Below are 55246 nucleotides of genomic sequence, written 5' to 3'. Positions count from 1 at the left end.
CTCCTGGGACAGCATCTCCTACGCCGACGGCCGGCTGCCGGGCTTCCCGAGGGCCACCTGCGAAACCCAGGGGTACGCCTACGACGCGAAGATGCGGGGGGCACGACTGGCCCGTATGTTCTGGGGTGATCCGGCCTTCGCGGAGCGGCTGGAGAGCGAGGCGGCGGCCCTGTACGACAGGTTCAACCGCGACTTCTGGCTTGAGGACCGCGGCTTCTACGCCCTCGCGCTCGACCACGACGGCACTCCGGTGGACAGCCTGTCGTCAAACATCGGGCACCTGTTGTGGAGCGGCATCGTGCCACCGGAGCGGGCTGCGCGGGTGGTCGAACACCTGATGGGGCCGGCGCTCTTCTCCGGTTGGGGGGTGCGCACGTTCGCCGAGGGGCAGCGCCGCTACAACCCGCTCGGCTACCACAACGGCACGGTCTGGCCGTTCGACAACTCGTTCATCGCCTGGGGTCTGCGCCGCTACGGGTTCGGCAACGAGGCGGCCCGCATCGCCGAGGGCATCCTCTCCGCCGCCACCTACTTCGAGGGTCGGCTACCCGAGGCGTTCGGCGGGTTCCACCGCGACACCACCCGGTTTCCGATCCGGTACCCGACCGCCGGCAGCCCGCAGGCCTGGTCCAGCGGCGCCACGATGCTGCTGATCCGCACCATGCTCGGCATCAACCCGCACGATGACCACCTGGCCGTGGACCCGGCGCTGCCCACCGCCTTCGGGCGGATCGCCCTTCTGGACATCCCCGGCCGTTGGGGCAAGCGCGACGCGTTCGCCCGCCAACGCCCCGACCAGCGCTGACGGCACGGGTCAGCCGACGGCGGGCCCGGTGGCCCGGAAGGTGCGCCGGTAGGCGTCCGGGGGCACGCCGACGGTGCGGTGGAAGTGTCGACGCAGCGTCGCGGCGGTGCCCATGCCGGCCGCCTGGGCGATGGCGTCGATGCTGTCGTCGGTCTGCTCCAGCAACTCCTGGGCGCGGCGGATCCGCTGCGTCGACAGCCACAGCAGTGGAGTGGTGCCGGTGGCCGACCGGAAGTGGCGGGCCAGGTTGCGGGAGCTCATGTTCGCCTGCCGGGCCAGGTCCTCGACGGTCAACGGCCGGTCCAGGCGGGCCAGCACCCAGGGGAACAGGGTGGCCAGCGGGTGGTCGTCACGGGCGGGCACCGGGGTGGTGAGGTACTGGGCCTGACCGCCGGCGCGGTGCGGTGGCACGACCAGGCGGCGGGCGACGGCGTTGGCGACGGTCGAGCCGTGGTCGCGGCGGATCAGGTGCAGGCACAGGTCGATCGCGGCGGCCTTGCCGGCGGAGGCGAGCACGGTGCCGTTGTCGACGTAGAGCACGTCCGGATCGACCCGCACCCGGGGGTGGCGGGCGGCCAGCGCCTCGGTGTGGGCCCAGTGCGTGGTGGCCCGCAGCCCGTCGAGCACCCCGGCGGCGGCCAGCACGAACGCGCCGGTGCACAGCGAGACCATCCGGGCACCCGCCCGGTGGGCCGCGCGGACGGCGTCGAGCAGGTCGGGGGGTACGTCCGCGTCGACGTCCTCGACCGACGGGACGATCACGGTGTCGGCTCGGGCGAGGCGGTCCAACCCGTCGTCGGGCGCCACCAGGAAGCGGCCGACCCGGACCGGGCCGGGGCCGCAGATCGCCACGTCGTACCAGGGGTCGGCCAGGCCGGAGGGGTCGTGGGCGAAGACCTCGCAGGCCAGGGCCAGCTCGAAGTGCAGCATCCCGTCGGTGGCGGCGATCGCGACAAGGGCCATGTCCGAAACTGTACGGGAGTTGGCGTTCCCGACACTGGTCGGCCGCCGACCGCTGCGCGAGGCTGGTCCCAGTCGATCTTTCGAGGGGGCCTCCATGGGTTACCAGGTAGCGGTGTTCGGGGCGTACGGGCACACCGGACGGTTCGTGATGGCGGAGCTGCGCGAGCGCGGGTTCGGTGCGCTGCCGGTGGGCCGCGACGCACGCAGGCTGGAGGCGTTCGGGCTCGGCTATCGGGTGGCGTCGGCCGACGATCCGGCCGCGCTCGACGTGGCGCTGACCGGCGTGGACGCGGTCATCAACTGCGCCGGCCCGTTCGCGTCGACGGCCGCTGGTGTGATCGAGGCCGCGCTGCGCGCCGGGATCCCGTACGTGGACGTGGCGGCCGAGATCGAGGCCAACCTCGACACGTTCACGCACTTCACCGAGCCCGCCCGGGCGGCGGGTGTCGCGGTGGTCCCGGCGATGGCCTTCTTCGGCGGGCTCGGTGACCTGCTCGCGACGACGGCGATGGGCGACTGGACGTCGGCCGACGAGGCGCACGTCGCGTACGGACTGAGCAGTTGGCACCCGACGGCCGGGACGGTCGCCGCGGGCGTCGTCTCCCGCGAGCGCCGCGCCGGCCGCCGGGTCCGCTACACCGGGGGCCGGTTGGAGTACCACTCCGGCGGGGAGCTGCCGAGGGTGGAGTGGGCCTTCCCCGCGCCGCTGGGCCGGCGCACCGTCCTCGGGGAGTTCACCATGGCCGACGTCGTCACCATCCCCCGTCACCTGGACATCCCCGAGGTCCGCACCTACATGACCGTCGACGCCACCACCGACCTCGCCACCGCGGCGGCGCCGGTCGCGGTCGACGAGCTGGGCCGGTCGGCGCAGACGTTCACTGTCGACGTCGTCGTGCGTCGCGGCGACGTGCGCCGACGCGTCGTGGCCAGTGGCCGGGACATCTACGCCGTCAGCGCGCCCCTGGCCGTGGAGGCGGTTCGGCGCGTCCTCGATGGTCTGACGAGGACCAGCGGCGTCGCCTCCGCCGGCGAGATGTTCGACGCGCCTGATTTCCTGCGCGCGCTGTCGCCGGCCATCCGCGTCGAACCGGTCAGCGACTGAGGCCGACAATTCGGCCGCGATTCATTACTACAACGGACGGCCCCCATGCTCAGGCGTGGGGGCCGTCCCGTCATCACACCCGACCTGGTCGGGCCGCGACGGTCAGAGAACCATGCTGACGCCGTGGGTCTTGCACGCGGCGCTGATCTCCTTGCCGGCCTTCTCGAAGGCCGGGTTGTCGGCGGCGGCCGCCGGGTCCGCCGCGGCCGCTGCCTTGGCCGCCTCGGCGGCGAAGGTCCGCAGGGCGTCGGCCAACTTGCCGTCGCCGGTCGAGGCGACGGTGGTCACCTCCTGCTCCAGCCCAGCCAGGATCTTCTTGAATTCCGCCGCCGACGCGTCGCCGGTCGTGGCGACCTTCACCATCTCGGTCCTCATCTTGTCGCTGGCCTTCTTCACCGCCTCGCAGAGCTGCTTGTCGGTCGCCGCGCCGGCGGCGGGTGGCGAGGCCGGTGTGGCGGCGGCGGAGGTGGCCACGGCGGATGGGGCGGCGGACGTCGGTGCGGACGTGGTGGGTGCGGCGGTCGTCGACTTGTCACCGTCGCCGCAGGCGGCGAGGGACGTCGAAACGGCAAGGATCAACATGGCAGAGGCAAGACGGGAGGTTTTCACGGACGCGGACGATAGCCGATGTTCAAACGATGATCAATTGCGCGCCACCGATCGCTGGAACAGCGGCCACCTATGTGGACCGTGGCCTGGTAGGAAGAGGCATGTTGCCTCACTTCAGGGAGATGATCGTGGCATGTTCCTACCTGTCCCGCCGTTCGCTGCTGACCGCCGGTGGTGCCGCCGCCGTGGCGCTCGGCGGGGCCGTAGCCAGCCCGTCCGCAGGCTCCGCTGCCCCAGCCGACAACCCCGTCGACACGCCGACCGAGGCGCTGCGTCGGCTACAGGCCGGCAATCGGCGGTTCACCTCCGGCCACGGCCGGCACCCGCACCAGGGCCTGACCGACCTGCACCGGCTCGCCTCCGGCCAGCACCCGTTCGCCATCACGGTCGGCTGCGCGGATTCCCGGGTGGCTCCCGAGGTGCTCTTCGACCAGGGGTTGGGTGACCTGTTCGACAACCGGGTGGCCGGCAACATCGTCGATGACCTGCTGCTCGGCAGCGTCGAGTTCGCGGTGGAGGAGTTCGGCAGCCTGCTGATCGTCGTCCTCGGCCACGAGCGCTGCGGCGCGATCACCGCCACCATCGATGCCATCCACACCGGCGGTACGGCGCCCGGGCACATCGGCACCATCGTGAATGCCCTGCGCCCGGTCGTCGAGCCGGTGCTGGCGCAGCCCGGCGACCCCGTGGAGAACGGGGTCCGGGCCAACATCGCCGCCCAGGTGCGGGCGCTCAGCGCACGCAGCACGATCATCGCCGAGAAGGTGCACGAGGGTGCACTGCGGGTGGTGGGTGCCCGCTACGACCTGGACAACGGGCGGGTTTCCCTGGTGGCCTGAGGCCGTCACCCGATGCTGGGCCACCCGGACGGCGACGCTGGTCGGTCATCCACTGCCGCCGATCAGCGCCGCCGCTCGCGTCGCGGCCGACGGGTACGGCGGTAGTAGGACCAACCGGCCAGCGGCAACGCGACCGCCCAGGCCAGCAGGAGCGGGAGACCGATCAGGACGCCGGTCGGGGTGAAGATGTCGTCGGCGCTGGAGTCCCCCAGGTCTGCCGCGAACTGCCAGGGCAGAGTCGCCGAGTACCCGATCATCAGGGCGGATCCCAGCACCGTCGGCGTCAGCGGCATCCACTGTGGCACCCGCCGTCCGCGCAGCCACGGCACCCACCGGGGGAAGACCAGGCCCCAGCCCTGAATGAGCCCCAGCGCCAGAACGCCGCCGAGCCCGGCGAGGACGCACAGGAGGCCCAGGTAGAACGCGCCGGCCGGCAGGCCCAGGAATCCGTCGACCGGGTGATCCCCGACCCCGGGTCCGCGACCGTGGTACCACTCACGGAACGGGTCGGGATTGGCGAACAGCGGAATGCCGAGAATCCACGGCACGTGCAGCGGGATGAACCCCAGTACGGGGGCGATCCAGGCCACGTGCCCGGCTCGGCGGGCCCAGGGCGGCGGCGGGGCGGGCATGGCGTTCGGGTGTGGTATTCGAGTCACGGCGTCGTCTCCATCGGCGGCGGGCGTTGACACATCCGAGATCACCGTCGCCGAACGGCGAGGCGAGCGGATCGCCGCGCGGAGGGAAATCGCCTCCCCCGCCGCGGGGATGGCGTCTTTTCGTCACGACGGTCCGTGTGACGAAAACACTTCACGCCAGCGGACCGCGCTCCGGAGGCTGGACACCATGAATGTGACAGGGCTCGACCGACCCGGCGACGGTCTCCCACCGCCCTCGCCCGGGAACACCCTCGCCCGCATCGCAGTCGTGGACGCACTGCGCGGAAGCGCGCTGCTGCTCATCCTGCTGGTGAACATCGCGTTCTTCAGCTCCGGCTACGACTTCCACCTGGTGGACGATCCGACGCACGGCCCCGTCGACCTGCTGATCGTCGGCGCGGTGGAGCTGTTGTTCGCGATGAAGGCGTACCTGCTGTTCGCCTTTCTGTTCGGCTACAGCTTCACCCTGCAACTCGACTCCGCTGCTCGGCGCGCAGTGGCGTTCCGCCCGGCGTTCCTGCGCCGGCTCTCCGGGCTGTTCGTGCTCGGCGTGCTGCACGCGGTGCTGCTGTTCCACGGCGACATCCTCACCACGTACGCGCTGCTGGGTCTCGTGCTGCTCGCGGTCCGGCGGATCGAGCCCCGCACCGCGCTGGTCGTGGCGGCGTCCATCATCGGCGGCATCGCCGTCGTGGTCGGGATCGCCGCGGTCCTCGGCGCCACGCTGGTTCCGGACGAGGCCGCCGCGCTCAGCGCCGGTGCGCGTTCGACGCTGGCGCTGGGCGGCGGCCTCGGTGATGTCGTCCTGGAGCACCTGCGGTCGATGCCGGCGATGATCGGTGGTCTCGCCGTGCAGGGGCCGCTGGCGTTCGCGGCGTTCCTCGTCGGCCTCGCCGCCGGCAAGCACAAGCTGCTCGCCACCGTGCCCGCCCAACAGGACCTGCTGCGCCGGTGCGAACGGGTGGGGTACCCGGTCGGTCTGGCCGGCGCCGTCGTGTTCGCGGTCGGTGGTTCCACGGCGAACCTGACCGGACTGATGGTCAGCATCGTCACCGCGCCGTTTCTGGCCGCCGCCTACGCCGCGACCCTGCTGCGCCTGTTCACCCGGCGGCCGCGCCTCGCGGGCGCGTTCGCGCCGGCGGGGCGGATGGCCCTGACGAACTACCTGGCCCAGTCGCTCGTGTGTGTGCTCGTCTTCACCGGGCTCGGGTGGGGCCTGGTCGGCCGCACCTCACCGGCACAGACACTGCTGATCGCACTGGTGATCTTCGCGGTGCAGTTGGTGGTCAGCTCGTGGTGGCTGCGACGGTTCCGGTACGGCCCCGTTGAATGGGCGCTGCGCGCCTGGACCCACCGGGCGCGCCGCCTCAACTAGGGTGCTGAGATGGTCGATCGGCGCCAGGTGATGAACTTCCGGGTCCGGGCCCAGCAGCTGGACCGGGACGAGGGCACGCTCGCCGACACCGCCGTCCTGGACCTCGGGGTGCAGAACACCGGTCCGGACGGCGCGCGCTGGGCGCTGGCAGTACGCGGGGTCGACGTGACCACGTTGTCCGACGCCGATCTGGTCCTGCTGTGGACGGTGCGGGGCGCTCCCCACCTCTACCGCCGGGCCGACGTTGCGAAGGTGGCGGCCGCTGTCGAACCCTTCTCCGAAGCCGACGCGGGCAAGCGCATCTATGATGCCGCGAAACCGTTGAAGGCCGCCGGCATCGACATTCTCGCGGCCCTGGACGAGATCGCCGACCGGATGCGGGCCATCGTCAGGACGCCGACGGTCAAGGGGGACGTGTCCGGCCGCCTGGCCACCATGCTGCCCGAACCGTATCTGCGGTTCTGCCGGCCGTGCGACGCCACGCACCTCTTCGAGATGCCGTTCCGGCTCGCCGCCGTGCGGGCCGAGTTGGAGTTGCAGCTCGACACCTCACCCCCGGTCCTGCGGCGCATCACCGGGTTCCGGAAGGCAGCCGTCGCGGGTGACCGCTTCGACCTGATCCGCGGGTATCTTCGCCTGCTCGGTCCGGCCACCCCGAAACAGGTCGCCGACTTCCTCGACGCCCCGGTGAAGGATGTGAAGGCGCGCTGGCCCGAGGACGTGATCGAGGTGACGGTCGACCGCGAGGTGCGCTCGCTGCTGGCCGCCGACGAGGAGGCGCTGGAGTCCGCCGACGCCAGGGTCACCCGACTGCTCGGCCCGTTCGATCTGTTCCTTCAGGCCAAGGACCGGGCAACGTTGGTGCCGGGCGCCGCCCACGTCAAGGAGCTGTGGCCGGTGTTGGGTCGCCCCGGCGCCGTCCTGGTCGACGGCGAGCTGGTCGGCACCTGGCGGCCGCGCAAGTCCGGCAGGACGTTCACTGTCGCCGTCGAGCCGTGGCGCCGACTGTCGGACGCCACCCGTAAGGCCATCACCGCGCAGGCGGAACGCCTCGCCGCGTACCGCTCCGTCTCCCTCAGCGGCGTCGACTTCGGCAGCTAGTTTCGAGGACGCTCACTGCACCGCCCACGCGACGGCGGGCGGGTGCACCCGAGCGCAGATGGGCCCACCGGCGGCATCGGTCAACCCGAGCCGGCCGACGAGCGTCCCGTCGCCCTGGTGGGCGGCGCGCAGCAGCTCGGTCGGCACGTCGGTGAACATCAACTTCGCTCGTCGGAACATGGCGAAGCCGTCCTGGGTCACCGCGCCCCAGCTCAGATAGAGAAACCGCGCCCCGGGGCGGCCGTGCACCCAGGGGCCACCGACGTCGAGCGCCCCGTCGATCTCACGGCTGGACACCTCGAAGGACCAGGTGGCGCTTGCCGCGTCGGCCGGCACCTGATCGACGACCTCGGTCTTGCGTTGAACCCCGACGTGCACGTTGCCCCGCCGCAGCGCATCGGCCTCCGCACCGGGGCGCTGACCTGGGAGATCGCTGCCGTCGATCCTGATCCGCATGGCACCGACTCTAGTTAGTCGGCCGGTTGCTCGGCGGTGTCGTCGTGCTCGCCGTACTCGCCGCGGATGGGCAGGTAGTAGGCGGGCAGGAAGGCGGCGATGATGACCACGCCGGCGATCGGCACGAATGCGCCGACGAGGATGCCGGAGCCGATCCAGACCAGCGCGAGGGCGAACCGGCGACCGATGGCGCGCGCGCCGAACGGCCCGAGGCCCGGGTCCAGCAGTTTGGCGCGGCGCAGGTGCGCCCACACGATGTTGAAGAGGGCCGCCGCCGTCCACAGTGTGCCTCCGTAGACGACGACCGACGCGCGCAGCCCCTGCTCCGCGCGCAACGCGTCGGCGAGCAGTGACGTGGAGAACGGCAGGAACGCGATGACCATCAGGAGCAACGTGTTGAGGAACAGGACCCCTCGGTCGACGTGCCGGACGCGGTCGAACATGACGTGGTGATTCACCCACACCTGTCCGATGAGCAGGAAGCTCAGCGTGTACGCCAGGTACGACGGCCACAGCGCGCCGAGCCCCCGGGCGAGGCGCTCGAAGTCGTGGGGCGGTTGGATCTCCAGCACCAGAAGCGTCACGGCGATCGCGAAGACACCGTCGCTGAAGGCCAGCAAGCGACCCGGGTTACGGGTCAGCCGCGAACTTTCCCTTTTGGGAGGCACATCACTAATTATGCTATATGTCGGCTTTTATCATGGGCAGCGCTGGCGACCGTTCTGCGCAGGTAGGCCTCGGCCAACTGGCGAAGGCGTGTCCTGTCGAAGCTGTCCCCGTGGCCGGGATGGACGACGGACACGTCGAGGTCGACGAGGAACTCCATGCTCCGCCGGTAGGCGGCCACGTCGGAGTTCGGCAGATCGTCGATCAGGGCCCCCTCGTAGATGACGTCGCCGGAGTACAGGGCCCCGGTGCGCTCCTCCAGCAGGGCGATGCTCCCGGGCGTATGACCGGGAAGATGCAGCACCGTCAGCACCCGCCCGCCCAGGTCGATGCGGTCGCCGTCGTCGAGCAGGCGGTGCAGGGTCATCGGTGCGACGCGGTAGGCAGCCGGGTCGTACCCGGGATCGGGCAGAACATCGATCATGAGCTCCGGGACGGCTTCCCCGGCGGCGTCGATCCCCAGCTTCTCGAAGAGTTCCGCGCCGTACAGGCTCGCCGGTACGCCCGCCGCGAGGATCCCCGCCTCGGCGGGATGGGCGGCCCGGTCACCGAACTCCGCCGCCGCACCGACGTGATCCAGGTGCGCGTGGGTGAGCACGACCATCGGATCGCGCTCGAACAGGCCCGGAATCGCCTCCCGCAGGGCGACGACACCCAGCCCGGCGTCGATCACGATGTCCCGATCGGTGCCCCGCAACCACCAGAAGTTCGCCGACAGCAGCTCGTTGACGTGCGGTTCCGAGATCCGGACGACGTTGCCGTCCACTTCGGCCCGGGCATACCAGTCGACCATGCCCGAGAGTCTGCCAGCGCGCCGGTGCCGCTGCGACCCCGCGAATCACGGTTCGCGCCGGTCGCGATCGAGATGGAATCCGGCGGGTGCAAGGAGAAGCTAAATGATCAGAAAGAGACGATTGGCGGGGTCCACGGCACGCGGGAACGCCCGATCCGCCGGTCCGAACGGGTACGCCGTGAAAGACTCGCCCGGCTGGCGGAAGGGGTGGGGATGCAACCAACCTGGCTCGTAGCGCTCTCGTGGGCTTCGCTCGCGGTCGGCGTCGTCAGCTTCGCGGTGGTGCTGGCCGACACCTATCTCCGGGGAAACCGGCAACCGGTCCGGGTCATGGAGATCGTCTGGCTGGTGACCGTCCTCTACATCGGCCCGGCCGCCGTCCGCCTCTACTGGAACTGGGGCAGACCCGAGGCGTTCTCTCGACGGCGGCAGGAGGGGCAACCGCGCCGGCCCCGCCGGGGCGTCGTCGTCACCCACGTGTCCCGCTGCGGCGCCCACTGCGCGCTCGGCTTCGTCATCGCCGAGGTCGCCCTGTACGCGGTGAGATTCGACGCGGGCAAGGACCCGCTGTGGGTCGCCTACGCCGGCGACTATCTGATGGCGGTGACGATCGCCGTGCTCTTCCGGTACTTCGCCGGGCCGGGGCGCCGCCTCGCAAAGATCTGGCACGCGCTGTCGAGCGTCGGCAGGATCGAGTTGCTGACCATCACCGCGTTCGAGGTGACGTTGTTCGTGTGGCTGACCCTCGCGCATCGCGTGGTCCTGCCGGAGCAATCCATGCGAGCCGACAGCCCCACGTTCTGGTTCGCCGGCCAGATCGGGCTGATAGCCGGCTTCCTCGCGGCCTGGCCCACCGCGTCCTGGCAGCTCGGCCGGGGGCTGAGATTCGAGCCGCGCCGACTCCCCTACGACTGAGCGGGGCCTGGACGCCCTGACAAAAAACAAGCGGCAAGGAGATCACTCTCCCTGCCACTTCTAACGTATACCGCACCTGGGGGCTTGCCGCAAGACCCCGGTCGTGGCGCAGAATCGGCGGCCGGACCAGCACGAACGAGGTAACGGGGGCGAGACGTGGGTGTGTTGTCGAGGGACGAGGACCGCGCCGACCGGGCACCGCTGTTGGATCTTCGAGAGGTCGACGAGACGCAGGTGCCGGTCGTCGGCGGCAAGGCCGCGCACCTGGGCGCGCTGTCCCGGATCGACGGCATCCGGGTGCCGGTGGGGTTCTGCGTGACGACTGCCGCCTTCCGGCGGATCATGGCGCAGACGCCGTCGATGGACGATCGGCTCGTTCAGTTGTCGCGCCTGAGCCCGGACGAGCGGGAGGCGATTCGCGCGCTCAGCGCGCAGATCCGCCGCAGCGTCGAGGAGACCCCGATTCCGGACGACCTGGCCGCCGCGATCACCGGCGCGCTCGGCCGGTTCGGCGAGCAGGCCGCCTACGCCGTGCGGTCCAGCGCGACGGCGGAGGACACGCCCACGGCGTCCTTCGCCGGCCAGCAGGACACCTACCTGAACGTGGTGGGGCCGGAGGCGATCCTGCGGCACGTCAGCCGGTGCTGGGCGTCACTGTTCACCGAGCGGGCAGTCATCTACCGCCTGCGCAACGGCATCGACCACCGCACGGTTCAGATGGCTGTCGTCGTACAGCAGATGGTTTTTTCGGATGCCTCGGGCATCCTGTTCACGGCGGACCCGGTGACTGGCAACCGGACTGTCGCGACGGTGGACGCCAGCTTCGGCCTCGGCGAGGCCCTGGTGTCCGGCCTGGTGAACCCGGACGTCTTCACGGTGCGCGACGGCGAGGTCGTCGCCGGCACTGTCGCCGCCAAGCAGCGCGCCGTCACCGCGCTGCCCGGCGGCGGAACGCGGGAGGTGGCGATCGAGGCGCAGCGGCAGGAGCAGCCGGCGCTGACGCAGCCGCAGGTCCTACGGCTGGTGCAGCTCGGGCGACGGATCGAGGCGCACTTCGGCCGCCCGCAGGACATCGAGTGGTGCCTGGTCGACGACGACTTCCAGATCGTGCAGAGCCGGCCGATCACCACGCTGTTTCCCGTCCCGGCGACCGGCGACCAGGAGAACCACGTCTACCTCTCGGTCGGTCACCAGCAGATGATGACCGACGCCATGCGGCCGCTGGGTCTCTCGATGTGGCAGTTGACGGCCATCGCCGTGATGCTGGAGGCCGGCGGGAGGTTGTTCGTCGACGCCACCCGGCTGCTGGCCTCGCCCACGAGCCGCGCCGGCTTCCTGGAGATGGTCGGGAAGTCCGATCCCCTGATGCGCGACGCGTTGCAGACGCTCATCGACCGCCCCGACTTCATTCCGACGCTCCCGGACGGGGGCGGTCCCGCCAGGCTGACGACCGGCGGCGCGTCCACCTCGATCGAAACCGACCCGGCGATCGTCACCGAGCTGATCGAGCGCAGCAGGGCATCCATCGCCGCCCTGCGGCGCGACATCGCGACGGTGACCGGCACAGCGCTGTTCGACTTCCTGCTGGAGGCGTTCAAGGAGCACAAGCGGGTCCTCGGTGATCCGCTGAACATGCAGGCGATCATGGCTGGCATGGAGGCCACCTGGTGGCTCAACGACCGGCTGCACGAGTGGCTGGGTGAGAAGAACGCCGCCGACACCCTCACCCTCTCCGCGCCCGGCAACGTCACGTCGGAGATGGGGCTGGCGCTGCTCGACGTCGCCGACGTGATCCGCCCCTACCCGGAGGTGGTGGCCTTCCTCCAGGACGTCGCGCACGACGACTTCCTCGACGAGCTGCCGAAGGTCGCGGGCGGGGCCGAGGCGCGCGCCGCCATCAAGGCGTACCTCGACCGGTACGGCATGCGTTGCGTCGGCGAGATCGACATCACCAGGCCGCGGTGGAGCGAACGCCCCAGCACGCTGGTGCCGGTGCTGCTGGACAACGTCAAGCTCTTCGAGCCGGGCGCGGCCCGGCGGCGCTTCGAGCAGGGCCAGCAGCGGGCACGGCAGCAGGCACAGGAGGTGTTGACGCGCCTGCGGGCGCTGCCGGACGGGCAACAGAAGGCCGACGAGACCGCGCTGATGATCGACCGGGTGCGGGCCTTCATCGGCTACCGGGAGTACCCGAAGTACGACATCATCAGCCGCTACTTCATCTACAAGCAGGCACTGCTGGCAGAGGCCGAGCGCCTGGTACGCGTCGGCGTGCTCGCCGAGACCGAAGACGTCTTCTACCTCACGTTCCAGGAGTTCCACGAGGTGGTGCGCACGCACCGGGTGGATGACGAGCTGGTTCGGCGGCGGCGGGAGGAGTTCCTGTCGTACCAGCCGCTCACCCCGCCCCGGGTGCTGACCTCCGACGGCGAGGCGATCACCGGGGCGTACCGACGCGACGACCTGCCGGCCGGCGCCCTGGCCGGGATGCCGGTGTCCGCCGGGACTGTCGAAGGACGCGCCCGCGTCATCCTGGACATGGCGCAGGCCGACCTCGAAGCGGGTGACATCCTCGTCACCGCCCACACTGACCCGAGCTGGACGCCGCTGTTCGTCGGCATTGCCGGCCTGGTGACAGAGGTCGGCGGGTTGATGACGCACGGCGCGGTGATCGCGAGGGAGTATGGCCTGCCGGCCGTCGTCAGCGTGCTCGACGCGACCCGGCTGATCCGCGACGGGCAGCGGATCCGCGTGCACGGCAGCGACGGGTACGTGGAGATCCTTTCCTGACCGACGGCACCTCAGGAGGAACGACAGTGGCGGTTTCGGTCCGACGGCTGGCGATCATGGTGGCCACGGCGTCGACACTGGTGTCGGTGGCGGGGTGCAGCAGCGGCGGCGGCGACGCCACCGAGGCGTTGACGACGCCGAGCCCGCAGGTGACGCTCGCCCCGTCGCCGGCCGCCGATCAGGAGTTCCGCCGGCTGGAGGAGCAGTTCGGGGCGCGGCTGGGGATCCACGCCGTCGACACGGGCGCCGGCCGCACTGTGGAGTACCGCGCCGACGAGCGGTTCGCGTACGCCTCGACGTGGAAGGCCCTCGCTGCCGCCGAGGTGCTCGACGGCACCACAGACGCCCAACTGGATCGGGTGGTGCGGTACTCGGCGCGGGACCTGGTGGCGCACTCCCCCATCACGGAGAAGCACGTCGGCGAGGGAATGAGCCTGCGGGCCCTCGCCGACGCCGCCGTGCGCTACAGCGACAACACGGCCGGCAACCTGCTGCTGCGCCACCTCGGCGGGCCGGCGGGGTTCGAGTCGAAGCTGCGCGCGCTGGGCGACACTGTCACCGACGCGGCCCGCTACGAGACAGCGCTGAACGAGGGAACACCTGGCGACAGGCGGGACACCAGCACCGCGCGGGCCCTGGCCGGCGACCTCCGGGCGTACACGGTGGGGGTTGCCCTGGAACCGGCGGACCGCGACGTGCTGATCGGCTGGCTGCGGGGCAACACCACCGGCGCGGCGCTGGTCCGCGCCGGGGTGCCGGCCGGCTGGGTGGTCGGGGACAAGACCGGGACCGGTGGGTACGGCACCCGCAACGACATCGCGGTGATCTGGCCGCCCGACCGGGCCCCGATCGTGCTCGCCGTGCTGTCCAGCCGCGACAGGAGGGACGCCAGCCCGGACGACAGCCTCATCGCCCAGGCCACCCGGGTGGTCGTCGCCCACCTGCGAGCATGAGTCCGTCAGGTCGCGGCACGGCTGTCGTAGGCCGATTGGTGGCAACGGATCTCGGCGTGGTGGTCGGCGGACCAGGCCGCCAGGGCCAGAACGGTGGAGAGCAGTGACCTGCCCAGCCCGGTGAGGGCGTACTCGACGCGGGGTGGCACCTCCGGGTACGACGTCCTGGTGATGAGGCCGGTGCGCTGGAGGTGTTTCAGGGTCAGCGTGAGCATGCGCTGGGAGATGCCGGGGATCGCGTCGCCCAGGTCCGAGTAGCGGACGGGGCCGTCGGCGAGCGTGCCGATGATCAGCACGCTCCATTTGTCGCCGACGAGGTCCAGGACCTCCCGGATGAAGTCGGCGTCCTCGTCGTTCCAATGGGCGCAGGGCCCCGGAGCGGCCCGGACGTTCCCCCGGACGTTGGTGCGCCTGCGCCGGAGTTCTCCTGCGCTCATCCCCGCCGCCCCTCCGCGCAGTCCGCGCTACGCACATGAATGTACCTTTTGTGGCCCTCCAATTCTGACGCATCATGGCGCTACGAACAAGAAGTGAGAATCAGTGAGGAGCGCCATGAAGATCGAGTTCTGGTCGGACATCGTCTGCCCGTACTGCGGGCTGATGGACCACCGGCTCCACCGGGCAGTGGACCGGCTCCCGTACGGCGACCAGGTCCAGGTGATCCACAGGTCGTTCCAGCTGCATCCCGACCTGCCCCGTGGGGGTGTCAGTCAACGGGAGCTGATCACGATGGCGGGGGCTCCCGCGACGACAGTCGACAGGGTTCTGCGGCCCATCGAGCGGGCGGCCGAGGCGGAGGGTTTGACGCCCTACCACGCGGTGGACCGCACGCTCGGGCCGACGGATCTCGCCCACGAACTGCTCGCGTACGCGACCGACCAGGGTCGCGGCCCCGAGATCTGGACGGCGATGTTCCGCGCGCACTTCGGGCAGGCCCGCAAGCTGTGGACCGCCGAGGAGGTCCTCGACTTCGCCGCCGAGGTGGGTCTGGACAGCGCCGGGGCCGCCGACGCCCTGCGAAGCCGCCGCTACCGGGCCCGGGTGGCGGCCGACCAGCGCGAGGCAGAGCGCCTCGGGGCCCGCGGCGCGCCGTTCCTCGTCTTCGACGGCCGCTTCGCCGTGCCCGGGGCGATCGGCCTCGACGACCTGCTCGCGGTCATCGACAAGGCGTGGGCCGAGAGCCACCCGACGCCGCAGCCACTGCCGGTGGTCGGTGTCGCCGAGGGCATGTGCGCCCCGGATGGCTGCACGCTACCCGGCCGCACCGCCTGAACTCGTCAGGCGGGGCGGTACTTCAGGAGGACGACCCCGGAGGCGAAGGGTTCGACGGAGACCAACTCCAGTCGTGCCGGGGGTTGATCACCGTCGAACAGCGCCTTGCCCCGGCGCAGGTACAGGGGATGCACCAGGAGGTGAAACTCGTCGATGAGCCGCAGGTTGGCAAGGGACCGGATTAGTGTGAGGCTGCCGTAGACCACGATGTCGCCGCCGGGATCACGCTTCAGCTGGGTGATCTCGTCGGGTTCGATGTGAGTGAGCCGGCGGCTGTCACCCCAGGTCGCGGTGTCGCCCGAGGCGGAGACGACGATCTTTTCCAGCGCGTCGAGCCGCTGGGCATAACCCCGTACGTCGTCGGGCTGGTCGGGATCCTGGGCGACCAGCGGCCAGTGTCCGGCGAAGTCGGCGTGCGTGACCCGGCCCAGCATGAGGCTTCCGGCCTTGTCCACCAGGTCCCGCTCGTACTTTTGCAGATGGTCGTCGAGCAGCAGCCAGTCCATCTCGTCGTCGGGGCCGGCGACGAACCCGTCGAGGGTGGTCCACATCGACACGACAATCTTGCGCAACGTCGTCCTCCGTCATGGTGCGGTGGGCCCCGGGGATCCGGGACCTCGGCGGTGCCGACTACTGGCCGCCGCTGAGCGCGGCGCGCACGGGTTGCGGTGTGCGAGCCGGGAACCGCTCCTGAAAGTCGACGACTCCGACCCAGGTGGGGCGCAGGCCGATCCGGACCATCCGCAGGCCCGGCTGATCTATCGCCGCCAGGTAGGCGTCGCCCATCTCGTCGCCCATCCCCGCGCGCTGGATGGTGGCGTACTCCGGCAGGACGCCCTCGACCTCGGCCAGTGTGACCTTCCCGCGCAGCATGAGCACCTCCGGAAGACCGTCCGCGGTGTCGATGCAGACCGCCACGTCGGGGCGGGCGCTCAGGTCGCGGATCTTGTAGGTGCCGGCGAACGCGCCGACGACCAACTCCTCGCCCGTCCACAGGAAGTTCACCGGGATCAACCGCGGCGTTCCGTCCGGGCTGGTGTAGGCGAGGCGCGCCACCGGGGACGTGGCGAGCAACCGCTGCGCCAACGGGATGTCCAGCAACGTCACGTCACCTTGCGGCGGCAGGTCCATGCCACTCACGCTAGGGGGTCAACTCCTACAGAACAAGTGGCACTCCTAAAAAAGGATCCGGGTACGCTGATGGCCATGGTCGGCATGCGTAGCTATGGGGATCCGTGCGGTGTCGCACGTGGACTGGACATCATCGGCGAGCGGTGGGCGCTGCTGGTGGTACGCGACCTACTGCTCGGCCCGAGGCGGTTCAACGATCTGCTCGGCGGCCTACCCGGGGTGAGCCCGAACGTGCTGAGCCAGCGACTGCGCCAGTTGACCGAGCACGGCGTCGTCCGGCGGCGGGACCTGGGCCCGCCGACGCGCGTGCACCTGTACGAACTCACCGAATGGGGCCGCGCCCTGGAGCCGATCCTGCTCCAGTTCGGGCGCTGGGGAAGCCAGTCCCCCCAACTCCCCGACGGCCCCCTCGGCGTCGACTCCCTGCTGCTCAGCATCAAGGCGGCCTTCGATCCGGCGCGCGCCCCGGACCTCGCCGGCAGCTACGCGTTCCACATCGACGCCGACACGTACCTCGCCGACGTCGCCAGCGAGACGGTGCGGCTGCGGCGCGGCACGGCGACCGACCCCGACGCGTCGCTCACCACCGACATCGGCACCCTTAGAGCCGTCTGTGGGCATGAGATCACCATGGCGGCGGCGGTTGATTCCGGCGTGGTGCGGATGAGCGGTGACGAGGACGCCAGGCGGCGCCTCACCGATCTGCTCCTTGCGCCGTTCACCCCCGCACCGCAGCCCGCCACGCCCTGACGACCGGCGATCCGCCCCCGACTCGGGTTTCGTGAAATCGGGGTGTCCTCGGTGGCGGGACACCCCGATTTCCGTGAACCCGAGCGGATCGTGCTGACAGCGGGACGCGGCACTGTCACGCCGTCGCGGCTGACCGACCCAGCGGGAACCGCACGCCGGTGAGGTCTTCCGAGACGGCCCAGAGGCGTTGCTGCACGCCCACGTCGTAGGACTCGGGGCTGGAGGTGACCAGCCTCGGGTAGCCGCGCACCTCACCCAGGCCGTCGGGGCCGTAGTACTGCCCGCCGAGGACTGACGGGTCGGTGGCGGCCCGCAGGGTGGGCAGCGCGCCCGCCGTCGCGGGCTGGGTGATCAGCGGGGCGAGCCACGTGATCGGCGCGCGGACGACCGCCGGGGCGTTGCGGACCAGTTCGGTGTTGGAGACGCCCGGGTGCGCGGCCACCGCGACGGTGGTGCCGTGCGGAGCGAGCCGGCGCTGCAACTCGTAGGTGAACATCAGATTGGCGAGCTTCGACTGGCCGTAGGCGGCGACCCGGCCGTAGGAACGCTCGAACTGAAGGTCGTCGAAGTGGATGGCCGCGCGGATGCGGTGGCCGGCGCTGCTGACCGTGACCACCCGGGAGCCGGGCACGGGCAGCAGCAGGTCCAGCAGCAGACCGGTGAGCGCGAAGTGACCCAGGTGGTTGGTGCCGAACTGCATCTCGAAGCCGTCGCGGGTGGTCCGCTTCGGTGTGTACATCACGCCGGCGTTGTTGATCAGCAGGTCGATCCGCTGGTGGGTGGCGTGCAGGTCGGCGGCGGCGGCGCGCACCGATGCCAGCGAGGTCAGATCCAGCTCCTGTACGGAGACGTCGCCGTTGATCCGGGCGGCGGCCATTCTGCCCTTCGCCGTGTCGCGCACGGCCAGCACGACCGACGCTCCCCGCTCGGCGAGCCGCCGGGCGGTCTCGAAGCCCAGGCCGGTGTTGGCGCCGGTGACCACTGCCACCCGGCCGTCCTGGCGCGGAATCTGCTGCTCGGTCCACTTCATCTCAGGCTCCCCAATGTACCGCCGGTAACTTATGCTCGAAACGATAATGTACCGCCGGTACGCTGTCAAGGGACCGCCGGTACCTAAGCTAGGGTTGGCGTCATGACGTTCCAGCGGGCGCGCAGCGAGGAGCAGCGCGAGGTCCGGCGCCGGGCGATCCTGGAGACGACCTCGGCAATGCTCGACGAGATGCCGGTGGCCGAGGTGACCCTCAACGAGCTGAGTCGTCGGGTCGGCCTGGCCAAGACGGCGGTGCTGCGCTATTTCGAGTCCCGCGAGGCGGTGCTGCTCGACCTGCTGGACGACCGGACGACGACCTGGCTGGCCGAGCTGGACCAGGAGCTGGCCCACGGGGTCGACCTGAGCCGGCCCGCAGCGGAACGGGCGGAACAGACCGCCGACGTGCTCAGCCGCTCGCTCGCCGCCCACACGGTGCTCTGTGACCTCTTCGGCGCGCAGGGCGGGGTGCTCGAACACAACGTCTCCGTCGAGGCGGTCCGCCGGCACAAACGGGCCGCGCTGGGCAACCTCGCGGTGATGGCCGACCTCGTCCGGCGGCATCTGCCGGAGCTCGGCGACAACGCCGAGCTGTTCTGCCTGAACGCCCTCATGATGGCTGGCGCACTGTCCGCCTACACCTCGCCGCCGCCGAGCCTGCTCGCCGTCTACGAGTCCGAACCGGCGCTCGCCGTCCACCACGTCGACCTGCGGACAGCCCTGCGGGTCGCGATCATCACGTCGCTCGTGGGCATGCTGCCGCGCCCCTGATTCGTTGCGGGAAACTCGGTGGCCATAAGGCTGGTTGCGGTCTACCGTGGCCCGCCATGCTCTCAAACGAACAGATCATCGGACAGGCCCTGGACCGGATCGAGGCCGGGTACGTCTTCCCCGAGAAGGTCGCGGACATCGACGCCGCGATCCGCCGTCGTCTCGCGGCAGGTGAGTACCACGACCTGGACGGGCCGACGCTCTGCGAGACGGTGACGGCCCACCTTCAGCAGGCGTGTCCGGACAAGCATCTGCGGCTGCTGTGGTCGGAGCAGCCGCAGTCGCTGGATCCCGCCGACGAGGACGGTGGGCGGGCCGCGTTCCTCGCGCTCCTCAGGACGGAGAACCAGGGAATCCGCCGGGTCGAGCACCTGGACGGCAACGTCGGTCTCATCGACGTGCGGCGCATCGCGTACGCCGACGAAGGCGCCGCCGCGATCGGCGCGGCCATGCAACTGGTCGCCCTCAGCTGCGCGCTCATCCTGGACCTGCGCGCCTGCTCCGGCGGAACACCGGAGGGCGCCGCGATGTGGTGCAGCTACTTCTTCCGCGACGACCAGGTGCACCTCAACGACTTCTACGAGCGGTCCACCGGCGCCACCCGCCAGTTCTGGACGACCGCGCACCTGCCCGCACCGCGCTACGCGGACCGCCCGGTCTCCGTGCTCACCAGCGCGATGACGTTCTCCGGGGGCGAGGACGTGGCGTACACCCTGCAGGCGCACGGCCGGGCCGTGGTCGTCGGTGAGACGACGCGTGGCGGCGCGCACCCGACGGCCCGCCACCCGGTCACCGCACACATCCTCGTGACAGTGCCGACCGCCCGGACCATCAACAGCGTCACCGGCACCAACTGGGAGGGCGTCGGAGTGGTCCCCGACGTACCCGTCCCGGCAGACCAGGCACTCGACACGGCGCTCAAGGCCATCTCGGGCACCTAGGCACACGCGTCGGCGGCCGTCCACCCGAGAACGGCACGACGACACAGCGCCGGGATGTCGCCGCGGCTCGTCGCCGGGACGTCGCCGCGGCCCGGCGTGATCAACTCGGGTTCCGTGAAACCGGGGTGTCCGCCGAGCCGGGACACCCCGGTTTCCGTGACAGCGAGTGAATCACCCGCCGCGCCTGGAGTCGGAATTAAGAAAGTTAAGTCCCACACCTTGGACGTTCAGGATTCTTAAGCTACAACTTTAGGTATGACAGAACAGGCGATGGACTGGCAGGAGCTGACCAGCCTGACTCGGGGGCAGCCGTTGGTCGTCGAGCGGGTGCGCCTGGCGAGCAACGGCGTCGCGATCGAGGGCGAGTTCGAGCTGCCGCAGCTGGCTCAGCTCAACGTCGAGGACCAGGTCTTCGTCACGGCGTTCGTGCGCAGCCACGGTTCGATCAAGGAGATGGAACGCATCTTCGGGGTGAGCTACCCGACGATCAAGTCACGTCTCAACCGGATCACCCAGATGCTCGACTTCGTCGAGACCGACCCGGCACCGTCGCGGGCCGACATCATCGACCGGTTACGCCGCGGTGAGATCACCGCACAGCAGGCGTTGACCGAGCTGGGCGGCCGGACGTGATGCCGCAGCTGGTGACCGTCAAGGTCAACCGCCCAGACCGTCGGCCCCTCCGCTTCTGGGTTCCGGTGCTCCCCGTGGCGCTCCTGCTCTTTCCGGTCGTGGTCCTGGTCGTGCTCGCCGCGATTGTGGCCTGCCTGGTGTTCCGCATCGGTGTGGTGCGGGCACTCGGCGCTGGTTGGCGCGTCATCTCCGCGCTGCCCGGCGCCCGCTTCGACATCGAGCACTGCCGCACGGCAGTGCTCGTGGCTATCCGATAGGAGAGGTTCGCATGACCGAACAACGCAAGGACATCCTCGACATGCTGGCCGCCGGCACGATCACCGCGGAGGAGGCGGAGCAGCTCATCGCGGCCCTCGAACGGGACGAGGCACCGGTGCTGGCAGGCCACGACGCCAGGCCTAAGGGCAAGGTGAAATACCTGCGGGTGGTGGTGGACGCCACCGACAACGGCGAGCCGTCGCGGGTCAACGTGCGAGTGCCACTGCAACTGCTGCGAGCCGGCGTACGGCTGGCGGCGCTGGTCCCGCCGCAGGCCCTGGTCAAGGCCAACGCCTCACTCAGCGACTCGGGTGTGCCGATCGACCTGACGCAGCTCAAGCCCGAGCAGTTGGAGGCGCTCGTGGAGCACCTCGACGACGTGACGGTGGAGGTGGACTCCCCCGATGCCACAGTGCGGGTCTTCTGCGAATAGGCGTCGTCCGATGGGACGGCCCCTCGAGAGGGTGCTGGAACACCCTCCCGAGGCTGCGCCCGCCGCAGCGGAGCACAGGTGAACTGCCAACCTGAAGTCTAGCCACTCACCGGCAACCAGCGGAGGGACCACTCGGACGGGTGGTCCCTCCGCTGTCCCACCAGCCGGGCCGCATGTCGGCAATCCGTCGTTGTCCGGGCGTCGGGCGATTCCGTAGCGTCGCGGCTACGCATCGATGCCCAGCGGAAGGACCCCTCGTGACCGAACTCGTCGCTCCGCAGCTCGTCGTGAACAGCAGAATGATCTACTTCGGTTGGCTGCCGGCCGACCCCGAGGCGGTGGCCGCCCTGGTGCCGAACGGGCTCACGCCGGCACCGAACCACCAGGTCTTCATGAACCAGTATGTCGTCGACGACGCGGGGCAGACCTCCGGCTTCGGCGCGTACTCGCTGACGTACATCGGGCCGGACCTCTCCGGGGTCGACGCTCCCGACGGCGTCACGCCCGGGCGCTGGTGGAGCCATTACTTCAACTCCAGCCCGGCCGTCCGGGCCTACGCCGCCGCCCGGGGCGTGCCGGCGACCCCGGGCAAGACCACCATCGAGGTACGCGGGCATCGCCTGATCGCCACCACCGAGGCGGACGGCGTACCCCTGATCAGGACGACGGCCCGCGTCGGGCGCACCGGCGACGCGGTCAACCAGGGCCAACTGCGCTACCTCACCCGGCTGGACGGCCGGCTGCACAGCGGCAACTACCCGTTCGTGGCCGAGCCGGTCGACCCGTTCGATGTGGAGTCGGTGGAGTTCCTCGCACCCGACCACCCGGTGTACGCGCTGCGTCCGGCCGATCCGCTGGAAATCGTCTGGGGCTTCTACTCACCGCGCGCGTCGTTCGCCTACCCGGGCGGCGAGTCCCTGCTCGACTGAGCCCTTCTCTTTCCCGGCCGGCTCGGGCACTGACACCCCTGATATTGCCCGGATCTTCAGGCCGACGCGGATCAGCTGGGCGGGGGCGGGCACTCCAGGACCGCGATCGAGTTGCCGGCGAACAGTCCCAGGTGCGGGTGCCCGGAGAAGATCTGAACCGCCTCGTCGTGCGAGCCCGCTTCGACAATGGTGTAGCCGGTCAGCGCGTCGGTGAAGTTCTCGACACCCTGCGCGGTGACCAGCTTCTTCGCGTTCAGCGGAGCGCCGGGGTCGACGATCGCCTTTTCGTGGGCCTGCGCCCACGACGCCCAGGCGTTCATGAACTCGGTCTGCTGCTGTTCGGTGATTTCGGCCTTGCCGGCCTCATCAGCCGCGCCGCTGAAGAGTGCGAGGAACCTGCCCATCCCCGCATCCTAACGGCGGCCCGGCCAGGTCGCCCGAGCCACGATCTCAGGTTGCCCGCCGATGGCATCATCGATCCGATGAACGTTCGTCGCCTGGCGGCCATCGACATGTACGGCAGCCGAGGAACCACGCGCCGACGGCGGATCATTCTGGCCGAGTTCCTCGTCGGCGTGGTGCTGATGGTGACGTGGGGCTGCTGGCTGCTGGCGTCAGCGAACGGCTCCGGCACCCGAGCATTCGGCCTGTGGTTGGTCGGCGCGGGCCTCAACTACGCGCCACTGTCCCTGTACGCGCTCGCACTGATGCGGCCCGGCGCCCTCGACGCCGAGTTGACCGGCGTCGACACCGACGGGGAACTGCGCCGGTACACAGTGCTTCAGCTCTGGGTGTTCGTGCCGCTCGCCCTCGTCGTGTCCGCCATCCGCGACGCGCTCGCCCGGCGCAGGACGCGGACGACAGCTCCCTGACCACCGCGCAAACCGGTGGACTACCTGACATGGTTCGGCTGGTCAGCTCTTGGCCTGGCTGCGACGGACCCGCCGACGGGGCTTGTCGTCGCCGCCGGCTAGCCGGGTGAAGGTGAGCATGTTCGCCAGCGCCACGGCGATGATCGCGAGGCCGACCTGGATCCCGAGCACCACCCAGTCCCAGCGCAGCACCCACACCCGGACGCCCGCTCCGTCGTCTATGCCGAGCGCCCTGGCGACCACTGTGCCCAGCACCGCCGAGCCGACGCCGATGACGAACGTGGCGACGACGCCGATCCGTTGCCTCCCCGGCAGGATGAGTCGACCGAGCAGGCCGACGAGGGCACCGATGAGCACCGCGCCGAGATAACCGGTTACCAGCATTGCCGTCTCCCCTCCAGCAGTGCCCAGATACATGCCCGAATCTCACGTTCCCGGAAACCCCGCCCCGGTCGCGGTCCGGTTCGAGGCTCGCCGGTGGTTGGTCGCTCGCGCACAGCACACCGATGATCAGGGCGGTGGGACTGTCGCTCTGATCCACTACGCTGCCGGAGCTTTGACACCTGAGCGGAGGACGCACATGGCCCGCCCCTACAAACCCGGCCCGAGGCAGTTCGTCTTCGCCGTCGGTGATGGCAACGATCACCACGCCTCGGTGGGCGACCCTCAGGAGGCCTACGTCGCGTTCTCCGCGTTCTTCCGGGGCCGAGAGTCCGACACCTACACCGTCACCGACCAAGCGGCGCGGCAGAGTTTGGTCCTCATGCCCAGCCTGGGAGTGATCTCCCGGATCACTGACGCGGACCACCCTCGGTCCGAACACCTCCGGGTCGACAGACCCAACCGCTACCTGCCGAGCGCGATGCTGTTCTTCGAGAACGGGTACGCCGGCCTCGACCACTTCGGCCAGTGGTTCTCCGACCTCGCCGACCTCGACGCGGCACCGCAGATCCAGGGTGCCGCCCGCGCCGCCACGTTCACCACCGAGGCAGCCGCGATCGACGAGGTGGGCCGGATCTGGGCGGATTCCGGCTACGTCGACCCGACCGACCAGTACTACATCTTCTTCGACTCGCATGACATCGACGACGACCGGGCCGAACGAGCCGAACTGCTCACGTTGATCGAGTTCCTCGGTCTCGAACGGGTCGACGCCCCGGCCGATGCCGCCGGGGGCGAGGTCTGGGTGCGCTCCGACCCACGCCTCGACGCCGAGTGCGAACAGTGGTCGTGACCTGAGCTCAACGGGTGAGGCCGACCAGCGTGGCCAGTCGCGCCACGCCGGCCGGCGCCGGCTGCGCACGGGCGACATCGGCGATGAGGGTACGCGCCAACGGCCGGCACCGGACCTCAGCCGGCGCGATGCTGTCCGCGTCGACGAGCGCGCGTGCCGCCACGCGCAGGTCACCCACCTGGAGGTACGCCCGCGCGGCGTCGACCAGGTACGCGCCCCGATGTTCGGCCGGCAACCGCCGCCACCCCTCCCGCCGCACCACAGTCGAGTGCCGTCGCAACGCCTCGACGGCGTCACCCCGCTGCGCCGCCACGAGCACCCGCGCCAGCTCGACGGCGACCGGCCCGAAGCTGCTGCGGTGCATGTCGTCGTACCCCCTCAGGCTGGCGGCGATCCCTGCCGCCCGGTCGGTCAGCTCGCCGGCGCGGCGGTGCTCGCCACAGCCGGCGGCGCGCCTCGACAAGCGCTGTCATTTGAATGAGAAATCGCTCGAGCGCTGCTCCGCTTGATGGTTCAGCGCGCTCGACCCTGGTGCCGGCCTTCTCAGCAGTCGGTCCAACTCGCTGGGCGCAGTCGAGAATCGGTGGTGGAGCCCACGACGAGGCCGTTGTCGGCGATTGCCCACGACACTCATAGCGACGCAGAACCTCGATGACGGTGCTCCCGGGAAGGACCACCTTCATACGGGGTTCTGCGGGCAACGAATCCGGGCGCGTCCGGACCGCTGATCGAGCCAGCTACTCCAAGCCACTACTCGGAAAGGCCCAGTGGAGGATCAGCAGGGGGTCAGCTGCCAAGTCACCTTCGTCACGTTGACCGGTATATACAGGTCGCCCCCGGTCCCGCCGGCAGGAGCGCAGTTCTTGAAGGGAGTCGACGAGCCAAAAGTGAACCCGGATATTACGGCGTCGCGGCCTGTGCCGTTGTAGAAGCTGAATCCCTGGATGCTGCCGGTCCACTCGCTGTTGGTCGTCAGGGACGGCGTCTCCACGGGACCCTGCGGCGGGTGATTCCAGTTGGGCCAGATGCAGAGCATGCCCTGCGGGCAGTTCCCGGACCCCGAGCCTTGTATCGACACTCCGGGTGCTGCCGCCGAGGCGGCGGGGGCGGTGGCCAGCGCGCCTGCGACGGACGCGGTGATGGCGATGACGATGGATTTCAACAGCACGGTTCACCTGCTCTCATATAGATGCCTGTCGTTGCAGATTTAAACTACCGGTGGAAAATTGACAGGTCAAGAACCTGAACCGACGTAGTCCGGGCGGGCCACTCGGAAGCTGGCGTCCACCTGAGTCTGATGACGATTGAGGCAGTTTCAGAGTGGTATCTGTCGGATGGCACCACGGCCTGCCCGCATCCGATCACCGCCCACGGTGGAGCCGACCGTGCTCTCACCCGACGGCGCCCCGCTCGATCTTGTCCACCCAGCTCTTCGACCTGCGCAACCGGTCGGCAAGCATCTACTGCGTCATCGACCACCGCACCCGCCAGCTCGCCACGCGACGGCCGATCGGGAGGTCATCGTTGGTCACGCCGCCACCGCCGGTCCGGGACCGCGCGGGTCGTGTCATCAACGGGTACGCGCTCCGCCTCGGCCTGAGCCAGAAGGCGCTGCTTGGCGGCCTCCCGCTCGGCCGCCTCGCTGTTGCTCTCCGGAGCGTTGTCGTCCAGACCGCTCATCGCCGCCTCCTCCGGTGGAGGCCCAGCAGCTCTGGATCGACCGTTGCCGCGCTGGACCATCAGGACGTGCTCACGTCCCAAACCGGACAGTAGGGCTGATCGGTGATGTCGTGATTACTGGCAGTTATGCGGCCAGGTTTCTGCCGATGCGGCCGGCGAGCAGGCGCAACTCGTCGGGGATGGCTCGGCGCTGGGCGCGCTGGGCCAGGGTCACCGCAACCGACATCTCCCAGAGCCCAACATTGGTTGGTCCGAACCCACAGCCGTTGAGCCCGCACCGTCAGGCGGATCGCCAAGGGTCGCTGCCTCGCGGGCCGCCTCGGCGAGGTGGTCGCGGGTGACATCCAGGCGCCCACTCACTGCCGAGGTCAACGCGGCAGAGAGGTGGAGTTGACCAAGCATCTGTCGCACTCGCTCGTCGTCGGCATCGGCTTGAAGCTCGCTCACAGACCGGTCAGCAGCGCGGGCCGCGACGGCGGCGGACTCGATCGGCAGGCTCTGCGCGTAGGCGAAGCGGGATGCTGCGATCCACGCTGGATCCTCAGTTTGCTCAGCGACCGACCCAGAGAGCCGGGCAGCATTGAGGGCCAGGTGCCGGTATCCGAGGTGCCGCAGGCAGGTAGCAGCTTGGTAGGCCACCCGGACGAACAAGGTGCCGCCTACGGCGGCAGCTTCGAGCAGGAGGCTTGGGAGCGAGCGCGCCATTCCGGGGTAGTTGCAGGAGGTGCGGAACTGCTCGGCGCGACCAATCTCGGCGGTCAACTGCTCCGCTGTGTAGGTCGACGGGCGGCACTCGCCGTCCTCGATTTCGATCAGGGCGGACCAGATGGCTGGCACACACTCGGCTGCGCTCTCACGGGCCGGGTCGCCTGACTCGGTGCCCTGGCCGAGCAGGTCGGCCACCGTGACCTGGAGCGCGGCAGCGAGAGCCACCAGAGTGGAGCGACGATCGATGCGCCCTCGCCCCCGCTCAGTCGCACCTGGAGTACGGCGTAGCAACTCGCGACGCTCGCCTGGTGACCTGGATGAGCCGGGACGGAGGCTCAAAAGTGACGCCCGCACGACGTCCAGATTTGCCGGATGAAGTTCACGCACCCACAGGCCGAGCGATATTCCAAACTCAAGATTGGAGAGCCCAATAGACGTAAGCCGGCTCTCGCTTGATCCGCTCACCTTTTTCGCGCAAGTCCTTAAGCGTTGAGCCGAAGCCAGCAACTGACGACAGAGTACCGAAGATAGCGGAAGAGGTCGGGTCTGATGAGGCCACGGCGGCCGCATAGGCAAAGCCGGCCGACGCCATCAACCACGGCAGGTTCCGCAGAATGACATTCTCTCGCATAGCGCTTTCGAGCCTTGTCACACTGGGACGAAACAGTTCTTCGAAAACCTCGTGCGCTTCCGCCTCAAATGAGGGCTCATCAGGCATGGAGCGGATCAGATGCTCAGTCAAGCGAACGTCTTTCTTGAACGTAGCGAAAGCCTCCTCGTTGTTTCTAATCGAGATAATGTCACTAGAGGAGGCCGCGCCGATGACTGGAGCGAGCACCTCCTGCAAGCAGGAGTAAACTTTCGTCTGCGATGACAAACTCTGGACCACTGCCCCACTGAGCGACCAGTGCCACTTCGACCCTGTCCAGAAGGTGCCGCCGCAAGCATCGGCGGTACTCATCCCTTGCAGCACCGAGGTAAGGTGCAATTGCAATAGGGGTGCGATCCCTTGAGCGACTGCCATACGGCCGTTCATGAACTCTAGCCGGAATCTGTCAACGGTTACCAGTCTCCGCTCATCGAGAATTGGTATATAGCAGTCGGCCATCAGGTCGGAGCCCCCATAGCCCACCTCCCCGATCTCAACGTTGTCATAGAGGTAATTAACTATCGCTTCATTAATTTCTTCATGGGCTCGACTCGTGGTGCGCGTCAGTGGTTCGAATACAACGACGCCGGACTGTATCAAGGGCATAATCGTCCAGATCTCATCGGCCCGACGTTTCAACTGCTGCCTAAACCCACGCTTTGCACCCTCCCACCCGAAAAAGCTACGGTTGTTCTCGTAAAGGAACTCCTGGTGCTCGGTCAATGCGTACAGAAGCGGATCATCGCATATCACGAGATCGGCAAAGAGTGCGCTTGTCTTCACCTCCGAAGTCCAGTCGGTAAGCGAATTCAACGGAACGACAGCAACTTTACCTTCGCGCCTTTCGTCGACGCCGAAATCGGGCCTCGTTCGATAAAAGTCCTCAAGGTTCTGGAGACTTTTCTCCGCGCGTTCAAAATTTCCCAACGAAAACTCAAACCTTGACAGAAAGTCGTCCATGTACGACGAAAACGCCCCAGTGTTTGGATATTGCATGCATGGGCCTCCATCCTTGAGTGCCCTCTATTGAAGCACCCCACCACCACGCGGACCCGGTTCAGTAAACTGACGGCCGTTCACTTCCCCCGCCGCTTGGGCGACGATGGCAGCACGACACCTACGGCCGACGCCAGTGGGGCCGGACGCACTGGGCTGGCGCGAACCGCTCACTGCAGAGCATGACGGAGCAGATCACGGTGTATTCCATGCATCGACACACCTGAGTAACTTTTAGGCGTTTCCGGCAGTGGCAGTCAGCCTCGATTTGCCCACGCCGGCGATGCCGAAGGCAGCGACCGGAGGGGCGATCAAGCTGTTGAGCAGCCTGACGGTTCAGCTCTGAATATTAATACGCGCGCTGGCTCGCCAAGACCGAACTCCAACCTCGATCGACGCCCTCTGACGCGTCAGCTCTCCCGCAGTGTCAAGGCGTTGTTCTCATCTGCCGCGAATCGCACGAGACTCGAGCTAACGGGGTGCTTGGACCAAGCCGTACGCACACAGGCCGAATCGGGAACCCAGGGACAGGTCATCACCCGCGATCTCTACAGCGGCGATTCTAGCTCTAACCGGCCAAGGAACGCCGACACCGATTCAGGCCAGTGCAATTTCTGTCGCGATCCGCGTGCATCGTCCTTCAAGCGATTTGTCGTCTCCCGTCACAGCGCCACGATCGCCGCAGTCTCAGCCGGCAGCTCGATCCGGTCCCGCATCACAGTGACCCCCTCCCCCGTGGCCAGCAGCACGCGCCGCGCCACCCCAGGCAGCGACACCCCCTGCCCCCGCCCGGCGAAGTTGGCCACGACAAGCGTGTCCCCCCGCCGCATCACCAGGAACTGGTCCCCGTGCTGCACCGACACTTCGTGCATCCGTGGATCGGAGAGGTCCGAAGAAGACCGACGCAAGGCGATCAACCGCTGGTAGAACGACAACATCGAGGCATGCTCGGGCTTGTCCAGCTCAGCCCAGTCCAACCGGGACCGTACGAACGTCTCTAGGTCCTGCGGGTCGGGAACGTCCCCCTCCGGCCACCCGTGCGAGGCGAACTCCCGCCGCCGCCCGGTCCGCACCGCGGAAGCCAACTCCGGCTCCGGGTGCGAGGTGAAGAACTGCCACGGCGTGGAGGCAGCCCACTCCTCCCCCATGAACAGCATCGGAGTGAACGGCGCGGTCAACAGCAACACAGCCCCAACGCGGAGCAGCGACGGCGACAGCGAAACGGAGATCCGATCTCCGGTGGCCCGGTTCCCGATCTGATCGTGGTTCTGGAGGTAGGCGACGAGCCGATGCCCAGGCACCCGCGAATCCAAAGGACGCCCGTGGTGCCGGTTACGGAAGCTGGACCAGGTGCCCGCGTGGAAGAACCCGCCCGTCAGCACGTCCGACAGCGTCTCCAAAGATCCGAAGTCGCCGTAGTACCCCTGCCGCTCCCCCGTCAGCAACGTGTGCAGCGCGTGGTGGGCGTCGTCGTTCCACTGGGCGTGCAGGCCGAAGCCGCCCGCCTCCCGAGGTGTGATCAGCCGCGGGTCGTTGAGGTCCGACTCGGCGATCAGCGACAACGGCCGCCCCAGGTGCGTCGACAGTGACTCGACGGAGACCGCCAGCTCTTCCAAGATGGGAACGGCCCGCGAGTCGTGCAGGGCGTGCACGGCGTCCAGGCGTAGGCCGTCCACGTGGTAGTCGCGCAGCCACATGAGCACGCTGTCGATGATGTAGCGGCGTACCTCGTCGGAGTGCGGGCCGTCCAGGTTGACCGAGCGGCCCCAACTGTTGCTCTGCTCGGCGAGGTAGGGCCCGAACTGCGGCGCGTAGGCCCCGGAGGGCCCGAAATGGTTGTAGACAACGTCGAGGATCACCCCCAGCCCCTTGGCGTGGGCGGCGTCGACGAACCGTTTCAGGCCGTCGGGGCCGCCGTAGGGCTCGTGTGGGGCGTACCAGCAGACGCCGTCGTACCCCCAGTTGTGTTCGCCGTTGAAGGCGTTGACCGGGAGCAGCTCGATCAGGTCGACGCCGAGGTTCACCAGGTGGTCGAGGCGGTCGATTGCCGCGTCGAAGGTGCCGTCCGGGGTGAAGGTGCCGATGTGCAGCTCGTAGAGGATGCTGCCGGGCAACTGCCGGCCCGTCCACGAGGAATCGGTCCACTGGAACGCGGAATGGTCGTAGCGGCGGCTGGGCCCGTGCACTCCCGCAGGCTGCCACGGTGACCGGGGGTCGGGCAGTGGGGTTTCGTCGTCGTTCAGCAGAAAGGAGTAGTCGAGGCCGGCGTCGGGCACCTCGACCCGCCACCAGCCGTCGGCGGCGGCGCGCATCTCGTGGTCGGTGTCGCCGGCCAGGCGCAGCCGCACCCGGGTGGCGTCCGGTGCCCAGACGGAGAATTCGGTCATGAAACGGCCTCCTCGGCAGCGGTGGGAGGAGCCAGCAGAGCGACGGGGTAATCGGCCAGGAGAGTGTCCAGCGGCGTCTCTCCGCCACTGTAGACCCGGCCGGTGAACAGGTCCTTCATCTCGTGAACGGGAAGTGACAGGGCTGTGTCGCACCACCCACCGACACGTGCCAGGCCGAGCGGGAGTCGGGTCGCCACGGCGATCACCCCGCCCCGGTCGAAGGCCACCGCGTGCCGGCTCACCGGCCCCTGCGCCGGAACCGGTCGGTAGGTGGTGAACAGCTCCGGGTGCGCCCGCCTCAGCCGCAGGGTCCGCGACACGACGAGCAGCTTCGCCGCTCCGTCGGTGTCGATCGGGGGACGCCAGCCGCCGTCGATGCGTGCCAGCAACTCTCGGCGTACGTCGAAGTCGACAGGGCGGCGGTTGTCCGGGTCGACCAGGGAGTTGTCCCACAGCTCGGTGCCCTGGTAGGTGTCCGGCACCCCGGGCATGGTGAGCTGGATGAGCTTCTGCCCGAGGGAGTTGCACCAGCCGGCCGGGGCGATGGCGGCGGCGAGTTCGGTCAGCTCGTCGTGCAGGCTCGGGTCGTCGTACATCAGGTCGACAACGTCGTGCAGCGCCTGCTCGAAGACCGGGTCCGGGTCCGCCCAACTGGTCGAGGCTCCGGCCTCCCGGGCGGCCTTCTCGACGTACGCGTGCAGCCGTTCCCGTTCGATCGGCCACGCGCCGACGGCAGTCTGCCAGAGCAGGTGGGCGAACGCCGGGTCGGGCAGCGGGGCGTACTCCATCCAGGTCTTGACCTGCTCGACCCACCGGCCCGGCAGCTCGCTGAGCACGGCGAGCCGGGCGCGGACGTCCTCGCCGCGTTTGGTGTCGTGGGTGGAGAGGGTGGTCATGCTGGCCGGCCAGCGGACCTGTTGGGCGGCGGCGAAGCGGTGGAACTCCGCCGGTGGCACTCCGAAGCGGGTGGGGCTGTCGCCGACCTCGTTGAGCGCCACGAACCGGGTCCAGCGGTAGAACGCGGTGTCCTCCACGCCCTTGGCCATCACCGCGCCGGTGAGCTGGGGGAACCGCATGGCCAGCTCGTCGTCGGGGTTGCGCAGCCGTCGGGTGATCGCGTCCAGGGCGGCGGCCAGGTCGGGGCGGCGGCGGCCGGCCTCGGAGCGGGCGGCGGCGAGGTGCCGGGCGCCGTGCGGCGGGTAGCCCCGGTAGACGTCGAACGCGGCGGCCAGCTCGGCGAGCGCCGCGCGGGCCTGCTCGGTGGGCACCTCGGGGGCGAGGGCGGCCAGCCGGGTCAGCTCGGCGGCGAGCAGTCCGGTGGCGGCGGTCAGCTTGGTGGTGTGGGTCAGGTCCTCCCAGGAGGTACGCCGGCCGGCAAGCTGGGTGTCCAGCACCGTGAAGTCGCCCTCGGCGTCGATGTCGATGAAGAGCCCACCGGCCATGGCCAGGGCGTCGTAGCCGGTGGTGCCGTCCACCGGCCAGTCCGGCAGCTCCTCGCCGTACTCCAGGATCTTCTCCACCACCAGCCAGGCGTCGGGGGCGGCGGCGCGCAACCGGGCCAGGTAGCCGGCCGGGTCGCGCAGGCCGTCCGGGTGGTCGACGCGGATGCCGTCGACCTCCCCGGCGGCGGCCCAGCGCAGGATCAGCTCGTGGGTGGCGGCGAAGACCGCCGGGTCCTCCACGCGCAGACCCGCCAGGCCCGCGATGGCGAAGAACCGGCGGTACGTCAGCTCGGCGTCACCGCGCCGCCAGGAGACCAGCTCGTAGTGCTGCCGGTCGTGCACCTCGGCGGCGGTGCCGTCGCCGGTGCCGTCGGCGATCGGGAAGCGGTGCTCGTGGTAGCGCAGCTCCCCGTCGACCAGCTTGAGGTCGTCGAGGGCTGCATCGTCGTCGGCCAGCACCGGCAGCAGCAGCCGGCCCCGGTCCCAGTCGATGTCGAACCAGTCGGCGTACGCCGAGTCGCGCCCCCGGCGCAGCACGTCCCACCAGGCGGGGTTGGCGGCCGGGACGGCGACTCCGGCGTGGTTGGGCACGATGTCGACGACCAGGCCGAGCTGCCTGTCGCGTAGCGCGCGCAGCAGGCGCTGCCGGGCGGCCTCCCCGCCCAGCTCCGGGTTGACGGCCCGGTGGTCGACCACATCGTAGCCGTGCTGGGAGCCGGGCGTGGCGGTCAGCAGTGGGGCGGTGTAGAGGTGGGTGACGCCGAGGTCGTCCAGGTAGTCGACGACCGCGGCGGTGGCGTCCAGGTCGAAGCCGGGGCGGACCTGGATGCGGTAGGTGGAAGTGGGAGGGGTGGCCGGCATGTCAGATCGTCCTCTCCAACACGACGAGGGACCGGTCCGGCACCCGGATGGTGCCGCCCGCGCTGATCACCGTGGCGTCGCCAGGCTCGGGTTCGGCGGTGCTGATCACCCGTTCCCACTTCTGGCCGTACTCGCTGCCGGGCATGGTGAAGTCCAGCGGCGCGTCGTGGGCGTTGAAGCAGAGCAGGAACGACGCGTCGTGGTGCTTCTGCCCGTACTGGCCGCGTTCGCGGATGCCCTCGCCGTTGACGAAGAGCGCCACCGAGCGGCCGAAGTCGTTGCCCCAGTCCTCGCCGGTCATCTCCCGCCCGTCCGGTGTGTGCCAGGCCAGGTCGGGTAGCGGCTCGTCGGTGCCGCGCCCACCCACCGGCAGGCCGGTGAAGAACCGGCGGCGGCGGAACACCTGATGCCGCTTGCGGAAGTCGGTGAGGGTGCGGACGAAGTCCAACAACTGCTCGTCGACGTTGTCCCAGTCGACCCAGGACAGCTCGCTGTCCTGGCAGTAGACGTTGTTGTTGCCGTGCTGGGTTCGGCCCAGCTCGTCGCCGTGACCGATCATCGGCACACCCTGCGACAGCATCAGTGTGGCCAGGAAGTTGCGCCGCTGCTTGGCCCGCAGGGCGAGGACCGCCTCGTCGTCGGTGTCGCCCTCGACCCCGCAGTTCCAGGACCGGTTGTGGCTCTCGCCGTCGCGGTTTTCCTCGCCGTTGGCCTCGTTGTGCTTGTCGTTGTAGGACACCAGGTCGTTGAGGGTGAACCCGTCGTGCACAGTGACGAAGTTGATGCTGTGGAACGGTCGGCGGCCGTCGTCCTGGTAGAGGTCGGCGGAGCCGGAGATGCGGGACGCGAACTCGGCGAGGGTGGCCGGCTCACCGCGCCAGAAGTCCCGCACCGTGTCGCGGTACTTGCCGTTCCACTCCGTCCACAGCGGCGGGAAGTTGCCCACCTGGTAGCCGCCGGGGCCGACGTCCCACGGCTCGGCGATGAGCTTGACCCGGCTGACCACCGGGTCCTGCTGCACCACCTCGAAGAAGGTGGAGAGCCTGTCCACCTCGTAGAACTCGCGGGCCAGGGTGGCGGCCAGGTCGAACCGGAAGCCGTCGACGTGCATCTCGGTCACCCAGTACCGCAGCGAATCCATGATCAGTTGCAGTGAGTGCGGGCTGCGCACGTTGAGGCTGTTGCCGGTGCCGGTGTAGTCGACGAAGTAGCGCCGGTCCTCCTCGCTGAGCCGGTAGTAGCTCGGGGCGTCCACGCCCTTGAAGCTCAGCGTCGGGCCGAGGTGGTTGCCCTCGGCGGTGTGGTTGTAGACCACGTCGAGGATGACCTCGATGCCGGCCGCGTGCAGCGCCTTGACCATGCCCCGGAACTCCTGCACCTGCTGGCCGGTCCGGCCCAGCGCGGAGTAGCCGTGGTGCGGGGCGAAGAAGCCGATGGTGTTGTAACCCCAGTAGTTGCGCAGCCCCAGGTCGACGAGGCGGTTGTCGTGGATGAACTGGTGCACCGGCATCAGCTCGATCGCCGTCACCCCGAGCCGGGTCAGATAGTCGATCATCGGCGGGGAGGCGATGGCCGCGTAGGTGCCGCGCAGCTCCTCCGGGATGTCCGGGTGCCGCATGGTCAACCCACGCACGTGCGCCTCGTAGATCACCGAGTGGTGGTAAGGGGTGCGCGGTGGCTTGTCGTTGCCCCAGTCGAAGTACGGGTTGACCACCACGGACTTCGGCATGAACGGCGCCGAGTCGGTCTCCGACATCCGCTCCGGCTCGTTCAGGTCGTAGTCGTAGACCGCCGGGTCCCACCCCACGTCACCGTCGATGGCCTTGGCGTACGGGTCGATCAGCAGCTTGTGCGGGTTGCAGCGCAGCCCGTTCGCCGGGTCGTACGGGCCGTACACCCGGTAGCCGTAGCGCTGGCCCGGCTCGATGCCCGGCAGGTACGCGTGCCACACGTAGGCGTCCACCTCGCGCAGCTCCACGCGGCGCTCCGCGCCGGTGTCCCACTCGTCGAAGAGGCACAGCTCGATCCGCTCGGCCACCTCGGAGAAGATGGCGAAGTTGGTGCCCATCCCGTCGTAGGTGGCGCCCAGGGGGTACCGCTCGCCCGGCCAGACCTGCATGTCGCTCCTTAGACCATGGTTATGTGCGCACCGGCCGAGATCGCCCGCGCGCACGCAGGTAGTGCCCCCGGCCCGGACGCGCCAATCCATCCTTTCAGGCGGTGGGCGGAAACCACCCGTCTGATGCGCGCTACACCACTCAGGTGTCCTCCGTCACGATGACCCTTTTCGAGGTGCGTTCTTGGTCCCGATGGACTTTCCTTGTTTGGGGGCAAGCGTCCGCGCGCGTCCCGCCAGGCCCTCGGCCACCCCTTACACCTCTCGCTCCGCCGCCACTGACGCCGGCGCGTACCACCATGCATGGACGGAGATTGATGTGACGACCCTGCGGGTCGACGAGCAGTTCGCTGCCACCAAGGACCGGGCCCACCGGCCCACAGTGATCTCCCGGCCCCCCGCGCAGGCCGGTCCCACCGCGCAGCCCGGCACGCCGGTGCCGGCGCAGTCCGGCCCCGGGACTCCCCCGCAGACCCGCCGCATCCTCATGCTGTCCTGGGAGTACCCGCCGGTGCTCGTCGGCGGTCTCGGCCGACACGTGCACGCGTTGTCGGTGGCCCTCGCCGCCGCCGGCCACGAGGTCACAGTCGTCACCCGCCACTGCGAGGGCGCACCCCTGGAGGAGTACGCCGACGGCGTACGCATCCTGCGCGCCCCCGAAGACCCCGTCACCTTCCCCCTCGCCACCGGCTCGCTGCTGGCCTGGACGATGGCCTTCAACCACACCCTGACCCGCACCGCGCTGCGCGCCACCCAGGCCGGCTCCTACGACGTCATCCACGCCCACGACTGGCTGGTCGCCCACACGGCGATGACGGTGCGTGACCACCTGGACATCCCACTGGTCAGCACGATCCACGCCACCGAGGCCGGCCGGCACCAGGGCTGGCTGCCGGAGGAGATGAACCGCACCATCCACGGCGTCGAGCACTGGCTCAGCAGCGAATCCAACCGGGTGATCGTCTGCTCCGGGTACATGCGCGACGAGGTGAACGCGCTCTTCGGCGTACCGGCCGGACGGGTCGACGTGGTGGCCAACGGCGTGGAGCCGCACCGCTGGCGGGTGCCCGCCCGTGCCGTGGCCGCCGCCCGCGCCCGCTTCGCCGGGAACGGCCCGCTGGTCACCTTCGCCGGCCGCCTGGTCTACGAGAAGGGCGTGCAGCACCTGATCGCCGCGCTGCCCCGGCTGCGCGAGCGACACCCCGGGCTGCGTGCCGTGATCGCCGGCGACGGCCCGTACCGCGCCGAACTGGAGGCCGAGGTGCACCGCCGTGGGCTGGGCGGGATGGTCAGCATGCCGGGCTTCCTGGGCGGCACCGACCTGCCGGCGCTGATGGCCGCGTCCGACTGCTTCGCCGTGCCGAGCATCTACGAGCCGTTCGGCATGGTCGCCCTGGAAGGCGCGGCGGCCGGCGCTCCGCTCGCCGTCGCCGCCACCGGTGGCCTCGGCGAGATCGTCGAACCGGGCGTCACCGGAATGACCTTCCGGCCGGACGACCCGGACAGCCTCACCGACGCCGTGGACGCGCTGCTGTCTGATGCCGACCGTTCCCGCGTGATGGCCCGCCGCGCCCGCCGGATGGTTCACGACCAGTACGGCTGGGCCGCCATCGCCCAACGCACCGCCGCCAGCTACGCCGCCGCCATCCACCACGACGCCGCGTTCACCGCCGAGCGCGCCGAGCAGCGGATGTCGCAGGGTCGCGCTCTCCCGGCGCTCCCCGAGGGCAACCTGCTCGCCGCCGCCGGCCTGCGCTGACCCTCGCCGTGCGCGGTTGATCGACTCGGCTTTCTTGAAGTCGGGGTGTCCCGGTGCTCGGGACCCCGCGACTTCCGGAAAGCCGAGTCGATCACGTCGTGGGGAGCGCGCCGCGTAGCTCGGTGTCGGGCGGGCGGCTCGGTGTTGGGCCGTCGGGCCAGGACGCGCAGCCCGGCGCCGGTCGGTGGGGCCTGCCAGAATGTGCGGATGTCTCGTCCTGTCGACGCCCTGGATGCCACCTTCCCGATCGCCGCCTCGATCGCGCTGGACCTGATCCGACGCCCCGAGGTGATTGACCAGTGGTCAAGCCCGAGCGCGCTGCCACACCTGTCCATTGGTGGCCTGGCGTGCCACCTGGGGCGGCAGGCGGTCCGCGCGGCGGAGCTGCTGCCGATGCCGACCGACCTGCCGGTGTTGGAGTCGGCCGACAACCACTACGAGCGGGCCGCCTGGGTGTCCGAGGGTTCCCCGGACAAGGACACTGTCGCCTCCGGCCCCGACGAGGCCGACGCCGCGCGCGGGTCGGCCGACCTGCACGTGCGTTCCGCCCAGGCGCTGGAGGAGGTCGGCGACCTGCTGGTCCGCCTGGCCGTACGCCGCAACGGCCAGTCCGCGTTGATCAGCGCGCTGAGTCGCAGCGAGCGAGCCCGCAACATCGCCGCCTTCTGACCGCCCGCCCCCGCCGCCGACCACCCGGGCCGCCCGGTGCCCGGACCGGGGCCCGACGCCCGGGGCCTGCCCCCGGCATCACCCCGTCCCTGATCGACTCGGCTTCCTGAAAGTCGGGGTGTCCCGGCACGGCGGACACCGCGTCTTCAGAGAAACCCGAGTCGATCATGGGCGGGACGGGGACGGGACAGCTCGGCGCACGGGAACGCGGCAGGCCGCCGACCCGTGAGCGGGTCGACGGCCTGCCGGTGAAGCGAGGAGCGGGTCAGCGCTCGCCGAAGGGGACGTAGTCCCGCTCGGCGGAGCCGACGTAGACCTGCCGCGGACGGCCGATCTTGGTCTCCGGGTCGTTGATCATCTCGCGCCACTGGGCGATCCAGCCGGGAAGCCGGCCGAGCGCGAAGAGCACGGTGAACATCTTGGTCGGGAACCCCATGGCCTTGTAGATCAGGCCGGTGTAGAAGTCCACGTTGGGGTAGAGCCGACGGGAGACGAAGAAGTCGTCGGCGAGGGCGATCTCCTCCAGCTCCATGGCGATGTCCAGCAGCGGGTCGGGCTTGGCCATCCGGCCCATCACGTCCTGCGCGGCCTTCTTGACGATCGCCGCCCGCGGGTCGTAGTTCTTGTAGACCCGGTGGCCGAAGCCCATCAGCTTGACGCCGTCCTGCTTGTCCTTGACCTTACGGACGAAGGACCGGACGTCGCCGTCGCCGGCGTGGATCTGCTGGAGCATCTCCAGCACCGCCTGGTTGGCGCCACCGTGCAGCGGGCCGAACAGCGCGTTCACGCCGGCCGAGACCGAGGCGAACAGGTTGGCGTTGCTGGAGCCGACCAGGCGGACGGTCGACGTGGAGCAGTTCTGCTCATGGTCGGCGTGCAGGACGAAGAGCATGTCCAGCACCTTCGACATCACCGGGTCGACCTCGTACGGCTCCGCCGGCACGCCGAACGTCATGCGCAGCAGGTTGTCCACGTAACCCAGGGAGTTGTCCGGGTACAGCAGCGGCTGACCGATGGACTTCTTGTACGCGTACGAGGCGATGGTGGGAACCTTCGCCATCAGCCGGACCGTGGAGATCTCCACGTGCTCGGAGTCGAACGGGTCCAGGCTGTCCTGGTAAAAGGTGGACAGGGCGCTCACCGCGGACGAGAGCACCGCCATCGGGTGGGCGTCCCGGGGGAAGCCGTCGAAGAAGCGACGCATCTCCTCGTGCAGCAGCGAGTGCCGCCGAATCCACTCGGTGAACTCGGTCAGCTGCTGCTCGGTCGGCAGCTCTCCGTAGATGAGCAGGTAGGAGACCTCCAGGAAGGAGGACTTCTCGGCCAACTGCTCGATCGGGTACCCCCGGTAACGCAGGATGCCCGCGTCGCCGTCGATGTAGGTGATCGCGGATGAGGCAGCGGCGGTGTTGACGAAACCGGGGTCGTACGTGGTCATCCCGGTTTCCTTCAGCAGCTTGCTCACCCCGATACCGGCGGGGCCCTCGACCGCAGGATGCACCGGCATCGACAGCTGCCCACCGGGGTGATCGAGCTTGACTTCCGTCATGTGGTTCCTCGCTTCGCCGGCAGATCTACGTTGAATTGCCTTCGCTTCTACCGTAATTGCGGCTCGGGGGACAACGCCCGCCGTGGTTCGGCGGTGAGGTCTGCGTCACCCGATTCCCGACCGGGCGGCCGGGAAACCCGGCATCCCGCCAACCGGGACCGGGCCGGACCGACCCGGACACCAGGTCACGACAGGGTGAGGCGTCGCAGCGTACCGTCCGTCGCGACCTGGAAGACGTCGAGCTGGTTGGTGCCGGCGTGGAACAGCTTGTCGTCGGTGAGCAGCGCGGCGAACCGGCGTCCGCCGGGGTCGGCCGGCACCACCGGGACGACGGCTCCGATGCGGCCGTTGACGGCGACGGCCAGCAGGGTGCCGTCCGGGATCCGGTCCGGGACGTCACCCCAGACCAGCGCCGGGAGGGTGCCGGTGTCCGGGTCCGTGGCGGTGAACGCGGCCAGGTCGGCGACCCGGGCGCTGCCGGCGGCCGGGCCGGCGCGTACCTCGGTGCCGACCAGCGGATGGGGTGCCGGCAGGGGTGGCGGGGCGGGCACGCCACCGGGGAAGGTGACAGGTTCGCCGGGGCGGTCGTAGAAGTGCTTCGTAGTGTCGGTGCGGGGGGCCTGCCGGGCGGAGCGGCCGTCGACAGGCCAGGGCAACCGGACGCCGGCCTCGTCAGCCACCGTCGGCAGCAGGTCGACGTGTTCCCAGTTGCGGTCGTCCACCCGGCCGGTCTGTTGCCGGGGTTGCTTGACGAACGTCGGCACCCAGGCGACCTCCCCGGCGGCGGCCTTGATGGCGTCCATGCCCCGGCCCTGCGCGCCGGGACGGAAGCTGACCCCGTGGTCGGCGGTCACCACGACGAGGGCCTGGTCGTAGAGGCCGTTGGCGCGCAGCGTCCGCAGCGTCTCGCCGATCAGCCGGTCGGTGTAGCCGAGCTGGGCCAGGTGCCGTTGCCGGGCCAGCTCTACCCAGCCGGCGCCGTCGTTGGGCAGGTCCTCGGGGGCGTCGTAGCGCGCGCCGGACGGCAGGTAGGCCCACGGTGAGTGCGGCATCAGCAGGTGCAGGAAGTGCAGGGTGGGTCGCGCCGTCGGCTTCAGCCCGGCCAGGAAGCTGGTGAACCGGGCCGGTTGGTTGTCGTCCAGGCTGTCCCAGCGGAACTTCGGGTCGGCCGGCACGGGTTCGGCGGCGTCCAGGCCGGCCTCGGCGCGGGTCTGCTCGCGATAGGAGTCTTCCGGGTCGACAGCGCTCTCCGTCGGCCCGGCGACCCGGCCGAGCAGCTTGGCGGTCTCCTGGACCAGCACACCGAGCCCCTGCGCCGGGGCGACCGGCTGCTCGCAGCGGCTGGGCGGGCAGAGCCTGGTGATGCTCTCCTCGGCGCGGATGTCGTACAGGCCGCCGAAGGCGGTGAAGATGTTGTCCGGGTACTGCGAGTAGTGCGGGGCGACCGGCTTGGCCGGGTAGCGGCCGGTGAGCATCGCCGGCAGCGCGTTCGGCGTCCACCCGCTGACCCCTGTGGAGTTGCGGTACCAGGTGGATCCGCCGGCCAGCTCGGCGAAGTGCGGGTACCGCCCGGCGTCGATCCTCCCGTCCGCGCCGAGCAGGCTGACCAGCGGCAGCTCGTCGAGGATCAGCATGACCACCGGTGGGTGCACTGCCGAGCCCTGCGCGGTGCCGGCCGCGCCGCCGTCGCCACGCGGCAGGACCACCGCCGAGGTGGGTGAGGCGAGCAGGAACAGCGCCACGAAGGCCACCGGGCCGGCGGCGGCCAGTCGCAGAACACGACCCGGCGCCCGCCACCGTCGGTGCGCGGCCCCGCCGGCGGCTCCGGCCAGCACGGCCACCAGCAGCAGCGGTACGCCCCGAAGCGGCGTGACGTGTCGGCCCACCTGCACGGCGAGGGCGGCGACCAGCAGCCCCACCAGCGCGGTGTGGGTGATGGCGCGGACGGTCCGGCCGGCCAGTCGGCTCAGCGCGCCGAGCAGCGCCACCGCGACTGTGGGCAGCACCGTCACCAGGGCGAGCAGCAGCAGGATCTGGGCCGAGTCGGCGCGGTGGAAGAGGAAGAAGTCGGGGCTGCGGCCGAGCACGTCCAGCAGTGGCTGGGTAACCACGAGACCGACCAGCGCGACGATCTCCAGCAGCCGACCCACTTCCCCGCGCCAGCCCCGGTGCCACCGGCCGGGAGTCGGGAACCGTCGGTCGGGCGGGGCCGGCCGGTCGACGGAGGGCGGTTCAGCCACCCATCACCGTCCGGTAGAGCGTGCGGGTGCCCGAGGGCAGTTCCAGCCGGTCGGTGATGCGCCCCCGGGCGGCGAGCAGTGTCTCGAAGGCGTCGCGTCGGTAGTCCGGGAAGAGACCGGCGGGCTTGTTGGCCAGCAGCCGGGTCGCCATCTCATCCTCCGGGTGGACGAACTCCACCACCACCGCCCCGCCCGGCGCGGTCAGCCCGGCCAGCCAGTCGATGACCTCCGGCAGCGGCACGTTGCGCCCGATCGCCAGGTGGTGCACCACGGCCAGGGCGAGCACCACGTCGGCGGACGCCCGCTCGGCGAAGCCGGCCCGCTCGACGCCCCGCCAGCCGCCACCCGGCGAGGGGTCGGCCAGGTCCAGCACCAGCGGCAGGATGCGACGCTGCCCCTCGGAGCGCAGCTGTCGGTACAACTCGTCGACGACTGTGGGGTCCTGCTCGACGGCGACCACGTAGTCGGCGTGCCCGGCTGCCAGCCGGGAGTACCGGCCGTCGTTGGCGCCGAGGTCGAGCACCAGGCGGGGGCGGGTGCCGGCGGCGACCGCGGCGGCCACGAACTGCTCCTTCGCCACCCGGTCGCGGGCCGAGTAGCCACAGGTGCGTTGGTAGTCCGACCAGTGGCTCTCGGGTGGGCGGCGGTCCAGCTTGCGGACCAGTTTCTCGATGCCGCGTACGGTGGCGAGCAGCAGCTCCCGGGAGAAGCCGGCGGCCCGCAGTTGGTCGCGGACCTCGGTGGTGCTGGCGGCGGCGTTGCGGTGCTGCATCGCCCCGTGCAGGTGCAGGTGGGTCAGCACGCCGGGGCGCAGCCGGCGGGTGCCGTTGAACAGTGGCCGTAGCTCGTCGGCCTCGATGCCGTCGACCCGGGCGCGCAGCCACGGGTGGAAGTCGACTCCCAGGTGGGCGGTGAGCATCAGCGGGTAGAGCACGGTCTGGCAGAACTGCCGGTAGCCGGCCCACGGTTCGCCGTCGCGGACCGGCTCGAAGGAGCCGATGTCGATGAAGACCGGTTGGGCGCCGCGCCACTGGAGGTTGTACGCCGAGCCGTCCTTCGTGGTGAATCCCTCGCCGAGCGCGGCGGTCAGGATCTCCAGGTGCAGCAGGGCGGCGTCGCGCAGCATGCTGAACGACCACTCGTACGGGTGGGAGACGAACGGGATGCGCTCGTGACGCAGCACGGCGGCCCACGGTGCTCCGGTAGCGGCCGGCACCAGGGTGGGCGGGGCGTCCTCGGTGGCGCAGACCTTGCGCGCGGCGACCAGCGCCGGGAAGAACGTGCTGCCGGTCAGCGCCCGCCAGTGCTCGGCGGCCTGGGGGTCCAGCCCGCGCAGCACCTCGTCGCCGACATGGAAGACCCGGTTGGCGGGGTCGCGGAAGGAGGCCGGCTCGGGCCGTACCTCGGTGGGTGAGATCGCCATCGTCGGGGCTGGCCCGCTCAGCGCTGGTCGGTGGGTTGCCGGCGGAACCTGTCGACCAGCCGTCGCCAGTAGAGTTTGGCGGCGACCGCGGCGCCAGCCACCCCGCCGACGACCGCCTGCACGATCAGGCTGCCGGACCCCGCGTCCAGGTAGGCCAGATGTTCCACCGATCGCTCCTTGCCCTCGCCGCCTCGACACCGGCGTCCCGGGCCGTACACCATGAGGCTTTTGACCCAGAAAGCCGGACTTGTCCATCACCGTACGCCGGTCGTCGTAGCCGTCGCGGGCACATCGGCGTACTCCCAGCCTCGCCACAGAATGTGGCCGGGACCGGCCGATCCCGCCGGTACGCTGCGGACGTGCGCTGGATGATCGTGGACGCGCCGCTGGACTCCTCCGGCGCCGGGCGCGGCGAGGAACGGGCCCCGGCCGCGCTGCGCCGGGCCGGCCTGCGCGAGGCCCTGTCCGCCGACGACGACGGGCGGATCGACGAGGCGCTGGTGCGCGACCCGACCCGGGACCCGGCCAGCGGGGTGATCGGCGCGGCGGGCCTGGTCCGGGCCGGCGGCGCGATCGCCGCGCGGATCGGCGCGCTGATCGCGGACGGCCACCGACCACTGGTGCTCGGCGGCGACTGCGCGATCCTGCCCGGCATCTGCCGGGCCCTGCCCCCGGCGACCGACCTGTGGTTCGTCGACGCCCACCCGGACTTCCTCGACGGCACGACCTCGCCGACCGGTGAGGCCGCCGACATGGACCTCTCGGTGGTCACCGGGCACGGCCCCGCCGCCGCCGTCGGCCCCGATGGCGCGCTGATCGAGCCGAACCGCGTCCACCTGCTCGGGCACCGCCCGGCCACCGACGAGAGCAGCCGGGTCGAGGCAGCCCGGATCGACCCGGCGATCCACCAGATCAACGCCGCCGAGCTGCTGCGCCGGGGCGCGGCGACGGTCGGTGCGAGCCTGGCCGCCAACGGCGACGGACCGGCCTGGCTGCACCTCGATCTGGACGTGGTGGACCCGCGCGACCTGCCCGCGGTGACCTACCCCGAGCCGGACGGCCCGCGCTGGGCGGACCTGATCGCGCTGGTCACGCCGTTGGCGCGCGCCGACCGGCTGCTCGGGATGAGCGTGACCGACCTGAACACCGACGAGGACCCCGACGGGCGGCACGCCCGCCGCGTCGCCGAGGTCCTCACCGAGATGCTGAGCGACTGACAAACGCCGGTGTGCCGTGCGCCGACTACGTGTCGGCTGTGGCATTCGGCAGCCGGACGGTGAACATCGTCCGACCCGGGCGGCTCTGCACCCCGACCGTGCCGTGGTGGGCCTCCACCACCGCCGCGACGATCGCGAGGCCGAGGCCCGTGCTGCCGTGCGCACGGGATCGGGAGCTGTCGCCCCGGGCGAACCGCTCGAACATCTCCGGTTGCAGCTCAACCGGCACCCCCGGCCCGTCGTCGACGACGCTGAGCACGGCGTCGGCGTCGGCGACGGCAAGCGTGGTGGTGACAGTGCTGCCGGGCGGGGTGTGCACGAGGGCGTTGGTGAGCAGGTTCGCCACCACCTGGTGCAGCCGGGCGGCGTCGCCCGGCACCCGGATCGCCACCTCGGGTAGGTCGAGCTGCCAACGGTGTTCGGGGCCGGCGACGTGCGCGTCGCTGACCGCGTCCACCACCAGGGCGGTCAGGTCCACCGGTTCGACAGCGAGCGGACGGCCGGTGTCGAGGCGCGCCAGCAGCAGCAGGTCGTCGACGAGGCTTGTCATCCGGGTGCTCTCCGACTCCACCCGGCGCAGCGCGTGCGCCACGTCGGCGGGGACCTCGTCACGGCCACGCCGGGCCACCTCGGCGTAACCGCGGATCGCCGCGAGAGGCGTCCGCAACTCGTGGCTGGCGTCGGCGACGAACTGGCGTACCCGCGTCTCGCTGGCCTGCCGGGCGGAGAGCGCGTCGGCGACGTGGCCCAGCATCCGGTTCAGCGCCGCGCCGACCTGACCGACCTCGGTGCGCAAGTCCGTGTCGGCGGCCGGGACCCGGACGGCGAGCGCCACCTCTCCCCGATCCAGGGGCAGCTCGGTGACGCGGCTGGCGGTGGCGGCCACCCGGTTGAGCGGTCGCAGTGTCGCCCGCACGATCAGCGCGCCCGCCACACCGGCGAGCAGCAGCCCGACCGCTGCCACCCCGGCCTGCGCGGCGACCAGCGCCCACACGGTCTCCTGGACACCGGAGAGCGGGACCGCGACGACGCGCACCCGGCCGTCCCAGTACCGGCGGGCCACGGCCCGATAGTCACCGCGATCGCCGAGGTCGACGGTGCGCGGTCTGGCGTCGACCGGCAGGTCCGCCAGCCCGGCGACCTCCCCCACCGGGACGGACCGCTCGTCGGGGAACGGATCGGCGCTGGAGACGCTTCTGGTCAGGGTCCGGGCGCTGGTCACGCGACCGTCGGTGATCTCGGCGACCACCGCGCCGGACGGCAACCCGGGCGGGATACCCGGTCCGTTGCCGGGGAAGGCCGGCCGTCCCGGGCGGTCGCCCCGCATGGCCGTCGCGGGGGCCAACTGGGCGTCGAGCCGATCGATCAGGAAGTGCCGCAGCGCCACTGTGGTCAGGCCACCGATGGCGACGCTGACCAACGCCAGCAGCGCGAGCAGGGCGAACACCAGTCGGGTACGCAGGGAACGCCCGGCCAGCCACCCACGGGCGGCGCGCAGCGGGCGGCGCCTAGTCGGCGGGTTTGAGGACATAGCCCGCGCCGCGCAAGGTGTGAATCATCGGCGCCCGCCCGGCGTCGATCTTCTTGCGCAGGTACGAGATGTACAGCTCCACCACGTTGGCCTGGCCGCCGAAGTCGTAGTTCCACACCCGGTCGAGGATCTGCGCCTTGCTGAGCACCCGGCGCGGGTTGCGCATCAGATAACGCAGCAGCTCGAACTCGGTAGCGGTGAGGGTGACGAGCTGGCCACCCCGGCGAACCTCGTGGCTGTCCTCGTCGAGGCTGAGATCACCGACTGTCAGCACCGCCTCCTCCCGGGTGGCGATCGCCAGCCCGGAGCGGCGCAGCAGCGCGCGCAGCCGGGCGATCACCTCCTCCAGGCTGAACGGTTTGGTGACGTAGTCGTCGCCGCCGACTGTCAACCCGGCGATGCGTTCCTCGACCGCGTCGCGGGCGGTCAGGAAGAGCACCGGCACGGTGGGGGCGTGCTCGCGCAGCCGGCGCAGCACCTGGAAACCGTCCAGGTCGGGCAGCATCACGTCGAGCACCACGGCGTCCGGCTGGAACTGTCGAGCGGTGCTCAACGCCGCCGTGCCGTTGCCGGCGGTGCGGACCTGCCAGCCCTCGTAACGCAGGGCCATCGACAGCAGGTCGGTGAGCGTGGGTTCGTCGTCGACCACCAGCACCCGGACGGGCTCACCGTCGGGGCGACGCAGCTCGATCCGGCTCGGCGCGGCCTGCCCGTTCATGACCATGGGCCCCATGGTGGCCGCCACTCCTGTGCCGCGCCCCTGGGGAAGCTGTGCGCGAGCTGTGCGGCCGGGCCGACGCGACGCCGGCGACACCACCGGTCAGCCCCGCCTCGTGGTCACTCGGACACCCCGTACGCGTCGGTGCGCACGAACCGCATGCTCCAGCCGCCGGCCTCGTCGGGCCGGTCGCGTTCGTAGAGGTGATCGGGGCCGGGCTGCACCGGACCCGTGCCGTCCGGGTGCCGCATGATCCAACGCTGGGGTGGGGCGCCGTCCGACCCGGCCGGCAGCAGCCGGACCAGGCCGTCCGCAGGCCCACCGACGAAGCGTACGGTGACCTCGCTCATCGCGGCGTCCCCTCGGTGACCGTGCCGGCACAATCGGTGACACCGGCTCTGGCTCGCAAGCTACCGCACCCACCGCTCGGGCGCAGCGCGGTGCGCCGGGCCGAATCGGCCTCGGTTTGCCCAGCTCGGAGTGCGGGTACCGCGATCTGAGCACCCGGCCGTCGGCGGGGCGAGGACGAGGAGTGGTCGATGCGGACGCTGGACGGGCGGTACCAGCTCGAACAGCGCATCGGTGTGGGCGGGATGTCCGAGGTGTGGCGGGCCTACGACCAGGTGCTGGACCGGCCGGTCGCGGTGAAGCTCATCTCGCCCGGCCGCGACGACCGGGACGGCCCGGTGGACCGCATCCGCGCGGAGGCCCGGTCGGCGGCCCGCCTGGAACACCCCAACGTGGCCAGCGTGCACGACTTCGGCACGTCCTCGACGTGGCCCGGCCGACCGGTGCCCTACATCGTGATGGAGCTGGCCGAGGGTGAGACGCTCGCCGTGCACCTGCGCGCCGGACCGCTGGACTGGCAGATCGCGGTGCGGGTCTGCGCGGAGGTCGCCGCCGCGCTGGCCGCCGCGCACGCCGAGGGCATCGTGCACCGGGACGTCAAGCCGGCCAACGTCATGCTCACCCCGGCCGGCGTAAAGGTGCTCGACTTCGGCATCGCCATCGCCGCCGGCGCGCCGGACCCGATGCCGACCGGCATGGTGCTGGGCACCCCGGCGTACCTGGCGCCCGAACAGCTGGACGAGGCGCCGGCCACCCCCGCCGCCGACATGTACGCCCTCGGCGTGCTGCTCTACTACAGCCTCACCGCCCGCCTGCCCTACCGCGCGGCGACCGGCAGCGAACTGCTGCTCGTCCGCCGCCGTCAGCCACCGGAGCCGCTGCCCGACATCGCCGGGCTGCCGCCGGAGGTCGCCGAGCTGTGTCACTCCTGCCTCGCCGACGACCCCGAGCGGCGTCCGACCAGCCTGGTCGCCGCGCTGCTGCTGGCCGAGGCGGTGGACGCCCGGGTGTACGTGCCGATGACGATCCCGACGACCCGCCGGCCGGCCCCGACGTCACCGTGGACCGAACGGGCCGCCGCGGAAGCCACCGAAGCGGTGGCACTGGTGGACGAGCCGAACCTGCCCGCCGGGCGCTGACCAGACGACAGGCGGCGTTTCGTCAGGCGGCGAAAGGGTAGCCGGCCTGGTGAGCGACGGGAGAAACGCGATGCCGGATCAGAGTTCCTGGCTGCGTGAGGCCACAGCGACCGCCGAGGGCGGTCACGTACGCACCGACGATGGCGGGCTCTCCACCGCGCTGGCCTCACCGCTGGCGCCGCACTGCACCGGGCTGACCCCGGAACAGTTGCTGGCCGCGGCCTTCGCCTCCTGCCTGCATCACGCGGCGGTGGAGGTGGCCGGCGAGATCACCGACGAGGCGCACACCGTGCAGGTCCGGGCGGAGGCGAAGCTGGGGCGGGACAACGACGGCCGATACCGGGCCGACGTCCACGCGGAGATCTCGTCAGCCGGGCTGAGCCGAGATCAACTGGCCGACCTGGTCGAGTACGCCGACCGGCTCTGGCCGTTCTCCAGCAGCGACACCAGCCGACACCGGCTGACTGTCACCCCGGCCGAGAACGGCCGCCACTGACCAGCCAACCCAAGGGGTCTGCGGGCCGGGGAGCGCACCGTTCCGCATGATCGTGCTTGATCCTGGTTGTAGTTGCCTCGTTCCTGCTTGAAGGCCCTACTTCCTGGATCAAGCACGATCTTGCGGTGGATTGACGCGCCGCATCAGCGGCGCGACGACGCGGCACGGCACGGCGGCACGGCACGGCGGCACGGCACGGCACGACGGCACGGCACGACGGCGCGGCGCGGTATGCGCCGATCGCGGCACTTCGCTCCGCCGCCGACGTAGATCTTGGACGGTTTCCGTTCGTGGGGAACGGAAACTGTCCAAGATCCACGGACAGCGCCGCCTCCGCCGGAAGGTCGGCCGAGGGGCCGTCACACTTTCGGTGGGGCTGGGATCCACTGTTCGGTGGACCCGCGAGCGGGGCCGGACGTCGGGCGGAGAGACCCGCGACGTGAACCTTTTCCGCCGGCAAGTCGGGAATAACCGTCTGGAGGCATCCGCGAGGTTGATCAGTTTCGCTCGTGTTTTGCCCGCTAAAGTCGGCATGATCAGGGCAAATTGTGGCGCATGCCACCGTACGGGCTGATGGCATCGGGCATTCAGGTCTTTAGCCTCGGCAGGTGCATCCCGACGACCCCTCCGACCAGAAGCTGACCGACGCGCGCCCGACCACCCCCTCGGACGACGCCGCATCAACCGAACGGACGATCGGCCGTCACCGCGCTGCCGAGCCGCCGCGGCGTGCCCTGCTGGGCTCGACCCCGGTGCGGGTGGCGCTGGCCACCGGTGTCACCTGCTGCCTCAGCCTCGTCGCTGTCGCCACCGCGCGCGGAAACCACGACGCCCCCCGCACTGTCGAGCCGCTCGCCGAGGCGGTGGCCGACCGCGCCGCCATCGCCGACGAACGCGCCTCCCGGTCGTTGGACCGCGACGCCGCCCCGGCCCGGATCCTGCCGCCCAGCCCGACGGCGAAGCCAACGCCCACCCCCACCGCCGTCCGCAAGGCGCCCAAGAAGCCGGTCAAGCCCCGCCGCCCCCGGCCGGTCGCCGGCCTCGACCAGGCACAGATGGACAACGCGAAGATCATCGTGGACGTCGGCCTGGAGATGAAGATGCCGCGCCGGGCCCTGGTGGTGGCACTGGCCACCGCCATGCAGGAGAGCAACCTCTACAACCTGGCCAGCGACGTCCTGCCGGAGTCGGCGGAGTACCCGAACCAGGGCAGCGGCTCCGACCACGACTCGGTCGGGCTGTTCCAGCAGCGGCCCAGCAGCGGCTGGGGCACTGTCGCCCAGCTGATGCGCCCGTCGTACGCCGCAGGGGCCTTCTACAGCGCGCTCAACGAGATCCCCGGCTGGCAGGACATGAGCGTCACGGCAGCCGCCCAGGCCGTGCAGATCTCCGCCTACCCGGACGCGTACGCCCAGCACGAGGACCGGGCGAGCACCGTCGCGGCGGCGCTCACCGCCTGAGCGCCCGCGCCCGCCCGTCTCAGCGGCGGCCGGGCGGCGGCTCCGCACCCGCGTCCGGGCCGCCGACTCCGACCCGGCTGCCCGCCACCCCGGCGGCTGCGGTGGGGGTGTCGGCCGGCACCTGGTCGACCGTCACCTGGCTGAGGATCTCGTCCACCCGCACCTCACGCCGTCGACGGGCGTCCAGCGCCGCCTCGAGGTCGCGTCGGGCCTGCACGGCCTCCGCATACGCCCGCTCCCGCACCTGCCGTGCCTCCTCGCGGGCCTCGTCCAGTTCGGCGCGGGCCTGGGCCAGGATCTCGGTGGCCTCGCCCGGCGACGCGTCACCGGCGTGCCGGGTGGCGGCCGTGTCGCCCAGGTCGAGTCGTTGCAGGAGGCCGCTGAGCCAGGCTGCCTCCTGGCGGATCTCGTCCCACTCCCGGGCCGCGCCGGCCGCGCCCTCGGCCCGCGCCGCGAGCCGGGACAGCCGGATCCCCAACTCGTCCAGGCAGTAATCCACCTGCCGCTGGTCGTAGCCGATCTCAACGACGGAGAACCTCATACTGTCGCCCCCAGGCAGCTGCTGTTACTTCCCCACCTGGATCCTCGGCCGCGACCGCTCGCGCCGAAGGGGTTCGGGGAAAATGTTCAGCATGCGCGCAGGCGGCGCGGGCGTCAGACGCGCTTGGGCAGCACCACTACCCGACCGAAGAACTCGTCGATGCGGCGAACCACGTCGTTGAAGTCGTCCAGGTCGATCGGTTTGGTGACGTACGCGTTGGCCTGCAACGTGTAGCTGCCGACGATGTCGGTGTCGGCGTTGGAGGTGGTCAGCACGACGATCGGGATGGTGCGCAGATCCTCGTCCTGCTTGACCGCCCCGAGCACCTGCCGGCCGTCCATCCGCGGCATGTTCAGATCCAGCAGGATCACGTCCGGTCGGCGGGCCTTCTCGTGCCGGCCCTCGGCGCGGAGAAACTCCATCGCCTCCTCGCCGTCGCTCACCACGTCGATGATCTTGTCGACGTCGGAGTCCGCCAGTGCCTCCTCGATCATCAGCACGTCACCCGGGTCGTCGTCGACCACCAGGATGCGTACCGGCTGCGGGCTGTCTGCGCCCATCACTACCTGCCTCGGAGTCGGCGGGGACGGGACCCTGACGGTCACCGCGTTGGCGGGGAAATGCTGGCGGGGAAATCTAGCCCATCAGGATGCACTGCGGGACACGGGGTCCACCGACTCCGGTTCGTAGCGCAACACGTCGGCGAGGCCGGTCACCCGTAGCACCCGCTCGACCCGCCCATGGGCACCGGTGAGTCGCAGCCACCCCCCGTCGGCCGCCGCCTGGTTGTCGCCCCGGACGAACACGGCCATTCCGGTGGAGTCGCAGAACGTGAGGTCGGTCAGGTCGAGCAGCACCCGGCTCTCACCCGCCGCGGTGAGCCGGTCGATCGCGGCGGTCAGCTCTGGGGCGGTGCTCAAGTCCAACTCGCCCACGAGCCGTAGGCAGGCGCCATCACCGTCGCGCTCGACGTAGTTGACGCTGAACGTCACCGTTCTCCCCCTCGCTCCACCCTCGGGTGGGACGTTTGCAGTCCGGCAAGTATACGCAGAGCTGACTCGTCCGCCGCCGAGCGCGGTGATCGATCCGACCGCCACCGGCGGGTCGGTCAGCGGGCCTCGCCGGGCAGCGCCGCGCATCCCAGCGCCAGCGCCCGGGCCGCCCGGGGGAAGTCCCGCAACGCGGCGGCGTAGTGCTCCAACGGCAGGACGACCGCCCCCGAGGGCACCCCACGACTGCCCAGGATCCCCGACAGCCACTGCACGAACTCGGTGAACAACGAGGGGTCGTCGACGTAGACCGCCGCGGCCAGAAAATCCACTATGTGGCCCAGGTCGCTCACTGTCGCGTCCAGCTGAGCGGCGGTGTACGCCCGTGCCGCCGGTACCCGCTCGCGCAGCTCCGCCAACGCGCTGTCGATCAGCTCACCGCGACGGCGCACCAGGCTGGCGTACTCGTCGTCGGCCAGGTGGGCCAGCCGCGCCGGCGGCGTCCCGCGCAACGCCCGCTCATCGGCGATCAGCTCGGCCGCCGAGGGCGCGTCCGGCGCCCAGGCCACCCCGAGCCGGCGCGCCCACCGGCCGTCCGTGCCGAACCCACGTCCGCCGACCACCACCGGCACGTCCGAGCGGCGGCAGGCCTCGATCATCCGGTGTGCGTACGGCAGGCGCATCGGCAGCGCGCACGCCAGCGCCACCGCGTGCGCGTCGTAGCGGTGCAGGTACGACACGAGGTGTGCCGCGGGCACGCTGGCGCCCAGGAAGGTCACCTGCCACCCGCGTAGCCGCAGCACCTCGGCCACCAGCCGGGGCGGCAGCGCGTGCCACTCGCCGTCCATGCAGGCGACCACCACCCGGCCGCCGGTCGGCCGCGGTTTGACGTGCGCGGCCACCGCCGCCACCACCTGCTCGCTGATGTGGGTGGCCGCGTGCTCCTGGGCGACGCTCCACTCGTTGCGCGCCCACCGCTCGCCCACCTCGGCCTGGGCGGGCGCGACCAGGTCGAGCAGCACCCGCTCGGCCGGGACGCCCGCGTCGAGAAGGCCGATCGCCAGGTCGGTCGCGGCGTACTCGTCGGCGTCGGCGAGGTGGTCCAGATACCCGGAGTACGCGTCGCCGAGGTCGGTGGTGGCCGTGGCGGCGGTCACGCGTCACTCCCCTCCGTCTGGTCGACGCCGGCGGGCACCGAGTGCAGGTGGCGTGCTCCGCGCCCGCTCAGGCCGGCCGCCCGCACCGCCAGCACGGCGATGTCGTCGTGGTCGCCCTGTGCCAGCCAGTCGCAGGTGAGCTGCTCGACCCGTTCGGCCAGGGCCGGCGCGGGCATCCGGTGACAGCCGGTCAGCGCGGTGATCAGTCGCTCGCCGCCGAACTGCTCGTCGCCGCGGCGGCCGCCCCGGGCCTCGGTCACGCCGTCGCTGTAGAGCAGGCAGGTCTCGCCCGGGGCCAGCCGCACAGTCACCTCCCCGACGCGGGGGTCGGGCACCACTCCGATCAGCATGCCGCGCAACGGCACCGTCTCCACCTCGCCGGAGGCGCGCAGCACCAGTGGTGGCAGGTGCCCGCCGCCGGCCATGGTGAGGGTGAGGCCACCGTCGCGCTCCGGGCGGGCCACGCCGAGCACGATCGTGGCGAAGCGACCCTGGCCGTGCGCCTGGGTCGTCTCCAGCAACGCGTCGTTGAGCAGTCGCAGCAACCGGGCCGGGTGCGACTCCAACCGGTGCAGCGCCTGGAGGCACTGGCGCAGTTGGCCGGTGAAGACGGCGGCTTCGACGCCCTTGCCCGACACGTCGCCGAGGAAGAACACCGAACCACCGTCGGTGAGCCGGTGCGAACCGTAGAAGTCGCCGCCGATGCGCAGCCCCGCCTGTGCGGGCCGGTACGCGGTGCCCCACTGCACACCGGTGGCCTCGACCGGCTCGACCGGCAGCAGGCTGGCCTGGAGAGTGTCGGCCACCTCGGCCTGGTCGCGGTAGAGCAGCGCGGTGGTCAACGCCGCCCCGGCGCGGGCCGCGAACGCGCGGACCAACTCCACGTCGTCCTCGTCGTACCAACGGGTGGCGCGACGGGCCACCAGCAGCACACCGACCGGCGCGTCGCGGCCCGGCAGCGGAACGACCCGGGCGGCGCTCTCGGCACCGGACAGCCCCGGCAGCCAACCGGCGTCGACCGCCTGTTCGACCAGCCAGTCCACCGCGTGCGGCTCGGCGCCGGTCAACCCGTCGGCGATGGCGGTCGGCAACTCGCCGCCGCTCAGCACGCCGCTGTCCACCGTCGGCACCTCGTCGTCGGTGCGTGATGCCCGCCACCAGCGGGCGCGCCCGGCCCGGGGGGCGAGCACCAGCACCGCCACCTCGGCCAGTGTGGGCACGGCGAGTCGGACGACAGCAGCGGCCGCCCGGTCGGGGTGCAGCGGGTTTCCCAACTTGTCGCCGACCACGGCCAGGAACGCCGAGCGGGCCCGCTCGGCGAGCAGCGCGTCGGCGCGGCTGACGCTGTCGGTGACGTCCTCGACGTACCAGCAGCAGCGGTCACCCGAGAGCGGCACCTGGCGCGCGGTGAGCCGGCGCCCGCGATGGGTGAAGCCACCGGGGACGCCCTCGCTCAGCCCTGGCACGCCGGCCGCGCTGAGCAGCACGCCGGGCGTCACCTCGGGCAGCAACCGCTCGGCCACCGGGCTGACGTGCCGCACGACGCCATCGGCGTCGCAGACCACCAGGCCCTCGCGGAAGTGCTCGACGACCTCTAACCAGTCGGGCGTGGCCTGACCCCGGTCGGGGGCCAGCGGGGGCAGTGCCGCGGTGGGGCGGCGAACGTCGGCGGACCACGCCGAGGGTCGTGTCGTGCTCGGCGTGGAGAGCCGTCCGTCGCCCGGGTCCCAGTCCCTGACGTCGGAAGCAGTCACCAGCTGAGCCTCACTCCTTGTCGTTCACCGAACCCGTGCCGGAACCGGCGTCCACTGTCAAAACTCTCCAGCCACCCTACGCCGGAACCCGGAAAGCGGCATCTCACGGCGGGTGGCGGGCACCGCCACGGCGCGGGCCTGGGACGCGGGACAGCAGGGCGCGTCGCCGCCCCCGCTTTGCGTTTTGTCGCTCGACAAGGAAAATGGTGGGATGCCCGACCAGCTGTTGACCATCGAGACGACCCGGCTCGCCGCCGGGAACGTCCGACTCCGGCTGACCGGCGAGCTCGACTACGACAGCGCACCCGAGTTGATCGCCGCGGCGGCCGAGCTGCCCGGCGACGGCGACGCCCCGGTGCTGGTCGACCTGACCGGGGTGACCCTCTGCGACTCGTCCGGGCTCAGCGCGTTGCTGGTGGTGCATCGCGCCGCCGGGGCGATCCGACTGATCGGGGTCAGCCCCCAGCTTCAGCGGATGCTGGACCGCACGGGTCTGAGTGAGTTGCTGGCCGAGGCGTACGCCGACGACGACGTGCGGGCCATCGGCTGACCCGTGGGCCACCCCCGGAAGCGGACGGGGTGGCCCCCGACCCTGGGACCTGGGGTCGGGGGCCGGAGGAATGTCTAGGGTGCCGTCATCGGCTGGAGCTTGGGTCCGTCCTCACGTAGCTCGCTGATCGGGGTCGCGTCGACGTCCTCGGGCTCCCCCGAATCGGGCGTCTGGTACAGGTAGCGGACGAACTGCCCACCCGCCTCGTTGTCGTCCGCGCCGGGCCATTGACCGATGCAGTCCATCCCGATCACCTCGCGGCCCGTCCCGTCGGCCTCCTCCAACAGCGCCCACAGGCTCACCGGGTAACACCTGGTGACCTCGGGCGTGAGCTGCCAGCGGGCGTACCAGCCGGGTCGGGCGGGGACGATCTCGACAACTTCCTTCATGACGACCTTCCTTCCGCGTACCTCGGAAGAACTCCGGTCCTGACCCGATCGTGCGGGCCGGGCGGGTGAGCACCCCTCACCCCCGCCGGATGAAGCGTGGCGCGGGCCGGTCCGACTCGGCCCGGCGGCCTCCGTTTCCTTCTCCGGAACGGCGGGAAGGCGGTGGACGCAGCCACGATCCCAGCGGAAGGGATGCCACAA

General features: G+C 70.5%; 59 protein-coding genes (2 of these 59 only partly in view). 27 read left to right on the top strand and 32 right to left on the bottom strand.

Annotated elements, in window-relative coordinates; genetic code table 11:
• A protein-coding gene (locus tag AB0B94_RS11055; RefSeq protein WP_357273830.1) for a glycogen debranching N-terminal domain-containing protein crosses the window boundary here: on the top strand, positions 1-805 show its 3' portion. 1238 nt of this gene lie to the left of the window's left edge; 805 of the gene's 2043 nt are visible here — the last part of the coding sequence; the start codon falls outside the window, past its left edge; the stop codon is at positions 803-805.
• Between the two features lie 9 nt (positions 806-814).
• On the opposite strand, the gene AB0B94_RS11050 is transcribed toward AB0B94_RS11055, so the two are convergent.
• Positions 815-1768, bottom strand: coding sequence for a helix-turn-helix domain-containing protein (locus AB0B94_RS11050; RefSeq protein WP_357271514.1), 954 nt, complete (start codon positions 1766-1768; stop codon positions 815-817).
• A 94-nt stretch (positions 1769-1862) separates the two neighbouring features.
• On the opposite strand from AB0B94_RS11050, the gene AB0B94_RS11045 reads away from it, so the two are divergent.
• Positions 1863-2873 carry a saccharopine dehydrogenase NADP-binding domain-containing protein gene (locus AB0B94_RS11045; protein WP_357271511.1) on the top strand — a complete coding sequence of 337 codons (1011 nt, stop codon included), beginning with the start codon at positions 1863-1865 and terminating at the stop codon, positions 2871-2873.
• A gap of 102 nt (positions 2874-2975) precedes the next feature.
• Here the strand turns inward: AB0B94_RS11045 and AB0B94_RS11040 are convergent, their stop codons facing one another.
• The gene (locus AB0B94_RS11040) at positions 2976-3482 is read right to left on the bottom strand and encodes a hypothetical protein (RefSeq protein ID WP_357271508.1); all 507 of its coding nucleotides are present in this window, start codon (positions 3480-3482) and stop codon (positions 2976-2978) included.
• 101 nt (positions 3483-3583) lie between these two features.
• Between AB0B94_RS11040 and AB0B94_RS11035 the strand changes: the two genes are divergently transcribed.
• Positions 3584-4321 (top strand): carbonic anhydrase, encoded by a 738-nt coding sequence (locus tag AB0B94_RS11035; RefSeq protein ID WP_357271505.1) that lies wholly within the window; start codon positions 3584-3586, stop codon positions 4319-4321.
• 62 nt (positions 4322-4383) lie between these two features.
• Here the strand turns inward: AB0B94_RS11035 and AB0B94_RS11030 are convergent, their stop codons facing one another.
• Positions 4384-4980 (bottom strand): hypothetical protein, encoded by a 597-nt coding sequence (locus AB0B94_RS11030; protein ID WP_357271502.1) that lies wholly within the window; start codon positions 4978-4980, stop codon positions 4384-4386.
• A gap of 187 nt (positions 4981-5167) precedes the next feature.
• Between AB0B94_RS11030 and AB0B94_RS11025 the strand changes: the two genes are divergently transcribed.
• Together AB0B94_RS11025 and AB0B94_RS11020 are read left to right on the top strand one after the other, a co-directional pair.
• The gene (locus AB0B94_RS11025) at positions 5168-6355 is read left to right on the top strand and encodes a DUF418 domain-containing protein (protein WP_357271499.1); all 1188 of its coding nucleotides are present in this window, start codon (positions 5168-5170) and stop codon (positions 6353-6355) included.
• Positions 6356-6364: 9 nt separating this feature from the next.
• On the top strand, positions 6365-7456 hold the full coding sequence (locus tag AB0B94_RS11020; protein ID WP_357271496.1) for a winged helix DNA-binding domain-containing protein: 1092 nt from the start codon (positions 6365-6367) through the stop codon (positions 7454-7456).
• A gap of 12 nt (positions 7457-7468) precedes the next feature.
• Here the strand turns inward: AB0B94_RS11020 and AB0B94_RS11015 are convergent, their stop codons facing one another.
• From AB0B94_RS11015 to AB0B94_RS11005, 3 genes are read right to left on the bottom strand one after another with little or no spacing between them, the layout of a single operon-like run.
• Positions 7469-7912, bottom strand: coding sequence for a DUF5990 family protein (locus tag AB0B94_RS11015; protein ID WP_357271493.1), 444 nt, complete (start codon positions 7910-7912; stop codon positions 7469-7471).
• A gap of 14 nt (positions 7913-7926) precedes the next feature.
• Complete coding sequence (locus AB0B94_RS11010; RefSeq protein WP_357271490.1) at positions 7927-8532, bottom strand: TMEM175 family protein; 606 nt, start codon at positions 8530-8532, stop codon at positions 7927-7929.
• Between the two features lie 56 nt (positions 8533-8588).
• Complete coding sequence (locus tag AB0B94_RS11005; RefSeq protein WP_357271485.1) at positions 8589-9371, bottom strand: MBL fold metallo-hydrolase; 783 nt, start codon at positions 9369-9371, stop codon at positions 8589-8591.
• Between the two features lie 213 nt (positions 9372-9584).
• Here AB0B94_RS11005 and AB0B94_RS11000 point away from each other — a divergent pair, with 213 nt between their 5' ends.
• The 3 genes from AB0B94_RS11000 to bla all read left to right on the top strand — a co-directional run bounded on the left by AB0B94_RS11000 (position 9585) and on the right by bla (position 14026).
• A complete protein-coding gene (locus tag AB0B94_RS11000) occupies positions 9585-10286 on the top strand; it encodes a DUF4396 domain-containing protein (RefSeq protein WP_357271482.1) in 702 nt (233 codons plus the stop codon).
• Positions 10287-10451: 165 nt separating this feature from the next.
• A complete protein-coding gene (rph, locus tag AB0B94_RS10995; protein WP_357271479.1) occupies positions 10452-13073 on the top strand; it encodes a rifamycin-inactivating phosphotransferase in 2622 nt (873 codons plus the stop codon).
• A gap of 26 nt (positions 13074-13099) precedes the next feature.
• Positions 13100-14026, top strand: coding sequence for a class A beta-lactamase (gene bla, locus AB0B94_RS10990; protein ID WP_357271476.1), 927 nt, complete (start codon positions 13100-13102; stop codon positions 14024-14026).
• 5 nt (positions 14027-14031) lie between these two features.
• Here bla and AB0B94_RS10985 read toward each other — a convergent pair whose 3' ends face one another.
• Positions 14032-14463, bottom strand: a complete 432-nt coding sequence (locus AB0B94_RS10985) for a helix-turn-helix domain-containing protein (protein WP_357271471.1) — start codon at positions 14461-14463, stop codon at positions 14032-14034.
• A 115-nt stretch (positions 14464-14578) separates the two neighbouring features.
• Here AB0B94_RS10985 and AB0B94_RS10980 point away from each other — a divergent pair, with 115 nt between their 5' ends.
• On the top strand, positions 14579-15298 hold the full coding sequence (locus AB0B94_RS10980; RefSeq protein ID WP_357271468.1) for a DsbA family oxidoreductase: 720 nt from the start codon (positions 14579-14581) through the stop codon (positions 15296-15298).
• A gap of 5 nt (positions 15299-15303) precedes the next feature.
• On the opposite strand, the gene AB0B94_RS10975 is transcribed toward AB0B94_RS10980, so the two are convergent.
• Both AB0B94_RS10975 and AB0B94_RS10970 read right to left on the bottom strand, forming a co-directional pair.
• On the bottom strand, positions 15304-15870 hold the full coding sequence (locus AB0B94_RS10975) for a dihydrofolate reductase family protein (protein ID WP_357271466.1): 567 nt from the start codon (positions 15868-15870) through the stop codon (positions 15304-15306).
• Positions 15871-15928: 58 nt separating this feature from the next.
• The gene (locus tag AB0B94_RS10970) at positions 15929-16429 is read right to left on the bottom strand and encodes a pyridoxamine 5'-phosphate oxidase family protein (RefSeq protein ID WP_357271463.1); all 501 of its coding nucleotides are present in this window, start codon (positions 16427-16429) and stop codon (positions 15929-15931) included.
• Positions 16430-16504: 75 nt separating this feature from the next.
• On the opposite strand from AB0B94_RS10970, the gene AB0B94_RS10965 reads away from it, so the two are divergent.
• Positions 16505-17179 carry a winged helix-turn-helix transcriptional regulator gene (locus AB0B94_RS10965; protein ID WP_357271460.1) on the top strand — a complete coding sequence of 225 codons (675 nt, stop codon included), beginning with the start codon at positions 16505-16507 and terminating at the stop codon, positions 17177-17179.
• Between the two features lie 115 nt (positions 17180-17294).
• Here the strand turns inward: AB0B94_RS10965 and AB0B94_RS10960 are convergent, their stop codons facing one another.
• Positions 17295-18209: an SDR family NAD(P)-dependent oxidoreductase gene (locus AB0B94_RS10960; RefSeq protein ID WP_357271457.1), complete on the bottom strand. Its 915-nt coding sequence runs from the start codon at positions 18207-18209 to the stop codon at positions 17295-17297.
• A 102-nt stretch (positions 18210-18311) separates the two neighbouring features.
• Between AB0B94_RS10960 and AB0B94_RS10955 the strand changes: the two genes are divergently transcribed.
• From AB0B94_RS10955 to AB0B94_RS10930, 6 genes are all read left to right on the top strand, one after another.
• A complete protein-coding gene (locus AB0B94_RS10955) occupies positions 18312-18977 on the top strand; it encodes a TetR family transcriptional regulator (RefSeq protein ID WP_357271454.1) in 666 nt (221 codons plus the stop codon).
• Between the two features lie 56 nt (positions 18978-19033).
• Positions 19034-19918, top strand: coding sequence for a S41 family peptidase (locus AB0B94_RS10950; protein ID WP_357271451.1), 885 nt, complete (start codon positions 19034-19036; stop codon positions 19916-19918).
• A gap of 255 nt (positions 19919-20173) precedes the next feature.
• A complete protein-coding gene (locus tag AB0B94_RS10945) occupies positions 20174-20551 on the top strand; it encodes a DUF2089 domain-containing protein (protein WP_357271448.1) in 378 nt (125 codons plus the stop codon).
• Positions 20552-20625: 74 nt separating this feature from the next.
• On the top strand, positions 20626-20808 hold the full coding sequence (locus AB0B94_RS10940) for a hypothetical protein (protein WP_357271445.1): 183 nt from the start codon (positions 20626-20628) through the stop codon (positions 20806-20808).
• An 11-nt stretch (positions 20809-20819) separates the two neighbouring features.
• Positions 20820-21242 (top strand): hypothetical protein, encoded by a 423-nt coding sequence (locus AB0B94_RS10935; protein WP_357271442.1) that lies wholly within the window; start codon positions 20820-20822, stop codon positions 21240-21242.
• Positions 21243-21499: 257 nt separating this feature from the next.
• Complete coding sequence (locus AB0B94_RS10930; protein ID WP_357271439.1) at positions 21500-22171, top strand: hypothetical protein; 672 nt, start codon at positions 21500-21502, stop codon at positions 22169-22171.
• 71 nt (positions 22172-22242) lie between these two features.
• On the opposite strand, the gene AB0B94_RS10925 is transcribed toward AB0B94_RS10930, so the two are convergent.
• The gene (locus AB0B94_RS10925) at positions 22243-22575 is read right to left on the bottom strand and encodes a hypothetical protein (protein ID WP_357271436.1); all 333 of its coding nucleotides are present in this window, start codon (positions 22573-22575) and stop codon (positions 22243-22245) included.
• A gap of 78 nt (positions 22576-22653) precedes the next feature.
• Between AB0B94_RS10925 and AB0B94_RS10920 the strand changes: the two genes are divergently transcribed.
• Positions 22654-23043 (top strand): hypothetical protein, encoded by a 390-nt coding sequence (locus tag AB0B94_RS10920; RefSeq protein WP_357271433.1) that lies wholly within the window; start codon positions 22654-22656, stop codon positions 23041-23043.
• A 42-nt stretch (positions 23044-23085) separates the two neighbouring features.
• On the opposite strand, the gene AB0B94_RS10915 is transcribed toward AB0B94_RS10920, so the two are convergent.
• Positions 23086-23427 (bottom strand): GlsB/YeaQ/YmgE family stress response membrane protein, encoded by a 342-nt coding sequence (locus AB0B94_RS10915; RefSeq protein ID WP_357271430.1) that lies wholly within the window; start codon positions 23425-23427, stop codon positions 23086-23088.
• Between the two features lie 196 nt (positions 23428-23623).
• On the opposite strand from AB0B94_RS10915, the gene AB0B94_RS10910 reads away from it, so the two are divergent.
• Positions 23624-24277, top strand: coding sequence for a hypothetical protein (locus tag AB0B94_RS10910; protein WP_357271427.1), 654 nt, complete (start codon positions 23624-23626; stop codon positions 24275-24277).
• Between the two features lie 7 nt (positions 24278-24284).
• Here AB0B94_RS10910 and AB0B94_RS10905 read toward each other — a convergent pair whose 3' ends face one another.
• From AB0B94_RS10905 to AB0B94_RS10895, 3 genes are all read right to left on the bottom strand, one after another.
• Complete coding sequence (locus tag AB0B94_RS10905) at positions 24285-24740, bottom strand: hypothetical protein (RefSeq protein WP_357271424.1); 456 nt, start codon at positions 24738-24740, stop codon at positions 24285-24287.
• A gap of 312 nt (positions 24741-25052) precedes the next feature.
• Positions 25053-25445 carry a hypothetical protein gene (locus AB0B94_RS10900; RefSeq protein ID WP_357271421.1) on the bottom strand — a complete coding sequence of 131 codons (393 nt, stop codon included), beginning with the start codon at positions 25443-25445 and terminating at the stop codon, positions 25053-25055.
• Between the two features lie 350 nt (positions 25446-25795).
• Positions 25796-25957 carry a hypothetical protein gene (locus tag AB0B94_RS10895; protein ID WP_357271418.1) on the bottom strand — a complete coding sequence of 54 codons (162 nt, stop codon included), beginning with the start codon at positions 25955-25957 and terminating at the stop codon, positions 25796-25798.
• A gap of 390 nt (positions 25958-26347) precedes the next feature.
• Between AB0B94_RS10895 and AB0B94_RS10890 the strand changes: the two genes are divergently transcribed.
• A complete protein-coding gene (locus AB0B94_RS10890; RefSeq protein ID WP_357271415.1) occupies positions 26348-26830 on the top strand; it encodes a hypothetical protein in 483 nt (160 codons plus the stop codon).
• Between the two features lie 247 nt (positions 26831-27077).
• On the opposite strand, the gene AB0B94_RS10885 is transcribed toward AB0B94_RS10890, so the two are convergent.
• The 4 genes from AB0B94_RS10885 to glgX all read right to left on the bottom strand — a co-directional run bounded on the left by AB0B94_RS10885 (position 27078) and on the right by glgX (position 35119).
• Entirely contained in the window at positions 27078-28310 is a 1233-nt protein-coding gene (locus tag AB0B94_RS10885) for a hypothetical protein (protein ID WP_357271412.1), read from the bottom strand.
• Positions 28311-28972: 662 nt separating this feature from the next.
• Entirely contained in the window at positions 28973-30697 is a 1725-nt protein-coding gene (treZ, locus tag AB0B94_RS10880; RefSeq protein ID WP_357271410.1) for a malto-oligosyltrehalose trehalohydrolase, read from the bottom strand.
• Positions 30694-33000, bottom strand: a complete 2307-nt coding sequence (treY, locus tag AB0B94_RS10875) for a malto-oligosyltrehalose synthase (RefSeq protein WP_357271407.1) — start codon at positions 32998-33000, stop codon at positions 30694-30696. Before treY ends, treZ begins: the two co-directional genes overlap by 4 nt.
• Before the next feature lies 1 nt (position 33001).
• Positions 33002-35119 carry a glycogen debranching protein GlgX gene (gene glgX, locus AB0B94_RS10870; protein WP_357271404.1) on the bottom strand — a complete coding sequence of 706 codons (2118 nt, stop codon included), beginning with the start codon at positions 35117-35119 and terminating at the stop codon, positions 33002-33004.
• Positions 35120-35435: 316 nt separating this feature from the next.
• Between glgX and AB0B94_RS10865 the strand changes: the two genes are divergently transcribed.
• Together AB0B94_RS10865 and AB0B94_RS10860 are read left to right on the top strand one after the other, a co-directional pair.
• Positions 35436-36875 (top strand): glycosyltransferase family 4 protein, encoded by a 1440-nt coding sequence (locus AB0B94_RS10865; protein WP_357271401.1) that lies wholly within the window; start codon positions 35436-35438, stop codon positions 36873-36875.
• A 207-nt stretch (positions 36876-37082) separates the two neighbouring features.
• Positions 37083-37544, top strand: a complete 462-nt coding sequence (locus tag AB0B94_RS10860) for a hypothetical protein (protein ID WP_357271398.1) — start codon at positions 37083-37085, stop codon at positions 37542-37544.
• A gap of 265 nt (positions 37545-37809) precedes the next feature.
• Here AB0B94_RS10860 and AB0B94_RS10855 read toward each other — a convergent pair whose 3' ends face one another.
• The 4 genes from AB0B94_RS10855 to AB0B94_RS10840 all read right to left on the bottom strand — a co-directional run bounded on the left by AB0B94_RS10855 (position 37810) and on the right by AB0B94_RS10840 (position 42923).
• A complete protein-coding gene (locus tag AB0B94_RS10855) occupies positions 37810-39093 on the bottom strand; it encodes a citrate synthase (protein ID WP_238672068.1) in 1284 nt (427 codons plus the stop codon).
• A gap of 185 nt (positions 39094-39278) precedes the next feature.
• Positions 39279-41333: a sulfatase-like hydrolase/transferase gene (locus AB0B94_RS10850; RefSeq protein WP_357271395.1), complete on the bottom strand. Its 2055-nt coding sequence runs from the start codon at positions 41331-41333 to the stop codon at positions 39279-39281.
• On the bottom strand, positions 41326-42756 hold the full coding sequence (locus tag AB0B94_RS10845) for a methyltransferase domain-containing protein (RefSeq protein WP_357271392.1): 1431 nt from the start codon (positions 42754-42756) through the stop codon (positions 41326-41328). Before AB0B94_RS10845 ends, AB0B94_RS10850 begins: the two co-directional genes overlap by 8 nt.
• A gap of 17 nt (positions 42757-42773) precedes the next feature.
• Positions 42774-42923, bottom strand: a complete 150-nt coding sequence (locus AB0B94_RS10840; protein WP_165947858.1) for a hypothetical protein — start codon at positions 42921-42923, stop codon at positions 42774-42776.
• Between the two features lie 201 nt (positions 42924-43124).
• Here AB0B94_RS10840 and AB0B94_RS10835 point away from each other — a divergent pair, with 201 nt between their 5' ends.
• Positions 43125-43973 (top strand): arginase family protein, encoded by an 849-nt coding sequence (locus tag AB0B94_RS10835; protein WP_357273825.1) that lies wholly within the window; start codon positions 43125-43127, stop codon positions 43971-43973.
• Between the two features lie 25 nt (positions 43974-43998).
• On the opposite strand, the gene AB0B94_RS10830 is transcribed toward AB0B94_RS10835, so the two are convergent.
• The 3 genes from AB0B94_RS10830 to AB0B94_RS10820 all read right to left on the bottom strand — a co-directional run bounded on the left by AB0B94_RS10830 (position 43999) and on the right by AB0B94_RS10820 (position 46572).
• Positions 43999-45504, bottom strand: coding sequence for an ATP-binding protein (locus AB0B94_RS10830; RefSeq protein WP_357271389.1), 1506 nt, complete (start codon positions 45502-45504; stop codon positions 43999-44001).
• A complete protein-coding gene (locus tag AB0B94_RS10825) occupies positions 45482-46228 on the bottom strand; it encodes a response regulator transcription factor (RefSeq protein WP_357271386.1) in 747 nt (248 codons plus the stop codon). Before AB0B94_RS10825 ends, AB0B94_RS10830 begins: the two co-directional genes overlap by 23 nt.
• Before the next feature lie 113 nt (positions 46229-46341).
• Positions 46342-46572 carry a hypothetical protein gene (locus AB0B94_RS10820; RefSeq protein ID WP_091408172.1) on the bottom strand — a complete coding sequence of 77 codons (231 nt, stop codon included), beginning with the start codon at positions 46570-46572 and terminating at the stop codon, positions 46342-46344.
• Positions 46573-46761: 189 nt separating this feature from the next.
• Between AB0B94_RS10820 and AB0B94_RS10815 the strand changes: the two genes are divergently transcribed.
• The 3 genes from AB0B94_RS10815 (at position 46762) to AB0B94_RS10805 (ending at position 49665) form a co-directional block, all read left to right on the top strand.
• Positions 46762-47709: a serine/threonine-protein kinase gene (locus tag AB0B94_RS10815; protein WP_357271383.1), complete on the top strand. Its 948-nt coding sequence runs from the start codon at positions 46762-46764 to the stop codon at positions 47707-47709.
• 70 nt (positions 47710-47779) lie between these two features.
• Positions 47780-48205, top strand: coding sequence for an OsmC family protein (locus AB0B94_RS10810; protein WP_196922768.1), 426 nt, complete (start codon positions 47780-47782; stop codon positions 48203-48205).
• Between the two features lie 608 nt (positions 48206-48813).
• Positions 48814-49665, top strand: coding sequence for a hypothetical protein (locus AB0B94_RS10805; RefSeq protein WP_357271380.1), 852 nt, complete (start codon positions 48814-48816; stop codon positions 49663-49665).
• 19 nt (positions 49666-49684) lie between these two features.
• Here the strand turns inward: AB0B94_RS10805 and AB0B94_RS10800 are convergent, their stop codons facing one another.
• The 5 genes from AB0B94_RS10800 to AB0B94_RS10780 form a co-directional block, all read right to left on the bottom strand.
• Positions 49685-50206: an ATPase gene (locus AB0B94_RS10800; RefSeq protein ID WP_357271377.1), complete on the bottom strand. Its 522-nt coding sequence runs from the start codon at positions 50204-50206 to the stop codon at positions 49685-49687.
• 113 nt (positions 50207-50319) lie between these two features.
• Positions 50320-50766, bottom strand: a complete 447-nt coding sequence (locus tag AB0B94_RS10795; RefSeq protein ID WP_357271374.1) for a response regulator — start codon at positions 50764-50766, stop codon at positions 50320-50322.
• A gap of 84 nt (positions 50767-50850) precedes the next feature.
• Entirely contained in the window at positions 50851-51198 is a 348-nt protein-coding gene (locus AB0B94_RS10790) for an STAS domain-containing protein (RefSeq protein WP_357271371.1), read from the bottom strand.
• 116 nt (positions 51199-51314) lie between these two features.
• Positions 51315-52352, bottom strand: a complete 1038-nt coding sequence (locus AB0B94_RS10785; protein WP_357271368.1) for a cobalamin-dependent protein — start codon at positions 52350-52352, stop codon at positions 51315-51317.
• A complete protein-coding gene (locus tag AB0B94_RS10780) occupies positions 52349-54106 on the bottom strand; it encodes a PP2C family protein-serine/threonine phosphatase (protein WP_357271365.1) in 1758 nt (585 codons plus the stop codon). Before AB0B94_RS10780 ends, AB0B94_RS10785 begins: the two co-directional genes overlap by 4 nt.
• Before the next feature lie 211 nt (positions 54107-54317).
• On the opposite strand from AB0B94_RS10780, the gene AB0B94_RS10775 reads away from it, so the two are divergent.
• A complete protein-coding gene (locus AB0B94_RS10775) occupies positions 54318-54656 on the top strand; it encodes an STAS domain-containing protein (protein WP_357271362.1) in 339 nt (112 codons plus the stop codon).
• 74 nt (positions 54657-54730) lie between these two features.
• Here the strand turns inward: AB0B94_RS10775 and AB0B94_RS10770 are convergent, their stop codons facing one another.
• Positions 54731-55045, bottom strand: a complete 315-nt coding sequence (locus tag AB0B94_RS10770; RefSeq protein ID WP_357271359.1) for a hypothetical protein — start codon at positions 55043-55045, stop codon at positions 54731-54733.
• A gap of 200 nt (positions 55046-55245) precedes the next feature.
• Between AB0B94_RS10770 and AB0B94_RS10765 the strand changes: the two genes are divergently transcribed.
• On the top strand, position 55246 holds a 1-nt sliver of the coding sequence (locus AB0B94_RS10765; RefSeq protein WP_357271356.1) for a DUF2267 domain-containing protein. It continues 977 nt past the right edge of the window; only 1 of the gene's 978 nt is visible here; the start codon is cut by the window's right edge — 1 of its three bases falls inside, at position 55246; its stop codon lies off the right edge, out of view.

It is taken from the genome of Micromonospora sp. NPDC048986, from assembly GCF_040649335.1.
Lineage (GTDB): Bacteria > Actinomycetota > Actinomycetes > Mycobacteriales > Micromonosporaceae > Micromonospora > Micromonospora alfalfae.
The sequence above is the reverse complement of the archived record's forward strand: the minus strand, read 5'-3'. Positions and strand labels throughout refer to the sequence as shown.

Bases quoted from the DNA above. Each gene is read 5' to 3' on its own strand.
- AB0B94_RS10835 (WP_357273825.1), top strand. From the start codon at position 43,125: ATGATCGTGGACGCGCCGCTGGACTCCTCCGGCGCCGGGCGCGGCGAG.
- AB0B94_RS10920 (WP_357271433.1), top strand. From the start codon at position 22,654: ATGAACGTTCGTCGCCTGGCGGCCATCGACATGTACGGCAGCCGAGGA.
- AB0B94_RS10965 (WP_357271460.1), top strand. From the start codon at position 16,505: ATGGTCGGCATGCGTAGCTATGGGGATCCGTGCGGTGTCGCACGTGGA.
- AB0B94_RS10910 (WP_357271427.1), top strand. From the start codon at position 23,624: ATGGCCCGCCCCTACAAACCCGGCCCGAGGCAGTTCGTCTTCGCCGTC.
- AB0B94_RS10885 (WP_357271412.1), bottom strand. From the start codon at position 28,310: ATGCAATATCCAAACACTGGGGCGTTTTCGTCGTACATGGACGACTTT.
- AB0B94_RS11015 (WP_357271493.1), bottom strand. From the start codon at position 7,912: ATGCGGATCAGGATCGACGGCAGCGATCTCCCAGGTCAGCGCCCCGGT.
- AB0B94_RS10950 (WP_357271451.1), top strand. From the start codon at position 19,034: ATGCTCTCAAACGAACAGATCATCGGACAGGCCCTGGACCGGATCGAG.
- AB0B94_RS10935 (WP_357271442.1), top strand. From the start codon at position 20,820: ATGACCGAACAACGCAAGGACATCCTCGACATGCTGGCCGCCGGCACG.
- AB0B94_RS11035 (WP_357271505.1), top strand. From the start codon at position 3,584: ATGTTGCCTCACTTCAGGGAGATGATCGTGGCATGTTCCTACCTGTCC.
- AB0B94_RS10970 (WP_357271463.1), bottom strand. From the start codon at position 16,429: ATGGACCTGCCGCCGCAAGGTGACGTGACGTTGCTGGACATCCCGTTG.
- treY (WP_357271407.1), bottom strand. From the start codon at position 33,000: ATGCCGGCCACCCCTCCCACTTCCACCTACCGCATCCAGGTCCGCCCC.
- AB0B94_RS10820 (WP_091408172.1), bottom strand. From the start codon at position 46,572: ATGAGCGAGGTCACCGTACGCTTCGTCGGTGGGCCTGCGGACGGCCTG.
- AB0B94_RS10945 (WP_357271448.1), top strand. From the start codon at position 20,174: ATGACAGAACAGGCGATGGACTGGCAGGAGCTGACCAGCCTGACTCGG.
- AB0B94_RS10960 (WP_357271457.1), bottom strand. From the start codon at position 18,209: ATGAAGTGGACCGAGCAGCAGATTCCGCGCCAGGACGGCCGGGTGGCA.
- AB0B94_RS10985 (WP_357271471.1), bottom strand. From the start codon at position 14,463: ATGAGCGCAGGAGAACTCCGGCGCAGGCGCACCAACGTCCGGGGGAAC.
- glgX (WP_357271404.1), bottom strand. From the start codon at position 35,119: ATGCAGGTCTGGCCGGGCGAGCGGTACCCCCTGGGCGCCACCTACGAC.
- AB0B94_RS10800 (WP_357271377.1), bottom strand. From the start codon at position 50,206: ATGAGGTTCTCCGTCGTTGAGATCGGCTACGACCAGCGGCAGGTGGAT.
- AB0B94_RS11005 (WP_357271485.1), bottom strand. From the start codon at position 9,371: ATGGTCGACTGGTATGCCCGGGCCGAAGTGGACGGCAACGTCGTCCGG.
- AB0B94_RS10845 (WP_357271392.1), bottom strand. From the start codon at position 42,756: ATGGCGATCTCACCCACCGAGGTACGGCCCGAGCCGGCCTCCTTCCGC.
- AB0B94_RS10955 (WP_357271454.1), top strand. From the start codon at position 18,312: ATGACGTTCCAGCGGGCGCGCAGCGAGGAGCAGCGCGAGGTCCGGCGC.
- AB0B94_RS11020 (WP_357271496.1), top strand. From the start codon at position 6,365: ATGGTCGATCGGCGCCAGGTGATGAACTTCCGGGTCCGGGCCCAGCAG.
- AB0B94_RS11050 (WP_357271514.1), bottom strand. From the start codon at position 1,768: ATGGCCCTTGTCGCGATCGCCGCCACCGACGGGATGCTGCACTTCGAG.
- AB0B94_RS10815 (WP_357271383.1), top strand. From the start codon at position 46,762: ATGCGGACGCTGGACGGGCGGTACCAGCTCGAACAGCGCATCGGTGTG.
- AB0B94_RS10860 (WP_357271398.1), top strand. From the start codon at position 37,083: ATGTCTCGTCCTGTCGACGCCCTGGATGCCACCTTCCCGATCGCCGCC.
- AB0B94_RS10925 (WP_357271436.1), bottom strand. From the start codon at position 22,575: ATGGGCAGGTTCCTCGCACTCTTCAGCGGCGCGGCTGATGAGGCCGGC.
- AB0B94_RS10795 (WP_357271374.1), bottom strand. From the start codon at position 50,766: ATGGGCGCAGACAGCCCGCAGCCGGTACGCATCCTGGTGGTCGACGAC.
- AB0B94_RS10810 (WP_196922768.1), top strand. From the start codon at position 47,780: ATGCCGGATCAGAGTTCCTGGCTGCGTGAGGCCACAGCGACCGCCGAG.
- AB0B94_RS10895 (WP_357271418.1), bottom strand. From the start codon at position 25,957: ATGAGCGGTCTGGACGACAACGCTCCGGAGAGCAACAGCGAGGCGGCC.
- AB0B94_RS10830 (WP_357271389.1), bottom strand. From the start codon at position 45,504: ATGTCCTCAAACCCGCCGACTAGGCGCCGCCCGCTGCGCGCCGCCCGT.
- AB0B94_RS10775 (WP_357271362.1), top strand. From the start codon at position 54,318: ATGCCCGACCAGCTGTTGACCATCGAGACGACCCGGCTCGCCGCCGGG.
- AB0B94_RS11025 (WP_357271499.1), top strand. From the start codon at position 5,168: ATGAATGTGACAGGGCTCGACCGACCCGGCGACGGTCTCCCACCGCCC.
- AB0B94_RS10980 (WP_357271468.1), top strand. From the start codon at position 14,579: ATGAAGATCGAGTTCTGGTCGGACATCGTCTGCCCGTACTGCGGGCTG.
- AB0B94_RS10915 (WP_357271430.1), bottom strand. From the start codon at position 23,427: ATGCTGGTAACCGGTTATCTCGGCGCGGTGCTCATCGGTGCCCTCGTC.
- AB0B94_RS10825 (WP_357271386.1), bottom strand. From the start codon at position 46,228: ATGGTCATGAACGGGCAGGCCGCGCCGAGCCGGATCGAGCTGCGTCGC.
- treZ (WP_357271410.1), bottom strand. From the start codon at position 30,697: ATGACCGAATTCTCCGTCTGGGCACCGGACGCCACCCGGGTGCGGCTG.
- AB0B94_RS11045 (WP_357271511.1), top strand. From the start codon at position 1,863: ATGGGTTACCAGGTAGCGGTGTTCGGGGCGTACGGGCACACCGGACGG.
- AB0B94_RS10855 (WP_238672068.1), bottom strand. From the start codon at position 39,093: ATGACGGAAGTCAAGCTCGATCACCCCGGTGGGCAGCTGTCGATGCCG.
- AB0B94_RS11000 (WP_357271482.1), top strand. From the start codon at position 9,585: ATGCAACCAACCTGGCTCGTAGCGCTCTCGTGGGCTTCGCTCGCGGTC.
- AB0B94_RS10770 (WP_357271359.1), bottom strand. From the start codon at position 55,045: ATGAAGGAAGTTGTCGAGATCGTCCCCGCCCGACCCGGCTGGTACGCC.